General features: G+C 70.8%; 43 protein-coding genes (1 of these 43 cut by a window edge). 27 read left to right on the plus strand and 16 right to left on the minus strand.

What is annotated here, in order from left to right; genetic code table 11:
• Positions 1–238 precede the first annotated feature (238 nt).
• Complete coding sequence (locus BCF44_RS47540) at positions 239–694, plus strand: flagellar basal body-associated FliL family protein (protein WP_116181172.1); 456 nt, start codon at positions 239–241, stop codon at positions 692–694.
• Between the two features lie 238 nt (positions 695–932).
• Positions 933–2,120, plus strand: a complete 1,188-nt coding sequence (locus tag BCF44_RS47545) for an IS701 family transposase (protein WP_246016234.1) — start codon at positions 933–935, stop codon at positions 2,118–2,120.
• Here BCF44_RS47545 and BCF44_RS47550 read toward each other — a convergent pair.
• Positions 2,108–4,036, minus strand: a complete 1,929-nt coding sequence (locus BCF44_RS47550; protein ID WP_211353573.1) for a helix-turn-helix domain-containing protein — start codon at positions 4,034–4,036, stop codon at positions 2,108–2,110. The two genes, BCF44_RS47545 and BCF44_RS47550, sit on opposite strands and share 13 nt — an antisense overlap.
• 413 nt (positions 4,037–4,449) lie before the next feature.
• Between BCF44_RS47550 and BCF44_RS47555 the strand changes: the two genes are divergently transcribed.
• Positions 4,450–5,160 (plus strand): 50S ribosomal protein L11 methyltransferase, encoded by a 711-nt coding sequence (locus BCF44_RS47555; protein WP_246016235.1) that lies wholly within the window; start codon positions 4,450–4,452, stop codon positions 5,158–5,160.
• Positions 5,161–5,173: 13 nt separating this feature from the next.
• Positions 5,174–7,270 carry an aminodeoxychorismate synthase component I gene (pabB, locus tag BCF44_RS47560; protein ID WP_116181174.1) on the plus strand — a complete coding sequence of 699 codons (2,097 nt, stop codon included), beginning with the start codon at positions 5,174–5,176 and terminating at the stop codon, positions 7,268–7,270.
• 42 nt (positions 7,271–7,312) lie between these two features.
• Here the strand turns inward: pabB and BCF44_RS47565 are convergent, their stop codons facing one another.
• On the minus strand, positions 7,313–8,440 hold the full coding sequence (locus BCF44_RS47565) for a transaldolase family protein (protein ID WP_116181175.1): 1,128 nt from the start codon (positions 8,438–8,440) through the stop codon (positions 7,313–7,315).
• A 217-nt stretch (positions 8,441–8,657) separates the two neighbouring features.
• Between BCF44_RS47565 and BCF44_RS47570 the strand changes: the two genes are divergently transcribed.
• The 5 genes from BCF44_RS47570 to BCF44_RS47590 all read left to right on the plus strand — a co-directional run bounded on the left by BCF44_RS47570 (position 8,658) and on the right by BCF44_RS47590 (position 14,491).
• Positions 8,658–9,857, plus strand: a complete 1,200-nt coding sequence (locus BCF44_RS47570) for an MFS transporter (protein WP_170218143.1) — start codon at positions 8,658–8,660, stop codon at positions 9,855–9,857.
• 61 nt (positions 9,858–9,918) lie between these two features.
• Positions 9,919–11,088: a 3-deoxy-7-phosphoheptulonate synthase gene (locus BCF44_RS47575; RefSeq protein ID WP_211353574.1), complete on the plus strand. Its 1,170-nt coding sequence runs from the start codon at positions 9,919–9,921 to the stop codon at positions 11,086–11,088.
• 20 nt (positions 11,089–11,108) lie between these two features.
• The gene (locus BCF44_RS47580; protein ID WP_116181177.1) at positions 11,109–11,879 is read left to right on the plus strand and encodes a 2,3-dihydro-2,3-dihydroxybenzoate dehydrogenase; all 771 of its coding nucleotides are present in this window, start codon (positions 11,109–11,111) and stop codon (positions 11,877–11,879) included.
• Positions 11,880–11,896: 17 nt separating this feature from the next.
• Complete coding sequence (locus BCF44_RS47585; RefSeq protein WP_281283248.1) at positions 11,897–12,568, plus strand: isochorismatase family protein; 672 nt, start codon at positions 11,897–11,899, stop codon at positions 12,566–12,568.
• 12 nt (positions 12,569–12,580) lie between these two features.
• Complete coding sequence (locus BCF44_RS47590) at positions 12,581–14,491, plus strand: anthranilate synthase family protein (protein ID WP_116181178.1); 1,911 nt, start codon at positions 12,581–12,583, stop codon at positions 14,489–14,491.
• 183 nt (positions 14,492–14,674) lie between these two features.
• Here BCF44_RS47590 and BCF44_RS47595 read toward each other — a convergent pair whose 3' ends face one another.
• Complete coding sequence (locus BCF44_RS47595) at positions 14,675–16,663, minus strand: FAD/NAD(P)-binding protein (RefSeq protein WP_116181179.1); 1,989 nt, start codon at positions 16,661–16,663, stop codon at positions 14,675–14,677.
• A 76-nt stretch (positions 16,664–16,739) separates the two neighbouring features.
• Positions 16,740–17,282 carry an SRPBCC family protein gene (locus tag BCF44_RS47600; RefSeq protein WP_116181180.1) on the minus strand — a complete coding sequence of 181 codons (543 nt, stop codon included), beginning with the start codon at positions 17,280–17,282 and terminating at the stop codon, positions 16,740–16,742.
• 335 nt (positions 17,283–17,617) lie between these two features.
• Between BCF44_RS47600 and BCF44_RS47605 the strand changes: the two genes are divergently transcribed.
• Complete coding sequence (locus BCF44_RS47605) at positions 17,618–19,195, plus strand: lactonase family protein (protein WP_116181181.1); 1,578 nt, start codon at positions 17,618–17,620, stop codon at positions 19,193–19,195.
• A 129-nt stretch (positions 19,196–19,324) separates the two neighbouring features.
• Entirely contained in the window at positions 19,325–19,807 is a 483-nt protein-coding gene (locus tag BCF44_RS47610) for a GNAT family N-acetyltransferase (protein WP_211353575.1), read from the plus strand.
• Between the two features lie 77 nt (positions 19,808–19,884).
• On the opposite strand, the gene BCF44_RS47615 is transcribed toward BCF44_RS47610, so the two are convergent.
• The 6 genes from BCF44_RS47615 to BCF44_RS47640 form a co-directional block, all read right to left on the minus strand.
• Complete coding sequence (locus tag BCF44_RS47615; RefSeq protein ID WP_116181182.1) at positions 19,885–21,126, minus strand: cation:proton antiporter; 1,242 nt, start codon at positions 21,124–21,126, stop codon at positions 19,885–19,887.
• Positions 21,127–21,138: 12 nt separating this feature from the next.
• The gene (locus BCF44_RS47620; RefSeq protein WP_147328946.1) at positions 21,139–22,197 is read right to left on the minus strand and encodes an FHA domain-containing protein; all 1,059 of its coding nucleotides are present in this window, start codon (positions 22,195–22,197) and stop codon (positions 21,139–21,141) included.
• A complete protein-coding gene (locus tag BCF44_RS47625; protein WP_116181184.1) occupies positions 22,194–22,631 on the minus strand; it encodes a hypothetical protein in 438 nt (145 codons plus the stop codon). Before BCF44_RS47625 ends, BCF44_RS47620 begins: the two co-directional genes overlap by 4 nt.
• A gap of 12 nt (positions 22,632–22,643) precedes the next feature.
• Positions 22,644–24,197, minus strand: a complete 1,554-nt coding sequence (locus BCF44_RS47630) for an FAD/NAD(P)-binding protein (RefSeq protein ID WP_211353576.1) — start codon at positions 24,195–24,197, stop codon at positions 22,644–22,646.
• A gap of 104 nt (positions 24,198–24,301) precedes the next feature.
• Entirely contained in the window at positions 24,302–24,925 is a 624-nt protein-coding gene (locus tag BCF44_RS47635) for a nuclear transport factor 2 family protein (RefSeq protein ID WP_116181185.1), read from the minus strand.
• A 72-nt stretch (positions 24,926–24,997) separates the two neighbouring features.
• Positions 24,998–27,634 carry an ATP-binding protein gene (locus BCF44_RS47640; protein ID WP_116181186.1) on the minus strand — a complete coding sequence of 879 codons (2,637 nt, stop codon included), beginning with the start codon at positions 27,632–27,634 and terminating at the stop codon, positions 24,998–25,000.
• A 106-nt stretch (positions 27,635–27,740) separates the two neighbouring features.
• Here BCF44_RS47640 and BCF44_RS47645 point away from each other — a divergent pair, with 106 nt between their 5' ends.
• Positions 27,741–28,814, plus strand: coding sequence for an alkene reductase (locus BCF44_RS47645; RefSeq protein WP_116181187.1), 1,074 nt, complete (start codon positions 27,741–27,743; stop codon positions 28,812–28,814).
• Complete coding sequence (locus BCF44_RS47650; protein WP_116181188.1) at positions 28,814–30,013, plus strand: MFS transporter; 1,200 nt, start codon at positions 28,814–28,816, stop codon at positions 30,011–30,013. The genes BCF44_RS47645 and BCF44_RS47650 overlap by 1 nt, the downstream gene beginning before the upstream one ends.
• A 49-nt stretch (positions 30,014–30,062) precedes the next feature.
• Here BCF44_RS47650 and BCF44_RS47655 read toward each other — a convergent pair whose 3' ends face one another.
• The gene (locus BCF44_RS47655) at positions 30,063–31,049 is read right to left on the minus strand and encodes an NADPH:quinone reductase (protein WP_116181189.1); all 987 of its coding nucleotides are present in this window, start codon (positions 31,047–31,049) and stop codon (positions 30,063–30,065) included.
• A 132-nt stretch (positions 31,050–31,181) separates the two neighbouring features.
• Between BCF44_RS47655 and BCF44_RS47660 the strand changes: the two genes are divergently transcribed.
• From BCF44_RS47660 to BCF44_RS47700, 9 genes are all read left to right on the plus strand, one after another.
• Complete coding sequence (locus BCF44_RS47660) at positions 31,182–31,724, plus strand: SRPBCC family protein (RefSeq protein WP_116181190.1); 543 nt, start codon at positions 31,182–31,184, stop codon at positions 31,722–31,724.
• Between the two features lie 21 nt (positions 31,725–31,745).
• Entirely contained in the window at positions 31,746–33,296 is a 1,551-nt protein-coding gene (locus tag BCF44_RS47665; RefSeq protein ID WP_116181191.1) for an AMP-binding protein, read from the plus strand.
• Positions 33,297–33,522: 226 nt separating this feature from the next.
• Entirely contained in the window at positions 33,523–35,250 is a 1,728-nt protein-coding gene (locus BCF44_RS47670) for a DUF8189 domain-containing protein (protein ID WP_116181192.1), read from the plus strand.
• Positions 35,251–35,372: 122 nt separating this feature from the next.
• Positions 35,373–35,609: a hypothetical protein gene (locus BCF44_RS47675; protein WP_116181193.1), complete on the plus strand. Its 237-nt coding sequence runs from the start codon at positions 35,373–35,375 to the stop codon at positions 35,607–35,609.
• Between the two features lie 138 nt (positions 35,610–35,747).
• Positions 35,748–36,857 (plus strand): heparan-alpha-glucosaminide N-acetyltransferase domain-containing protein, encoded by a 1,110-nt coding sequence (locus BCF44_RS47680; protein ID WP_246016236.1) that lies wholly within the window; start codon positions 35,748–35,750, stop codon positions 36,855–36,857.
• A gap of 132 nt (positions 36,858–36,989) precedes the next feature.
• Positions 36,990–37,118: a lasso RiPP family leader peptide-containing protein gene (locus tag BCF44_RS47685; RefSeq protein ID WP_116181195.1), complete on the plus strand. Its 129-nt coding sequence runs from the start codon at positions 36,990–36,992 to the stop codon at positions 37,116–37,118.
• A gap of 2 nt (positions 37,119–37,120) precedes the next feature.
• The gene (locus BCF44_RS47690) at positions 37,121–38,929 is read left to right on the plus strand and encodes an asparagine synthase-related protein (RefSeq protein ID WP_116181196.1); all 1,809 of its coding nucleotides are present in this window, start codon (positions 37,121–37,123) and stop codon (positions 38,927–38,929) included.
• Positions 38,910–39,170, plus strand: a complete 261-nt coding sequence (locus BCF44_RS47695) for a lasso peptide biosynthesis PqqD family chaperone (protein ID WP_116181197.1) — start codon at positions 38,910–38,912, stop codon at positions 39,168–39,170. The genes BCF44_RS47690 and BCF44_RS47695 overlap by 20 nt, the downstream gene beginning before the upstream one ends.
• Complete coding sequence (locus tag BCF44_RS47700; RefSeq protein ID WP_116181198.1) at positions 39,167–39,583, plus strand: lasso peptide biosynthesis B2 protein; 417 nt, start codon at positions 39,167–39,169, stop codon at positions 39,581–39,583. Before BCF44_RS47695 ends, BCF44_RS47700 begins: the two co-directional genes overlap by 4 nt.
• Positions 39,584–39,828: 245 nt before the next feature.
• Here BCF44_RS47700 and BCF44_RS47705 read toward each other — a convergent pair whose 3' ends face one another.
• Positions 39,829–41,124 (minus strand): glycoside hydrolase family 3 protein, encoded by a 1,296-nt coding sequence (locus tag BCF44_RS47705; protein ID WP_116181199.1) that lies wholly within the window; start codon positions 41,122–41,124, stop codon positions 39,829–39,831.
• 668 nt (positions 41,125–41,792) lie between these two features.
• On the opposite strand from BCF44_RS47705, the gene BCF44_RS47710 reads away from it, so the two are divergent.
• Both BCF44_RS47710 and BCF44_RS47715 read left to right on the plus strand, forming a co-directional pair.
• On the plus strand, positions 41,793–42,485 hold the full coding sequence (locus BCF44_RS47710) for a glycoside hydrolase family 12 protein (RefSeq protein ID WP_116181200.1): 693 nt from the start codon (positions 41,793–41,795) through the stop codon (positions 42,483–42,485).
• 71 nt (positions 42,486–42,556) lie between these two features.
• Positions 42,557–42,862, plus strand: a complete 306-nt coding sequence (locus BCF44_RS47715) for a hypothetical protein (protein WP_116181201.1) — start codon at positions 42,557–42,559, stop codon at positions 42,860–42,862.
• A 156-nt stretch (positions 42,863–43,018) separates the two neighbouring features.
• On the opposite strand, the gene BCF44_RS47720 is transcribed toward BCF44_RS47715, so the two are convergent.
• Positions 43,019–46,165 carry a family 43 glycosylhydrolase gene (locus BCF44_RS47720; protein ID WP_116181202.1) on the minus strand — a complete coding sequence of 1,049 codons (3,147 nt, stop codon included), beginning with the start codon at positions 46,163–46,165 and terminating at the stop codon, positions 43,019–43,021.
• Positions 46,166–46,453: 288 nt separating this feature from the next.
• Here BCF44_RS47720 and BCF44_RS47725 point away from each other — a divergent pair, with 288 nt between their 5' ends.
• From BCF44_RS47725 to BCF44_RS47735, 3 genes are all read left to right on the plus strand, one after another.
• Positions 46,454–48,589 (plus strand): alpha-L-fucosidase, encoded by a 2,136-nt coding sequence (locus tag BCF44_RS47725; RefSeq protein ID WP_147328947.1) that lies wholly within the window; start codon positions 46,454–46,456, stop codon positions 48,587–48,589.
• 12 nt (positions 48,590–48,601) lie between these two features.
• The gene (locus tag BCF44_RS47730; RefSeq protein WP_116181204.1) at positions 48,602–50,245 is read left to right on the plus strand and encodes a glycoside hydrolase family 27 protein; all 1,644 of its coding nucleotides are present in this window, start codon (positions 48,602–48,604) and stop codon (positions 50,243–50,245) included.
• A 202-nt stretch (positions 50,246–50,447) separates the two neighbouring features.
• Positions 50,448–51,461: a LacI family DNA-binding transcriptional regulator gene (locus tag BCF44_RS47735; protein ID WP_116181205.1), complete on the plus strand. Its 1,014-nt coding sequence runs from the start codon at positions 50,448–50,450 to the stop codon at positions 51,459–51,461.
• Between the two features lie 20 nt (positions 51,462–51,481).
• On the opposite strand, the gene BCF44_RS47740 is transcribed toward BCF44_RS47735, so the two are convergent.
• From BCF44_RS47740 to BCF44_RS47750, 3 genes are all read right to left on the minus strand, one after another.
• Positions 51,482–54,409 carry a glycosyl hydrolase 115 family protein gene (locus BCF44_RS47740; protein ID WP_246016237.1) on the minus strand — a complete coding sequence of 976 codons (2,928 nt, stop codon included), beginning with the start codon at positions 54,407–54,409 and terminating at the stop codon, positions 51,482–51,484.
• Positions 54,410–54,522: 113 nt separating this feature from the next.
• Positions 54,523–56,847: a beta-xylosidase/alpha-l-arabinosidase gene (locus BCF44_RS47745; protein ID WP_116181207.1), complete on the minus strand. Its 2,325-nt coding sequence runs from the start codon at positions 56,845–56,847 to the stop codon at positions 54,523–54,525.
• A gap of 33 nt (positions 56,848–56,880) precedes the next feature.
• Positions 56,881–57,671, minus strand: the 3' portion of a protein-coding gene (locus BCF44_RS47750; RefSeq protein WP_246016238.1) for a carbohydrate ABC transporter permease. The gene runs 19 nt beyond the window's last position; the window shows 791 of its 810 coding nt (coding positions 20–810); its start codon lies off the right edge, out of view; its stop codon occupies positions 56,881–56,883.

Consider the following 57,671-nt stretch of genomic DNA (forward strand, 5'->3'; position numbering starts at 1 on the left):
GTGCGCCCAGCGTCGCAGCCGACGCCGGCCCCGCCTACGCGACCAAAGGAGGGGATCCTTCACTTTTGACGACCGTCGGGGGTCGGGGCGGCATGCCGCTGAAGACTTTCCAAGGTTTGCAATTGTTGAGTTTGCTATCGTCTCCTGTTCGCGATGGCCGACCGGGCCGGCGCCGGTGATCACCGTTGAGTAGGACTACGTATGTCCCGCCGGCCGCCGTGCTCGACAGAATCGTCGCGTGCCCGAATGGATCTCCCGCCGACGACAGCTGATTCCCCTGGCCGCCGGCGTGGTCGGCGCGCTGCTCGGCGCGGGCTCCGGCTGGTTCTGGACGGCGGTGACGGACCACATCCATCATCAGTGCGCCGTCGAGGGGCCCAGCACCTGGTGCTGGCTGGGCGGGTTCATCTGGGGGCCGGGTATGGTGGCGGCGGCGATGATCGTCGTGGCCCTGGTCGTCGGGCTCGGGCTGGCGGTGTGCGAGGTGTGGGGAGCCGAGGCCGTCGCCGTCTGGGGTTCGCTGCTCACGTTCGGCGCGGCGTGGGCGTTCGAGACGCTGCCCGTCGACAGCTGGACCAGGTTTCTCGTGCCGGCGGCGATCCTCGGCGGCGGGCTCGGCGTGGCGGTGCTGCTGGTCGAGGCGACCACCCGCTGGCGTCGGTCGATGTCCCGCCGGCCGGACTCCGAGCGGTAGGGGAGCCACAACCTCGGGCCCGTGGTCGGGGTCGGATGGTGACCGGACCACACACGGGCCGCCGCGCCGGACCTCCGTCAAGCGGAAATCGGGACGGCCGGCGCCCCGGACAGTGGGGCCGCCACCGTCGGGCCGACAGAGTCGGGTCCGAGCGCATCTAGGCCTGGAACGGCCGCTGTCGCACTGTTGGTCGAGGGCTCCGGGTTGTCGGAGCGGGAGGCGAACAGAGGGGTGAGCCATGACCAGCCTTGCCTGTTATCTGGGGGACGACCGCAAGCAGAAGCACGCGACCACCTCCGGGATCCAGCACACCACGCTCGCGGCGATCTGCGCCGCGATGTTCCAGTCGTTGCCGCGCTCCGACCAGCGGAGGAAGGGCGCGGAGTACGTGTACGGCCTGTTGGCCGCCGACGGACGCAAGTCGATAAGAAACATGGCGGCGCTGTTCGGCGGGCGGGCGGCGGAGCAGCGCCTGCACCACTTCGTGTGCAGCTCCACCTGGGACTGGGTGCCGGTGCGGCACGCGCTGTCCCAGTTCATGGTGCGGGCGGCGCCGCCGCAGGCGTGGGTGGTGCGGCCCATGATCATCCCGAAGGCGGGGGACCACTCCGTGGGGGTCGACCGGCGGTTCCTCTCCGACATGGGGCACGTCGTCAACGCCCAGCATGCCATCGGCGTCTGGGCGGCGTCCGAGGAACTCCGGACCCCGCTGAACTGGCGGCTGCGGCTGTCCCCGGCCTGGGTCGAGGACAAGGAGCGGCGGGTGCAGGCGGCGATCCCGGACGGCTTCATCAGCAAGTCGATCGGCGACGGCGCGGTCGACGCCTTCCTCCAGATGACGGCGTGCGGCGGCCTCCCCGTTCGTCCGATCATCCTCGACGCCCGCGACCTCGACGTCGCCGGCACCGTGGGCACGCTGCGCGAGGCCGGCGTTCCGTTCCTGGTCCGGCTGCCCGGCGCGGTGCGGCTGGCGGTGACCGACTCGGCGCTGACCGGCCACCACGCCGACGTGCTGCCGGCGCACCACATCATGCGGGCGGCCAGGCACCTCCGGCGGCCGGCGGTGTGGCGCGGCGGCGGGGACGCGATGCCGCACACCTGCCTGGTGGCCGGCGTCCAGGTCCGGCTGCCCGGCGACGCGGCGCCGGCGTCGCTGCTCGCGACGGCGGAGATCGGCGAGGACTGGCCGGGACAGCTGTGGCTGACCAACCTCACCAACTGCGACGCGGCCGCGCTGATCCGGCTGACCGGGCTGATGGTCCGCGTCGACGAGGACTTCGAGGAGATCGCCGACCAGGTCGGCCTGCGGGACTTCGTGGGACGGTCCTTCGCCGGCTGGCACCGGCACGTCACGCTCGCCTCGGCCGCGTATGCCGTGTCCGTCCTCACCCACCGGGAGAACGCCGCGGTCGATCACGTGTCCTGAGCCGGCGGCCCGTCGACGGTCGGCTGCGGCCGGGACTCGCCGAGGAGGTGCCGCAGCTTCGACAGCCGCAGCGCGAGCTGGATGTCCAGCGCGCGCTCGGGTTCCTGCCAGTCGGGACCGAGGAGCTCGGCGACCCGCTCGAGGCGGCGGGTCACGGTGTTGGGGTGGACGTGCAGCCGCTCGGCCGAGTACGTCGGGCTGCCGCCGGCCTCGAAATACGCTTCGAGGGTCCGGCCGAGCTCGGTCGAGCGCTGCCGGTCGTAGTCGACGACCGGACCGATGGTCGCGCCGATGAACCCGTCGACGTCCGGGCTGTCGGACAGCAGCACGCCGAGAAAGCCGAGCTCGCCCACCGACGCCGAGCGCCCGGTCGCGCCGATGACGGTCATCGCGTCCAGACAGCGCAGGGCTTCGAGGAACCCGTGCCGGACCGAGCCCGTGGCGGACACCGGCCCGGCGCCGCTGACCGTCACCGGAAGTCCCAGCAGCGGCGACAGTTTGCCGGACACCGCGCGCGCCGAGGCACCGGGATCCTTGCCCGGTAACAGAAGCACGAGACAGCCGTTCTTCATGGTGCTCAGCCCGCCCATGCGGTGCGCGTACGAGGAGGCCCAGATCGCGCCCTTGCTGCCCATGGTCCCCTCCGCCCGGGCGAGCACGATCACGTGCGGGGTGTCCAGCTGGACGCCCAGCCGACGGGCCCGCTTCTGGAGCTGTTGCGGTGGCCGGGGCGGGCTGGCGACCAGGTCGTCGAGCAGTTCGCCGCGGGCGTCGGACTCCGCGATGGCCGCCTTGCTGTCCAGCAGCAGAAGGACGGCGGCGGCCTGCGCGACCTGCGGCAGCAGTTGCCGCTCGCGGTCGGTGAACGCGGTGTGGGGATGCAGGAGCACGGTGCCGAGATGCTCCTGCCCGGCGAAAACCGGTGTGGCCCAGGTGCCGCCGCCCAGCGCGACGGGTTCCCGGGCGGCGTGCGCGTTCATGGTGGCCGCCAGCATGGCGTCGTGCTCGTCGGGCATGTCGCCGGAGGTGGCCAGGATCCGGCCGTCGGCCGCGCACAGCCGGACGGCGCCGTCGAGCAGCCGGCTCGCGTGGTCGGCCAGCTCGGCCTGGTCGCTGCCGCCGAGAACCTGGTCGATGAGCCGGCGATTGGCGGCGCTGCACTCCTCCAGGCCGGCCAGGCTCTTCTCCGCGGCGGCCGCGCGCCGGCGGAAGTCCGCGCCCTCCGCGGTGGCGCGTTCCAGGCGCAGCACCCGGTCGACCATCGCGCCGACGAGCCTGCCGTAGGCGCTCATCAGCGATATCTCGTCCACCTTGAAGTGGCGGACGTTGCGGTGCGCGGCGTACAGCACGCCGAAGGTCCGGGTGCCGACCTTCAGCGGCACCGCCATCACGGCCCGCAGGCCCTCGGTCCGCACCACCTCGTCGATCTTTCCGCTGTGCGGAAAACGTTTGTCAGCAAGGTAGTCCGGTGTCCAGAATGGTGCGAGATCAGACAAAACCACGCTGCCGACGCCCCCGGTGGACGGCAGCCGCAGCCCCACGCTGATGGCCGAGGTGTGCCCGTCGGCGGTCCGGATGTAGACGTCGCCGGCGCTGTCGTCGGGCAGGCTGATGTAGGCCATGTCGATGTTCAGCAGCAGCCGGGTCCGTCGGGTGGTGAGGTCGAGGAGGGTGTCGAGGTCGTCCGGGGCGGCCAGGTCGCGTGCGGTGTCGACGAGCGCCGTGAGCGCGGCTTCGCGCTGCTGGTGGCGTTCCAACTGGGAACGAACCGACAGTCCCAATTGTTTTGCGCGTTCCAGCGATTCCAGTCCGGCGCCGGTGGCGCCACTCTCGCGGGCCGCGGACACCACCGTCTCGAACTGTTCGGTCGACGCTTCTCTTACCAGCAGCTCCAGGACAGCCAGCTCGTCCGACATGGGTCACACTCCGCTACAGGGCATGGATGCATTGCGTGCGACGTTCCGGTGTCAACCATCGGAGCGTACTACAGGGGGCCGGACGGACCGCTATAGGAACGAAGGGGCAAAAACATCTGTCCAATCGTCTGTCACGTTGTTTCCGTGATCAATTGCGGCCGGGGTTGGGCCCGGCCGCCGTCACGCCGTGCCCGACTTCGCCGAATATATCGCGGCGGCGGTGACGGCCGGGAGTTTCGAGTGATTCGATTTGCTGGTCTGAACGGCCGGTGCCCGGTGGTTGGGCCACCGTCGCCGGTCGCCAGATGTGGTGTTGGACGACCTTCCTGAGCTGTGTCCGGCGGGGAAAACTGGGGCATAGCGGTCGCCGACTCGGCGAGGGTCAACCATTCGGGGTAATGAGGGGTCTAATGATGGCTGTCACAAGCTACCTGCGTTCGTTGGAGCGCAGCCGTCTCGCGCGTGCTCGGGTCGACCGGCCGGCCGTGTTCACCATGTGCGGGCGTGAGTGGGATTTGCTGCCCGACGTTTTCGCCCCGATTTATTCGCCGTCGACGGGGGCGGCGCTCGAGTTCCTCGGCCTGGGGGAGCCGCACGGCCTGCCCCGCGCCGGCTCCTTTCTGGAGATCGGCTGCGGCACCGGGATCATCGCGGTGTCCGCCGCGCTGGCGGGTTGTGACCGGGTGGTCGCGACCGATGTCAATCCGGCCGCTGTTGCGAACGCGGCGGCGAACGCGGCCCGGCACGGCGTGGGCGACCGGCTCACCGCGACGCACAGCGATCTTTTCGATCAGCTTGACCAGCGTGAACGTTTCGACGTGATCTTCTGGAGCTCCAACTACGTGGCCGCGCCGGCTGGATACGAATACAAGAACGCGCACGAACGCGCCTATGTGGATCCCGGCTATCGGACGCACCGCAGGTTCCTCGCCGAAGCGCCGAGCCGGCTCACGGCCGGCGGCGTCATCCTGCTTCATTTCAGCACGAGGGGCGATATGGCCGGCCTGCTCCGCGGCGCCGAGGAGAACGGTCAGTCGTTGCGCGTGCTGCGCACCGCGGTGATTCAGGAAGGCGACGTCAGCGTCGAGCACATGTTGATCGAGGTTGCCGGCGTTTCCATGTGATCAGGGAGCATTCGTGCGAACACTGCTCATCGACAACTACGACTCCTTCACCTACAACCTTTTCCAGTACCTGGCCGAGGTGAACGGCGTGGAGCCCGAGGTCGTTGTCAACAATGACCCGAGATGGCGGCCCGGACACCTGGAATGTTTCGACAGCGTGGTGCTGTCGCCGGGGCCCGGGCACCCGGAGCGGCCGGCCGATTTCGGCATCTGCCGGGACGTCCTGCGCGACGCCGACGTGCCGGTGCTCGGCATCTGCCTCGGCCACCAGGGGCTCGCCGCGGTGCACGGTGGCCGGGTGGTCCGGGCTCCGGAGCCGTACCACGGCCGGGTCTCGACGATCCGGCACACCGGCACCGGTCTGTTCGCCGGGCTGCCGCCCCAGTTCGAGGTGGTCCGGTATCACTCGCTGGCGGCCACCGAGCTGCCGCCCGAGCTCGAGCCGACCGCCTGGACCCGTGACGGCGTCCTCATGGGGCTGCGGCACCGGGAACGGCCGCTGTGGGGCGTGCAGTTCCATCCCGAGTCCATCGGCGGTTCCCATGGGCGGCAACTGCTTGCGAACTTCCGGCGGCTGTGCGAGGGAACCGGCGCGCCCGCACGGCGCCGGCGTCGAGCGCCGGCTGTGGCACCACCGCTCCGCGATCGGGGCGGTCGCACGACGACCCGCCGACTCCGTGTGCTGACGCGGATCCTGCCTACGAGGTGGGACGGCGAGCTCGCGTTCGACCAGCTGTTCCGCCACGGCGGGCACGCGTACTGGCTGGACAGCAACAAACCCGGCGGCCCGATGGGGCGGTTCTCGATCATGGGCGACGCGAGCGGGCCGCTGGGACGGGTCGCGTCGGCGGATGTCTTCGCCGGCGCGGTCACCGTTCGCTCGCCGGCCACGGGCTCGACGCGGATCGTCCGTGAGGAGTTCCTGACCTGGCTGGCGGACGACCTGCGCGCGATCCGCACCGAGGCGCCCGACCTGCCGTTCGACTACGCGCTCGGCTGGGTGGGTTATCTGGGCTACGAGTTGAAGGCTGAGTGCGGCGGCGACCGGGTGCACCGCGCGGAGGAGCCCGACGCCGCAATGGTGTTCAGCGACCGCGCGCTGGTGCTCGACCACCACACCGGGACGACGTTCGTGCTCGCGCTCGCCGAGGACGGCGATGAGCGGGCCGCCCACGAGTGGTTGGACGACACCGCCGAGCGGCTCACCGACCTCGTGGGGCGGCCGGCGGGCTGGACGCACCCGCCGGCACGGTCCGGTCGCCTGCGTCTGCGCCACGACCACGACTCGTACCTCCGGCTGATCGACCACTGCCAGGACCAGATCGCCGCCGGCGAGACCTACGAGGTGTGCCTGACGAACATGATCGAAGCCGACCGGGTCGATCCCTGGCTGGGCTACTGCCTGCTCCGGCGGACGAGTCCGGCGCCGTTCGGCGCGCTGCTCAGCTTCGGCGACGTGTCCGTGCTCAGCACCTCACCCGAGCGGTTCCTGCGCGTCGACCGCGACCGGGTCGCGGAAACGAGGCCCATCAAGGGAACCCGGCCGCGCGGCGGCACCGAGGAGGAGGACCGCGCGCTGGTCGCGGACCTGGCGACCTGCGAGAAGGACCGCGCCGAGAACCTCATGATCGTCGACCTGGCCCGCAACGATCTCGGGCGGTGCGCCGAGATCGGTTCGGTCGAGGTGCCCGAGCTGTTCAAGGTCGAGACGTATGCGACGGCCCACCAGCTCGTCAGCACGGTCCGGGCGAAGCTCCGGGCGCCCCACGACGCGGTGGACTGCGTGCGCGCCGCCTTCCCGCCGGGATCGATGACCGGCGCGCCGAAGGTCCGCACGATGCAGATCCTCGACCGTATCGAGGGCGGCGCCCGAGGCGTCTACTCCGGTGCCATCGGCTACTTCTCGCTGAACGGGACGGCCGACCTGAGCGTGGTCATCCGCACGGTCGTCGTCACGCCGGAACGCGCCCGCTACGGGGTCGGCGGCGCGATCATCGCGCTGTCCGATCCGGAGAGCGAGTTCGAGGAGACGGCCGTGAAGGCGGCGCCGATGGTGCGCCTCACCGGCGGAGCGTTCCCGCGCGCGGAGCCGGCGTCCGCCACCAGGTAGGCCCCGCGTCCCGTGGCCCCGTGTCCACCGTCGGACACGGGGCTACGGGCACGCCCATCGCACGGCTTTGAGCTGGGCCGCAACCTGTTCCCGGAGTCTGCGCCAGCTCTGGGCCTGCCGGTGCGCGCTGGTCTCGCCCAGCCGGTCCGCCACCGCCGAGTGGGAGACGCCCAGCCGGCCGAATTCGTCCAGCACCGCGGCGGCGTGCTCGTGCTGGCCGGTCAGGGTGTCGCCGCGCAGGTCCGAACCCAGCACCACGGCGTCCAGTGTGGACAGTGACATCGCGCTCGCCGTGCCCCAGGCCACGAACTCGTCGACATAGCGGGTGGGTGACTGCTTCGGGTCGGCCACGGTAGTGTCCGTCCACATCAGACGGGGTGGGTGCGCCCCGGCCACGCTGAGCGCGCGCCACCGCTCGGTGCCGAGCCGCTGTTCGTACGCCTGGTAGGCCAGCCGGGCGACCGCGAGCGCGCCCTGGCCGCGAACCGAGCATGCGGCCGCCGCGCCGACCGTCGTCAACTGCGCGTCGAACTCCGCGTCGATGCGGCCGACCGGCATCGACGTGATCATGGCCATGCCGGACGCCCGCAGCCCGGCGGCGACGGCGCGTTCCAGCCCGTCGAAGTACGCGTCGAGGACCTCGCCGTAGCGGCGCACGGAGAAGATGTCCGAGGCGTGCACGCCGATCCCGATGCCGAGGCACTCCCGGATGGCCAGCACGCCCTGGTCGGTGGCGCGGATCTTGACCAGCAGGTTCGCCCGGTTCACCAGGCGCGTCAGCTCGACCGCGCCCCGGACGGTCGACTCGACCGCCGCGGTCAGCGCGGGATCCAGGTCGACGGACACGTGGCCGTGGACCTCGCGGCTGGTCACGAAGACCGGCCACAGCTCGGCGCACGCCAGCCGCGCGTCGTGCGCGGACAGCGACCTCGTCGCCAGCTCCACCGAGACGTCCTGCCGCGCCAGCAGGGTCAACTGGTCGCGGTAGCGCCGGTCGCCGGTCACCGCCGCGCCGAAGACGTCCACATTGGACGTGACGCCGAGCAGGGTGGCGCTGCTGACGAGTTCGGTCAGCCGGCCGGAGGCGATCACCTCCTGGGACAGACCGTCCAGCCACGGCGCGACGCCCTCCGCGACCAGTTGGACCAGGCCGTTGTCTTTGCAGACCATGGCTCCCTCGCTCAGTCCACCGTTGGACGTTCGACGGTAGCGGTCCGCTCACCGCCCGCGCACGCCAATCGGTTCGGAGTGAGTCAGGTCGGGCGACCTGATGGAGTATCGCCGACCTGACGACCTTGGCCGCGCATTCTGGCGGTCGGGATGTTCTGGACATTCAATGGCCTTGCCCGGCAGCAGAAGTGGAATCCGATTCACCTGCGAGGTCGCAATGATCACCAATGGGGGCGACACCACCGGTGCGCCTTTCGGTCGCACCGTGGCGACGCTGGCGCTCGTCGGCATGGTGGTGGTCGGCCAGATGTACGTGACGATTCCCCTGATGCCGCAGATCGGCGTGGTATGGCACATTTCCCAGGAGGCGGCGACCTGGGCCACGTCGGCGTTCGCGCTCGGCTACGCGGTGGGCTCACTGACGAGCGGCTACCTGTCCAAACGCCATGACATACGCGTGTTGATGACCGGCAGCATTGTCCTGATGGCATTCGTCACCGCGCTCGTGCCGATCGCCACCGGCCTCGGCGGCGGTTCGGCACTGCGGGCGGCACAGGGGTTTCTGGCCGGCACTTTCCTTCCCATGGCGTACTCCTATCTGAATGCCCGAATCCCCTCTCGGCGGATTCCGCTGGCCCTGACGACGGTGTCCTGCGCGCTCGGCGGGACGGTGGTCGCCGGCCAGGCGCAGGCGCAACTGCTCACGGCCGGCTTCGGCTGGCGTTCGGTCTTCTGGCTCACCGCGCCGGTGCTCGTGATCGGCGCCGTGATCGCGTGGAAGGTCCTGCTGCCCGGCCCGGGCGGCCGTCCGGCCGCCGCTCCGCCGCGTGGCACCAGCAGGCTGCGGCGGCTGATTCCGCTGTACCTGGTCGCGCTGGTCGTGGCGGGGAGCCTGACCGGCATCTACACCGGCGTGCAGCTCTACGGCCCCGGGCAGCTGGTCACCGACCACGGCGCGATGCTCGCGCTGCGCGCGAGTGCCCTGCCCGGCCTGCTCGTCACCGTGCTGCTCGCGCCCGTGCTCGGCGCCGTCGCCGCGCTCCTGCGCGCCGCCGGCGGATTCGTCGTCGCGGGGGTCGGAATGCTCGCCGCCGCTTTGTTCGTCGACAGTGCCGTCGGTCTCGGCGCCGCGCTGCTCGTTTTCGTGATGGGTATCTCCGTCGTCAGTCCCGCCATTGTCCAGACGGTCGGCGCGGCCGCCGGCGCCCGGCAGTCGGTCGCCATCGCGCTCTACGACCTGATGCTCAATCTCGGCAGTGCCGCCGGCGTCCACCTTCCGTCCCTGCTGCCGGATCTGGCCGATCTGGCCGCGCTCATCGCGGGAATCATCGGCGTCGGGGCGGTGATCGTCCTGCTGTCGGTCGGATTGTCGCGGAGACGCGGGCCGGCCCGGCCGGTGCGGTATTCGACTTCCTGAAAGAAAGAGCAACGGCACGCCCTTCTGGATTCACAGGGGCCGACGGTAATGGGAGACACCAGTGGAAGCACTGCTCGATGTTCGGCGGAAACCGGCCGCGCAGCAACCACAATGGGAGGACCGGGCGCGGATCCGGCGGGTGCGGGAGGAACTCGCGACCCGGCCCGCGCTCGTCTCGGCGGCGGACACGCACCGGCTGCGCGGCATGCTGGCGCGCGTAGCCGCCGGGGAGGCCACGGTGGTCCAGGCCGGTGACTGCGCGGAGGACCCCGCCGAGTGCGTGGTCGGCTACGTGGCCCGCAAGGCGGGCCTGCTCGACGTGCTCGCCGGCACCATGAAGATGATCACGCACAAGCCAGTGGTCCGGGCGGCCCGGATCGCGGGCCAGTTCGCCAAGCCCCGGTCCAGTCCGACCGAGCGGGTCGGCGACCTGGAGCTCCCGGTGTACCGGGGGCACCTGGTCAACTCGCCGGAACCCGACCCCGAGGGCCGCCGGCCCGACCCGGACCGGCTGCTGATGGGCTACCGGGCCGCCAGCGACGCCATGGGGCACCTCGGTTGGCTGGGGGCGTCGCGGCTGTCCATAATAGACACTCCGGTCTGGACGAGCCACGAAGCGCTGTTGCTGGACTACGAGATCCCGATGGTCCGCGCCGGCGGCGACGGGCGGCCGCTGCTCACGTCCACGCACTGGCCCTGGATCGGCGACCGGACCCGCCAGCTGGACGGCGCCCACGTGGAGCTGCTCTCCCGGGTGGTCAATCCGGTCGCGTGCAAGGTGGGCCCCTCCTCGCAGCGGGACGAACTGCTCGCCCTGTGCCAGCGGCTCGACCCCGAGCGGGCGCCCGGCCGGCTCACCCTGATCGCGCGGATGGGCGCCGCGGGCGTGGTCGACCTCCTGCCGCCGCTGGTGCGGGCCGTGAAGGCCGCCGGCCATCCGGTCGTCTGGCTCTGCGATCCCATGCACGGCAACACCATCACCGCGCCCGACGGCCTCAAGACCCGGTTGATGGACACGGTCGTCCGGGAGGTCGAGGAGTTCCAGTCCGCCGTCCGCGCCGGCGGCGGCATTCCCGGTGGGCTGCATCTGGAGACGACGCCGGACGAGGTCACCGAATGCGTCAGCAGCGAGTCCCACCTGACCGAGGTCGGCACCAAGTACACCAGCTTCTGCGACCCCCGCCTCAACCCGTCGCAGGCCGTCCACGCAGTGACCGCGTGGCAAGGATGACTGTCGCTAGGAGGATCACAATGGACGGAAGAGTCGCGATCGTCACCGGCGCGGCGAGCGGCATCGGCGCCGAGGTCGTGCGCGTGCTCGCCGAACAAGGCGCGGTGGTCGCGGCCGTCGACCGGGACGCCGACGGTGCCCGCGACGTCGTGGCGAAGCTCGCCGTGTACGGCTTGCGGGCCGAGGCGTTTCCCGCCGACGTCGCCAGCGCCGCGGAGGTCGAGGCCGTCGTCGAGGCGGTCGAGCGCCAGCTCGGCCCGATCGAGTACCTGGTCAACGCGGCCGGGGTGCTGCGCATGGGGGAGGCGCGAGACCTCTCCGACCAGGCGTGGGCGGACACCTTCGCGGTCAACACGACCGGCGTCTTCCTGATGTCGCGGGCGGCGGTCAACCGGATGGCGCCGCGCGGCAAGGGCGCGATCGTCACGGTGGCGTCCAACGCCGCCGGCACGGCCCGCGCGGCGATGTCCGCCTACGCGGCGTCCAAGGCGGCGGCGACGGCGTTCACCAAGTGCCTCGGCCTTGAGGTGGCCAGGCATGGCATCCGGTGCAACGTCGTCGCCCCCGGCTCGACCGACACCCCGATGCTCAGCTCGATGTTCCGCGACGACGCCGACCGCCGGGCGACCCTGGACGGCCGGCTCGAGTCGTACAAGGTCGGCATCCCGCTCGGCAAGCTCGCCCGGCCGGCGGACATCGCCGACGCGATCACGTTCCTGCTTTCCGACCGGGCCGGGCACATCACCATGCACAGCCTGACCGTCGACGGCGGCGCCACGCTCGGCGTCTGACACCAGAGGAGAAGACCGTGGGCATACCCGTCATTCCGCCGTACCCGATGCCGGCCGAGGCCGATCTGCCGGCCGCCATCCCGGACTGGACCGCGGATCCGAGCCGAGCCGTGCTGCTCATCCATGACATGCAACGCTATTTCCTCCAGCCGTTCCCGGCCGGTCAGGAGCCGGTGTCCACGCTCGTGCCCAATGTGGCGCGGCTGCGGGACACCTGCCGCCGGCTGGGCGTTCAAGTGGCCTACACCGCGCAGCCCGGCGGCATGACCGAGCGGCAGCGCGGACTGCTGAAGGACTTCTGGGGACCGGGCATGCGGGTGGATCCCGCCGACCGGTGGATCGTCGACGAGGTCAGCCCGGAGACCGACGACTGGATGATCACCAAGTGGCGCTACAGCGCCTTCTTCCGCTCGTCCCTGCTGGAGCGGATGCAGGAGCGCGGCCTGGACCAGCTGATCGTCTGCGGGGTGTACGCGCACGTCGGCGTGCTGTCCACGGCGATCGAGGCGTACACCAACGACATCCAGACGTTCCTGGTCGCCGACGCGGTGGCGGACTTCTCCGCCGACCACCACCGTCGGACGGTCGACTACGCGGCCAGCTGCTGCGCCGTCGTGAACACCACCGGGGGAGTGGTCGGCCAGCTGACGGCGTCCGCGAGCGACACCGTCCTGACCGGTCCGCGCTGAAGGGAAACCGCGATGAATGAAGAGATCGGCGAGGATCTGCTGGCGCAGGTCCTCGCGCCGGAGCCGCCGCCGTTCGCCGTGTTGTACCGCCCGGAGGCGAACGGCCCGGACACGCTGGAGGTGCTCATCGGCGACGTGTCCACGCCGGCCACGCTCGCCGAGGTGCCGGTCGCGGAGGTCGACGGCGGCGGCGAGCAGCGGCACGACGTGCTGGTGGTCATCCCGTACCAGCAGGTCGCCGAGCGCGGGTTCGTCTGCGTCGACGACGGTTCGCCGCTGGTGGCGATGACCGTTGCCAGGCAGGGCCTGCTGGCGATGTCCGACGCGATGCGCCGGCTGCCGGACGAGCCCATCACCTTGGCGGACGGCCACTTCGACGTGGACGACGCGACGTACGCCGAGACCGTGCGGAAGATCATCACCGACGAGATCGGCAGCGGCGAGGGCGCGAACTTCGTGCTCAAGCGGGCTTTCACCGCCGAGATCACCGGCTACACGCCGCGGGTGGCGCTGACCTTCCTGCGGCGCCTGCTCGAACGGGAGAACGGCGCCTACTGGACCTTCGTGGTCCACACCGGCCGGCGGACGTTCGTCGGCGCGTCGCCCGAGCGGCACATCAGCCTGCGCGGCGGCAACGCGGTGATGAACCCGATCAGCGGCACCTACCGGTATCCGCCGGCCGGGCCGAACCTGGCCGAGGTGATGGCGTTCCTCGCCGACCGCAAGGAGACCGACGAGCTGTACATGGTCGTCGACGAAGAGCTGAAGATGATGGCCCGGATCTGTGACAGCGGCGTGCGCGTGGTGGGCCCGTACCTCAAGGAGATGGCCCGGCTCGCGCACACCGAGTACTTCATCACGGGACGGTGCGGCCGCGATCCGCGCACGATCCTGCGGGAGACGCTGTTCGCCCCCACGGTGACCGGCAGCCCGCTGGAAAGCGCCTGCCGCGTCATCAGCCGGTACGAGCCGGCCGGCCGCGGCTACTACAGCGGTGCCATCGCGCTGATCGGCCGGGACGCCGGCGGCCGCACCCTGGACTCGGCGATCCTCATCCGCACCGCCGACATCGACCCGGCCGGTCGGATGCGGATAGGCGTCGGCGCCACGCTGGTCCGGCACTCCGATCCGGAGTCGGAAGTGGCCGAGACCCGGGCCAAGGCGGCCGGTCTGCTCGCGGCCATCGACGAGGCCGGGCCCGTCCGGTTCAGCGACCACCCCAGGGTTCGCGCCGCGCTGCGCGGTCGAAACGACGCGCTGGCTGGGTTCTGGCTCGCCGAGGGGGAGGAAAGGGCGCGGCCGCAACCGCTTCTGGACGGTCGGGAGGTGTTGGTCGTCGACGCGGAGGACACCTTCACCGCCATGCTCGACCACCAGCTGCGGTCGCTCGGCCTGTCGGTCACGGTGCGCCGGTTCGACGAGCCGTACTCGTTCGCCGATCACGACCTGGTGATCATGGGCCCCGGCCCGGGTGACCCGCGGGACGTGCGCCATCCCAAGATCGCCCACCTGCACTCGGCGATCGACACCCTGCTCGCCACCCGGCAGCCGTTCCTCGCGGTCTGCCTCAGCCACCAGGTGCTCAGCCTGCGGCTCGGCCTCGAGCTGGCCCGCCGGGACGTGCCGAACCAGGGCGTGCAGAAGGAGATCGACCTGTTCGGCGAGCGGGAGTCGGTGGGCTTCTACAACACCTTCGCCGCGCGCAGCCGGCAGAACCTGTTCGACAGCGCCGGCGTCGGCGCTGTCGAGGTGTGCCGCGACGAGGCGACCGACGAGGTGCACGCGACGCGTGGAGCGTTCTTCTCGTCGCTCCAGTTCCACCCGGAATCGGTGCTCAGCACGTCCGGTGACCGCATCATCGCCCGGATGGTGACGCGGCTGCTGGCGGCGCGGCCGGCGCCGTCGCTGACCGGCGGATCGTGAGCCGGAGGAGGGGCAGAGCTCCCTGCCCCTCCTCTCCCGCCGGGTCCCACCCACCCCCGATCGCTGGGACCCGGAAGGAAGCGGGGACCGTGGCAGCAGCCACGGTCCCCGTTTCTGTTCGTCGGTTACGGCACAAGGAAAAGCCGGGTGTTCGTGGTGAACACCCGGCTCGCCCTCACACCGTCACACGATGACCCCGTTGGTGTAGACGTCGATCTCGTCGGCGCCGTCGAACAGGTCCAGCGGCTCCGCCTGGGAAACCGGCCGCAGGTGCAGGATGGCGCGGGCGATCGCGTCGGAGTCGCCCAGCGTCACCGAGTCCACGCCGGGGCGGATGCCCGCCGCCGTCACCCAGTGCACCGACTCGGTCGGGACCCCGTACGCGAACCGGCGATGGTGGGCCTTCCCGGCCGCGTCCACGACGTGGTACGGGCGGGCGGTCACCGCGAGGCCGCCGGTCTCGTAGTTGGTCCCCTCCGCGCCGGGGATGCGGTACGGGCTGCACTGGTCCGTGTCGAGCATGTGCCGCAGCAGCGGGTCGTCCGTGCGGCGCAGGTCCGGCTCCGGCAGCCTGGCCTCGATCAGGGTGGTCGCCCGGATCGGGTCGCCGGGCACCAGGTTCGACTCGGCCACGAACACCGGCGTGCTGATGTCGATCCGGAACCGCGTGCCCGGACCGAGCAGCTCCAGCACGCCGCCCTCGATCAGCGCGATCATCTGCTCGATCCGCGAGGCGGGCGGGCCGATGGACAGGAACGCGTTGAGCGGGGTGTACCAGCCCTCCAGGTGGTCGCGGTGCGAGTCACCCGCGAGGCCGCCGTGGTCGACGACCTGCCGGATCTCGTTGCGCAGATCCCGCAGCACGTCGAGCGCCGCCTTGACCGGATCGCTGACGTTGCCCGTCTGCGCGTGCCGGACGTCGCGGGCCAGATACTCCAGGATCCACTCCCGGTAGTCGCTCCGGCTGCTGAACCGCCGCCCGAGGTACGGGCTCGACACCCGCTCCCAGTCCCAGCGGTCGTCCTGGTGGACGCGGTACAGGTCCAGCAGCTCGCCCGGGTCGTGCCCGATCGGGAACGACAGGTAGTCGTCGTGGAGGTTCCGGCCGGCGACGCCGAGACCGCGGGACTCCAGCAGCGTGCGGTAGTAGACGCCTTCGACCTCCCGGGCGATCAGCGGCCACACGTCGGTGTCGAACCGCACTCCACCGCCGGTGACCGCCTTCTCGTGCAGGCCGGCGATGCGCGCGGGGGTGAGCACCTGGGGCGTGTGACGGCCGAAGGCGCCCTTCTCGTTCTCGCCTCTGGCGTGGTACGGGACACCGCGGCGGGAGCTCGCGTACAGCTTCGGCTCGCGCCCGGACGGCTTGTACACCAGGCGGTCGTCCTCACGGACGAACTCGCCGCCGCGCCCGATGGTGAGCAGCGCCATATAGTCGAAGAAGTTGAGGCCCAGCCCCCGCATCAGCACGGCCTGGTTCGGCTGGATCGCGCTGAGGTCCACGTCGGCCGGATTCGCCGGCGTGACGTAGTTGAGGTGGTGGATGCGCGCCAGGCTCGCCGTTCGTGCCTCGTGCGAGGACAGCCGGGCCGGAACGTGGCCCTGGGCCAGCACAACGGCGTCGAGATGGTCGAGCCGCGTGCCGTTCGCCAGCCGGACGCCCTGGGGCCCGCCGGCGAAACCGTGGGTGTCGGCGATCGCGACGGCCCGCGAGCGGTGCACGCGCACCGTGACGTGGTGCGGGGCGCCGGCCACGATGCGCTGGAACACGTCCTGCAGGTAGTGGCCGTAGAAGGCGCGGCTCGGATAGGAGTTCGGCCCCATGGCGCGGGCCTCGGCCAGGATCTCCCGGTCGTAGTTCTCCGGCTCGCCGAGCAGCGCGAGGCTCTTCGCCCAGTCGTACAGGCTCGGTCCGGGCTCGATCGGGCCGTCGATCTGGGCGCTGTCGTCGGTGAACACGGTGATCTGCGACGCGACGGTGTTGGTCAGCAGGAGGCGGGACTGGTCCGTGCGCCACACGGCGCCCGGTCCGGCCGAGGCCGAGTCGACGACGTGAATGGTCACCTCCGCGTACGACCGTGACCGCCGTTCGTTGGCGCACAACCGTTCCAGCACCGACAGGCCGCGCGGCCCCGCGCCGACGACGCAGATCTCGAGGTTGTCGGTGGTCATGCCGGCTCCCCGGCGCGTTGACGCGTGTTCTTCTTCACGTGCGTCGCCTTTCGTCCAGATACGGCAGGTTCGGTGGTCAGCGGGGCTCGATGACGACCTTGATCCGCTCGAGCGTGTCGGTGAGGTCCTGGGCCAGCTTGTCGGTCCATTCGACGATGAACCGCTTGCGCTCGGTCTCGTCGAGGTCCGCCACGATCTTGTGAATGCCGGCCGTCGCCTTGCCCATCCGGAAGTGGTGGGTGAGCACGCAGCCGTCGTCGGTGGGCTCCATGTCGAAGCCCCACACGCTTTCCTGGTCGTCACGGGCGTGGGTGAGCATCATCCACTGGAACGTCCGACCGGGCTCGGCGGCGGTCACCCGGCACTCGGTGTGCCAGACGCCACGGACCAGCGGCGCCCAGCCGACCACGTCGTCGGCGCGCAGGTTCTTGCCGCGGAAGACCGCGCCGACGGTGGCCGGCTCGCCGGACACCCACTCGCCGCCGAGGCACTCGGGGCTCCACTCTCCGCTGCGGCCCAGATCGCTGACGACGGCGTAGGTCTGCTCCGGCGTGGCCGAGACCCGGATGTCGGCGCGCAGCTCGAACAGCGGGGTCGTGTCGATGATTGAACTGGTCATGCCGGAAATGCTGCCGTAGCAAGGCCTTCGTACGACGAACATCGGACCTGGTCCGTCAAGTCCCCGACTTGACGGACCACCGCGCCGTGTCGGCCGGGATGGTCCGGCGGGCCGGCAGACTACGACCCGGGATCAGTCCACATGGGCCGGTCGAGCACTGGCGTTCCAGCACGTGGCGGCCGAGCTGACAAAGCCTGTCGGCGTCGCTTTCCGCTCGGTTGCCGTGATGTCACGTTGATTCCACGAGACAACGCACGCCGGTCATCGTGACCGTGCCGGCGACGGCACTGCGACACCAGCGCCGTCGGTGCGGAAACAACGAGGAGATCATTGCCATGGCAGACAAGAACGAACACTCCGATATTCCCCAGGGACAGCCGCAGGCCTTCGCGCCGCTGCCGAACGCGGGTTCCAGCAGCGGTTCGTCGGCCCCGCCGTCGTGGGCGGTGCCGCAGCCGCCCAAGCGGATGCGGCGCGGTCGATCGCTCACCGTCGTGCTCGCCGTGGTCCTGACCGTCGTGGTCGCGACCGCCACGGCCCTGATCACCTCGGGCTTCCTGCGGGGCGGCGGAGCCCCGGTCGCCGACCAGGCCCGCACCAACGCGCCGGCCCAGCAGCAGCCGGCGGCGCCCACCACGACGGCCCCGCAGCAGGGCCTCGCCACCCAGGCCGTTGCGCCCCAGCAGGTGCCCGGCGACCTGCGGCAGGGAGCGGTGTACGTGCAGTCCAACGACGCCATCTCCAACGTGGTGGTGGCGTACCTGCGTAAGCCCGACGGCACGCTGACCGAGATGGGCCGCTATCCGACCGGCGGCCAGGGCAGCGGCAAGTTCGAGGACTCCGCGCACGGGCTCGTGCTCGGCAGCGCCAAGGGCGAGGCCTCGCCGACGCAGAACATCGACCAGGAAGACCTGCTGTTCGTCACCAACGCCGGCAGCAACACGATCTCGGTATTCCGGGTCGAGGCCGGCGGCCTCGAGCTGATCACCCAGGTGCCGTCCGGCGGCAACCGTCCGGTGAGCCTCACCGTGAACAACGGCATGCTGTACGTCCTCAACAGCGGCGAGACCGACCGGCGGCTGGTGCTCGGGCCGGACGACCTGCTGGAGAACTGCACCACCGGCGACATGCCGTCGGTGACCGGCTTCCGGGTCACCCCGGCCGGCAACCTGATGCCGATCGAGAACTCCACCCGGGCGCTGTCCGGGCGGGCCATGTCCGGCTGTGCGCAGGTGACCTTCACGCCCGACGGCAAGACGCTGATCGTGACCGAGCGCATCGCCAACATCCCCGGCCAGACCAAGGACCGCAAGGGCGCCATCGACACCTTCGACGTCCGGTTCGACGGCACGCTGGGTGAGCGCAAGGTGCTGGACCCGAGCGGCGCCGGCCCGTACGGCTTCAACTTCCTGAAGGACGGCACGCTGCTCATGACCGAGCAGAACGGGGCGACCGCCAACCCCGGCGGCGGCGGCGCGGTGTCGTACCACCTCAACTCGGACAACTCGCTGAAGGCGATCAACGGCACCATCAACGACGGCCAGACCGACACCTGCTGGATCGTCGTGACGCGTGACCAGAAGACGGCCTACGCCACCAGCGCGTTCGGCGGCGGCGCCATCACGGCCTACCGGGTCGGGGACAACGACAGCCTCCAGATCCTGTACCCGCACGCCGACGCGCCCGACGGCAAGGACGCGAGCAAGCAGGTGGTCAAGGACGGGCTCACCGACCTCGTGCTGAGCCACGACACCAACTACCTGTACCAGCTCAACTCGGTCACCGGCGCGCTCCAGTCGTTCAAGGTCAACCCGAACGGCCTGCTGACCCACATCGAGGACCACCAGGTGTTCCAGCTCGAGCCCTTCGGCCAGGGCGGCCAGGCCGCCCCGTTCGGCCTCGTGTCCTGGTGACCTGAGCACCACCCGGCACCGACAGCTCGGCCGGTTGCGACTCCTCCCTCGGAGGGCCGCAACCGGCCGATTTTTCGTGCGCTCGTAACCGAGTGGCGCTGCCGCGGGGGACTGGTCGAGGATGGCGGCATGGCCGTACAACAGGTGAAGCTACGCAGGATGACCGCGGCGGAGTACCGTGCCGCGACCGAGCATCGTGAGGCCGAGTCGGTTCGCGCGCTCAGCAGGGTGATGCCGGAGCAGGCCGCGCGGGAGCGGGTCCGCGGTGGCACGGCGAGGTTCCTGCCCGACGGCCTCGACACGGCCGGCCATCACCTGCTGACTGCCGAAAACGAGCTCGGCGAGGCGGTGGGCAACGCCTGGGTCGGCCCGGACCCGGCGCAACCCGTGGACACGGCGACCGCCGCTTGGCTGTACGACATCAACGTCTTTCCGCCGTACCGGCGCGCCGGCTACGGCACCGCCATCCTCGCGGCCGCCGAGGCTCTCATCGTCCGCGAGGGCAAGACGGCGCTGGGCCTGAACGTCGTCGGGGACAACGAGGCGGCGATCGCCCTGTACCGCCGCAGCGGCTACGAGGTGACGTCGATGTCCATGCGGAAGAAGATGTAGCGCCGGCACGACAAAGCACTCGGCCGCTCCTCCGGTGGAGGAGCGGCCGAGTGCCGTGTCATGCGTTCCCTACGGGCCTACCCGACGTGTGCGGCGGCCGGCACCTCGACCTCGAGCGGCGCCGAGGTGAGGCGGCCGATGGGGCCGTGCCGGCGTTGCAGGAGCGTCAGCAGCGGGCCGGTGAGGGCGGTGGTGAACAGCGCCATCATCACCATGATCGAATACAGCCGGGTGTCCAGCACACCGATCTGCAAGCCCACCTGGAGCACGACGAGCTCGGTGACGCCGCGGGCGTTCATCAGCACGGCGATGGCCCGGGCCGGCCCGCGTTCCATGCCGAAGGTGCGGGCCCCGAGATACGCGCCGAGCACCTTGCCGGCGACCGCGACCCCGAGGATGAGCAGCAGCTCGAGGATGCCCGCGGTGCCGAGGGCGGACAGATCCACGTTGATCGCGGCGATGACGAAGAAGACCGGCAGCAGGATGCCCCGGGTGAACCGGTCGACCTCGTCCACGTGCCGCCGCACGACCGGGTTGTCCCGGCCGGGCAGGATGGCGCCGAAGAGAAACGCGCCGAACACCACGTGCGTGCCGAACCACTCGGTGGCGGCGGCGCACAGGCACAGGCCCACGAACAGCAGCCCGAACCCGCCGTTGCCGGTCCACCGCGACAACGCCCGGGACAGCAGCGGCCGCGCCACGAACACCAGCACCAGCACGAACGGCACCAGCAGCACCATGTGCCACGACGACACGCCGCTCGCGAGCGACACGACCACCGCCAGCACCACCCACGCCGCGACGTCGACCGCCGCGGCGCTCGCGACGGCCATCCGGCCGACCGGGGTCGTCGACAGGCCGCGGTCGATGACGATCCGGGCCAGCACCGGCAGTGCGGTGATCGACATCGCGGTGCCCACGAACAGCACGAACACCACGGGGTTCGCCGGGTGGTACTGGCTCGCCGCCAGCCAGATCGCGGTCCCGCCGCCCAGCAGGAACGGCAGCAGGGTCGCGCCCACGGCGATGCCGGCGGCGCTGCGCCCGTTGCCGCGCAGCACCCGGTGGTCCCATTCGTGGCCGACGGTGAACATGAACAGCACGATGCCGACGGTCGCGACGGCGTTGAGCGCGGTGCGCACGTCTCCCGACAGGACCACGCGGGTGACCTGGTTGCTTTGCAGGAGTGCGCCGAACAGCACGCCGACGGCGATCTCGCCGACCACCGCCGGCTGCCCGAGCTTGCGGACGACCACGCCCGCGAGCTTGGCCGCGAGCACGATGACCGCTATGTCGAAAAGCATCATCAGATTGGTCATTGCGTCACGTCCTCAGGGCCTGCGGTGGGAGTCGTAGCGGAACTGGCGATGGCCGACGGTGACGACGGCGCCCGGTCGCAACACGACATGGCCGCCGCTCGGCACCCGGACGCACCAGTCCGTGCCGGGCTCCCGCACGAAGGTGCCGTTGGACGAACCCTCGTCGAAGAGCTTGACCTCCCAGCCCTGCGGCCGGATCCGGGCGTGCACGCCGGAGACCAGCGGATCCGCCAGCCGCAGCAGCATGACCTCGCCGGCCTCGACGCCGGAGGCGGCCTCCGGCTCGCGGCCGAGCACGTAGTCCTTGTCCAGCGGCAGGGACATGCCGTCGTCGAGCACCAGCACGCCGAGCGACGGGCGCTCCATACGGGCCCGGCTGCGCCCGGCCTGCGTCAGGCCGATGCCGCACACGCCGCAGTACTGGTCGGTGGGGTCGTTGAAGTGCCCCTTCGAGCAGCTCACGCCGACGATCTGCGAGTCCGCGTCCTCCTCCGGCGGGGCCGGGTCCTCCTCCTCGTCGTCGCCGGATTCCACCCGCGGCGGCGGTTCGGCGGACGTCGCCTCGGCGTCCTCGGGCTCCGTCTCGTCGACGGTGCCGTACTGGAGCGCGTCGGCCCGCACGACTCCGGACGTGAGCTCGCTCCACGAGCAGAAGCCCGGGATCTCCTCGCCGATCTCGCCGGTGATCGACATGACCGGGGAGGCGACCAGACGGTCCACAATGGTCACCGCGTCCTGGCCGTCCAGGCGCAGCTCGCCGTCCTCCATGGTGACGCGCAGCCGGGCGTTGCCGTGCACGGCGACCGCGATGCCGTCGTCGACGGCGCCGAAGGCGCACAGCGACGGGAACGAGTCCACCGACGCCGTCAGGGTTTTCACCAGGTGCCGCAGCAGATGCCGGCCGGGCTGGGCGGTGCCGGCGGCGGCCTTCGCCTCGGCCAGAATGCTGCGCACGCTGTCCTCCGCGCCGGGCGGCACCTCGCACAGCAGGACGAGGTCCTCGTGCCTCGCCAGCACGCCGTTGCCCGGTCGCAGCCGCATGCTCGGGCTCGGGCCAGTCAGATTCTTCACAGCAACCTCCCACCACGGAAACGCCAGCGGATGAACGGCACCCGCATCGGGCCGTTCGCGACGAGCCAGACGACGAGCCACACCACCGTGAAGTGGATGACGAACGCGGCCGGCGCCACCGCGGCCGGCAGGAAGGGCAGCCAGCCCTGGGTCGCGAGGTAGCCCACCAGCAGCCCCTCGGGGATCCCGGTGAACAGGCCGAACATCGTCGGCCAGTCCTTCTCCCAGCGCCACTGCATCAGCAGGTGGTAGAGCAGCTCCCACGCGATGCCGATGACGGCGACCGCGCCGAGCACGACGAACGTCGCCTGGTACTTGTCCGCCAGCGGGGCGTCCATCGGCAGCACCGGCGTCAGCGCCGCGGTGACCAGCGCGCCGACGACGGCCAGCAGCCACAATCGCGTCTGAATCCGGCCGAACAGGGTCGGAACCATCTCACTCTCCTCTCAGAGCTGCCGGCCGGTGGCCCAGCGCAGCCATTCCAACGTCGACGCGATCGGCCCCAGGTGACGGCAGTGCCCGCGCCGCGCGATGTCGTCGACGACCTCCTGCGCCGCGATCTGGAGCCCGAGGAAGGTGTCCACGCCCGGGAACGGGCCGCCCAGTGACGCCGCGCCGGTCACGTACACCCGGCCCGGGCCGCTGTCGGCGCCGATCAGCTCGAAGCTGCCCTTGACGTCCATGCGCCCCAACGGGTTCAGCTGCGCGCCGCCGTGCACGAGGAGGTCCCGCAGCACCTGGTGCTCGGTCACCTCGGCGTTCAGACCGGTGCAGTCGATGACGAAGTCCGGCTCCACCTCGAACTCGCCCTGCTCCACCCGCATCCGGGCGGTCAGCTTGGGACCGGTGTCCTGGAGGTCGCTGATCGTGCCGCAGACCGCGTGGTACCAGCCCTCCTCGCGGGCCGTCCGCAGCTGCCGCTGCCACTCCCGCCGGTAGGCGGTAGTGGTGCCGCCGATCTCCTCGTACACGTCGGCGCGGTCCTTGCCGTGCAGCGACGCCATCCGCGCCTTCAGCTGGCCGCCCCACACCGACTTCGGGTAGTTGAAGCCCTGGTAGGCGAAGCCGTGCTTGCCGGAGCGGCGGGCCCACGGGTGCGGGCCGTGCGAACCGGTGACGTAGGTCCGCAGCAGGTGGATGATGCGGGTCGGCTGGCCGTACCGCTGCCGGTCCAGGATGAGCCGCTCCAGCACCCGGGACGCGACGATGCCGCCGCCGCGGACCAGTACCGTGCCGGGGCGACGGCGCAGGGCGTGGTAGACGTGCTCGTGGTTCTCGTACGCGTTGACAACCCGGTGGTGGTCGTTCTTGCGCTCGCGGAACTCCTGGAGCTCGGGCAGGAACTTCAGGCCCGGGTAGCCGACGGCGAGGTGCACGTCCCGCACCCGCAGCGCCATCGGCTGGGGGTCCTCCTGCCGCTCGTCGACGAACAGCACGTAGTAGCCGCCGCCGACCCGCTTGCGCACCAGCTGCGCGTCGCCGCGGACGAGCATGTCCCAGTAGCGGATCCGCCGCGCCTCCCGCTCGATGGACTTCATCACGTCGCCCAGCCGCGGCGTGTAGTAGTCGTCGAAGATCGGCTCGACGAACACGTGCGCCAGCGGGCCCAGGCTGCGGTCCCGGATGGCCTCCTGGAGGGCGTAGGACGGGAAACCCCAGAGGTTGTCCGGCCGGGACGCGGAGTCGGAGCGGATCCGGTCGGTCGGCGAGATCTGCGACGAGTTCGCCAGCCGCTCGTAGGTCTGCCAGGGGTGGCTCAGGTTGGAGACCACCCGCAGGCCGGAGGTGGGGACGCCGCCGGCGACGCGGAGGTAGTCGGCGAGGATGTACGAGCCGATCCCGCCACCCACGGTGGCGATCGGCGTGTCCTGCACGGGAATCCCGTACCCAGCGATCATCTCGTCGGTCCAGGCGCCGGCGCTGGCCAGCAGCCGCGCCAGGGGCCGAACCGGTGTTCCGGCAGCGGATTCCTGCCGGTGGACGTCAACCACCTCGGTCACGATCTCAACTTCCCTTCAGCATGATGCCCACGTCGGTCCCGGCTCCGTCCTCGGCGGCCGTCGCTCCACTGTGGACGAAACGGCGGTCCGGGCCGGTCGTCAACTCACTCGCCGCGCAGCCACGCGTCGTTGGCGGCGTACACGGCGCGGATGAGGTCGGGCCGGTCCAGGCCGGGCCGGTCCGGGTGGTTCCCCCAGCCGGCCTTGTTGGACCAGTACTGGGTGTAGCGGTAGGAGGGCCGGCACGACGCCAGCAGCTCCTCGTCGAAGGTGATCACGTCGCCGACGTGGTCCGGCACGAGCGTGTCGCGCATGTAGACCGCCCGGAACTCCACGATGCGCCAGTCGTCCTGGCGCTTCTCGACGCGGAAGGTCATGCGCTCCCACACCAGGATGGTCATCTCGGTCTTGTCGATCTCGACCGGCATGGCGATCTGCGCGGGCAGGTCGGCGACGGCGCGGTTGCCGTTCACCTCGACCTGGATGGGGCCGAGCTGGTGCAGGCCGCTGCCGCGGTCACCGATCGCGGCCAGTTTCCTGGTGTGCTCGATGAACTCCGCGCCGCTGCACGTCGTCCAGCCGACGGCCATGATGGTGTCGGGGTAGTAGAACTGGGCCATCGAGTCCCAGTCGCCGGTGTCGCGCGCCCACCGCTCGCGCACGATGCACTGGCGAACCGCCTCGACCGCCAACAGCTCCGCCAGGCTCTGTCGTTCGAATGTACCCATGGAGACGTTTATCGCAGTGCCCGGCGGCGTGACTCCACCACCACGGCCGGACTCCGTCAGGTGCCCGACAGGTCACGACGCGGACAGGTCCAACCTGGACAGTTCGCGGCGGGAGGCGATCCCCAGTTTGGGATACGCCTTGTAAAGGTGGTGTTCGACCGTTCGGGGGCTGAGGAACAGCGCGGCGGCGATCTCCCGGCTGGTGCCGCCGTCGGCCGCCAGCCGCACGACCTGGAGTTCCTGCGGCGTCAGCCGATCGAGCAGGTTCGCCGCCGTGGGCCGGGCCACCGCAACGGTTTCCCCGGTCGCCCGCAGCTCGGTCCGCGCGCGCTCGGCCCAGGTGGCGGCCCGCAGCCGTTCGAACGTCTCCATCGCCGACCGCAGCGGGTGACGCGCGTCACTGCGACGCCGGACGCGGCGCAGCCATTCGCCGTACAGAAGCTCCGTTCGGGCCCGTTCGAACGGGCGATTTGCCTGTGCGTGCAACCGAAGTGCCCGTTCGTACGGCTCCTCGTCGTCGCCCAGCAGCGCGCGGCACCGCAGCGCGACGGCGCGGGCCCAGGACTGCCGCCCGGCCTCGGCCCACGCCTCGAACCGCCGTAGCGACTGCTCGGCCCGCTCGGGCTGCCCCAGCCGGACGGCGGCTTCGACGTGGTCGGGGGCGGCCGCCATGATCACCGTGGTGTGCCGGCCCGGCCCCTGTCGCGCCTCCTCGAACCGGTCGATCGCGGCCTCGTAGTCGCCGAGGCCCAGCGCGAGCAGGATCAGCGCGCCGTGGCTGCCGGCTCCACCGGCGTCCGGCATCTCCACGGCGAGCCGGCGGCACCGCTGCTCGTCGCCCTCGATCGCCGCGACCCTGGCCAGCGTGCTGTTGAGCCGTACGACCCGGTGGTGCAGGCCGGTGTCCTCGGCGATGGCCACCGCTTCGGCCACGGTTGCCTCGGCGTCCCGGTGGTGGCCGACCCGGATCTGGGCCCCCGCCAGGTCCTGGAGCAGCTGGGGGAGTGCGGCGATCAGGCCCTGTTCACGGCACCGCACCACCTCGGCGGTGGCCAGTTGGAGCGTCGCGGCGTCGTCGCCGATGAGCATCCCGGTGAAGATGGCCCTTGCGCGTGCGGCACCGTCCGCCGACCGGCCCTGGGCGACGAGTTCCGCCAGTACGGGCAGGCCGCGGGCGTAGTCGTCGTCGACCAGGTGCGCCATGCCGGTCACCATGAGGTCCGGCCGGCCGATGTCGGCGCACATCCGGGCGGCGGTGCGGATCGAGTCGGCGTCACCGCAGAACCAGGCGTAGCCGGCGCTGGTGCGCAGCATCGCCGCGGCCTGGTCGGGATGGGCGTGCGCGGCCCGTTCGATCAGCAGCCGGGCGGCCCGTCGCGGCTCGCCCAGCTCGAACTCCACGGCCGCCCGGACCGGCGGCAGCTCGGCCACCGCCTCGGGGCCGTCGGCGAGCTGTTCGGCCTGCTCGGCGAGGTCACCGGCCCGGTCGGCGTGGCCGGCGGTGAACGCCAGCGATGCCGCGGTGCCCAGCCAGGCCGCCCGGTTCCGTGATACCGACGTGAACTGTGCGGCCTGCTGGTACCAGCCGGCGGCAGTGGCGTACGCGGTCCGGTGACGGGCCCGCTCGGCCGCCTGCACGAGTTCGGCCGCCACCTCCTCGTCCTGGCCCATGGTCGCCGCCGCGAGGTGCCGGATCCGGCTGTCGGGGTCGTGCGCGGCGTCGGCGAGGGCCTGGTGGACGGCGACCCGCCGGGCCAGCACCGCGCCCTGGTAGGCGGCCGACGCGATCAGCGGATGCCGGAACGTGACGGTGTTCCCGTCCACCCGAAGCAGCTGGGCGGTCTCGGCCTCGGCCAGGTCGCCGGGGCCGACGCCGAGCGCGGCGGCCGCGCCGAGCAGCGTCGGCAGATGACCGCGGCCCTCCGCCGCGGCGATCACCATCATCAGCCGGGTGCGTTCGGGCAGCCGGCTGATCTGGGCGCGGAACGTGGCGAGCACCCGGTCGGCGATCGGCAGCGGCACCGGCCCGATCGGGTGGCCGCGCTGGGCCGCCGCGAACTCGATCAGCGCCAGCGGATTGCCGGCGGACTCGGCGATCACCTGGTCGCGCAGGGCCAGGGCGAGACCGTGCTCGGCGACCAGCAGCGCGGCGTCCGCGTCGTCCAATCTGGACAGTGGGATCTCGGGGATGCCCGGTGCGGCGAAGCCCTCCTCCCGTGCCGCGAACAGGATCGCGATGCCCTCCTCGGCGAGCCGGCGGGCGGCGAACAGCAACGCGTCGGTGGTCGCCTGATCGAGCCAGTGCGCGTCGTCGACGAGACACAGGATCGGCCCGTCGTCGGCGAGATCGGCGAGCAGGGTGAGAACCGCCAGCCCCATGAGGAAACGATCGTGCCCGCCGGCTTGGCCGGAGCCGAGCACCGCTCGCAGCGCGCCCGCCTGTGCGGCCGGCAGGGCGTCGATACGGTCCTGAACGGGCCACAGCAGCTGGACCAGGCCGGCGAAGGCCAGCTCCGCCTCGCCTTCGATCCCGGTCACCCGCAGCAGTCGCAGGCCCGCCTCGGATGCCTCGTCGGCGGCCCAGGCCAGCAGCGCGGACTTGCCGATCCCCGGTTCACCCCGCAGCGTCAGCGCCCCACTGCGGCCGTCGCGGGCCACGGTGATCAGCGACCGCACCGACGCCTGCGCGGTGGACCTGCCGTACAGCACGGGGCACGCCTCCCTCGGTACGTGGCCGAAACCTACGTAACCTTACCGATTCGGGCCCCGGTGCCCACTTCCTACCGTGGTGGCACGTCCACCTGGGGAGGATGCTGTGAACGACATCTTCGAGCCGCTGCGGCTCGGCAAACTGGACCTGCCCAACCGCCTGGTGATGGCGCCGATGACCCGCAGCCGCGCGTACGGCGGGGTGGTCGGGGAGCTGACGGCGGAGTACTACTCACAACGCGCCGGCGCGGGCCTGATCATCACCGAGGGCACGCAGCCCTGCGTGATCGGGCAGGGCGACATCAACACCCCCGGCCTGCACTCGCCGCAGCAGGTCGCGGCGTGGCGCCGGGTGACCGACGCCGTGCACGAGCGCGGCGGCCGGATCTTCGTGCAGCTCATGCACGCCGGCCGGCTCGCCCACCCCAGCCTGTATCCGGACGGCGCGCTGCCGCTGGCGCCGTCGGCGATCGCGTCCGGGGCGCGGATGTACACCCCCGACGGCATGCTGGACCACCCCACGCCTCGGGCGATGACGCTCGCGGACATCATCCAGGCCGTGGAGGACTTCGTGTCCGCCGCGCGCAACGCGATGGAGGCCGGCTTCGACGGCGTGGAGCTGCACGGTGCCAGCGGATTCCTGATCCACCAGTTCCTGTCGACGAATTCGAACACCCGCACCGACGCCTACGGCGGCTCGGTCGAGAACCGGATCCGGTTCGCAGTCGAGGTCGCGCAGGCCGTGAGCGACGCGATCGGACCCGACCGGACCGGCATCCGGATCTCGCCCGCCATCAGCTACAACGGCATCGACGAGACCGACACCGACGTGCTCTACCCCGCGCTGGCTCGCGCGCTCGCCCCGCTCGGCCTGGCGTACCTGCACCTGGTCGAGGTGAACAACCGGGACCTGACCGAGGTGATGCGGGCTACGTGGCCCGGGCCGCTGATCCTCAACCCGCACCGCACGCGGGAGGAGCGCCCGGCCAGCGGCGATGCCGCCGCCGACGTCCTGCGCGCGGGGCTGGCCGACGCGGTCAGCCTCGCCACGCTCTGGCTGGCCAACCCCGACCTGCCGGCGCGGATCCGGGCCGGCGGCCCGTTCAACGCGGCCGACCCCGACACGTACTACGGCGGGGACCACCGGGGCTACACCGACTACCCCACATTGGAGTCGTGATGACCGCCGCCACCGCACCGCGGGAAGAAACTGTCAGCCGCGCGCCGAGCGCCCCGTGGCTCGCGCTGCTGGCCGGACCCCTGTCGTTCGGCATCGCCGCTCCCGCCCTGATTCTGTCCCGTGTGGCTGGTGACCTCGGGGTGTCGGTGGCCGCGGCTACCTGGATCGTCACCGGCTTCGGCCTCGGCATCGCCGTCGGCACACCGTTGCTGGCCGGGCTGATCGGTCATCGCGGCGTACGCGCCGCGCTGACCACCAGCGCCGGGCTGGTCCTGCTCGGGGTGGTGCTGGCCGTTGCCGTGCCCTCCCTGCCGGTGCTGGCCGCCGCCGGGGTGATCCAGGGTCTCGGCTCCGCCGGCCTGACGGCGATCGCCATGAACCTGGCCAAGTCGCCGCGCGTCATGGGACTCGTCACGGCGGCGCTGGCGGTGTTCGGCGCGACCGCACCGCTGGTCGGGTCGCTGCTCAGCGATGCCGTGTCGTGGCAGGCGACTTTGGCGCTGCCCGGGGTGAGCCTGCTCGCCGTGCCGGCCTGTCTGCGTTTTGCCCCAACGGCTCCTACCGCTCGCGAGGGGTTCGACGGCAGGGGCGCAGTGCTGCTGACCGCAGTGGTCACGGCGCTGGTATTCGTTCCACAGTGGCCGGTCGTGGCTGGCGCTTGCGTGGTCGCCTTCGGAGTGCTGCTCGGCTTCCACCTTCGCATGCGTCCCAACGGGTTCGTGCCGACGGTTCTGCTTCGCACGCCCCGGTTCCTGATCTCCTCGGGACTGGCGTTCGCCCTCGCCGTCGTCAACTTCGGCATGTTCTACGGTGTCCCGATCCAGCTGGCCAAGCACGCCGGGTGGTCGGCCAGCCAGATCGGGATCGCCATGCTGTGGCCGTTGTTGTTGGGCGGCACGGTGTCCTGGGTTGTCGTGACGGCCACGGCGCGGCTGCGCATGGGCGTCGTGCTCACCGGTTTCATCGCCGCGGGCGTCACGGCGGCGCTGCTCGGCCTCACGAGCGTCAACCCCGTGGTTCTCCTCGTGGCACCGGGGATATCGGCCCTCACGGCCGCATCCGGCCAGGGCGTGTTCGCGGTTCGGGCGACAGCGGCCGTGCCCGACGAGCGGCGATCGGCCGCGATCGGCCTGTTCACCCTGTGCTACCTGCTCGGCGCGGCGTTCGGGCCGGCCATCGTGGCACTGCTGGCCGGCTGAACCCGGACAGCATGATGGGCACCATCCGCGGATGGTGCCCATCAATCTTTCACAGCGCCCTGTCGGTACGAAGTATCAGGCGCTTGCCGTGCAGGCCGTCACGCTCCACCCGCTGGTGTGCCTCCGCCGCGGCACTCAGCGGCACTGTCTCCACGGTCCGCGGACGCAGTGTCCCGCCGGCGAGCAGGTTGTTGATCGTGCCGGCCGCCTCGGCCAGCTCGGCGGTGGTCGCCTGCGAGATGGCGAACCCGACGACCGAGCAGTCCTTGAGGTACAGCGGCCCGACCGGCAGGACCGGCCGCGTCCGCATGCCGGCGAGCACCACGACCCGTCCCCGCTTGGCGAGCAGATCGACCGCTCTCGTCAGGTCGTTCTCGCCCGCGGTGTCGACGTAGGCGTTGACACCGCCCGGGCTGGCCGCCTGAATTCGTTGTGACAGCTCGGGATCCCGGTAGTCGATGACCTCGGCGGCGCCCAGCGCGCGGCAGTGTTCCGCGTCCTTCGCGCTGGCCGTCGCGATCACCCGGGCGCCGGCGTTCGCGGCCATGACAACCGCCGCGCTGCCCACGTTTCCGCCCGCGCCGGCGACGACAACCGTCTCCCCGGCCCGGACCCGGCCGTGGGTGAACAAGGCGAGGTACGCGGTCGCGGCCGGATGCGCCGTCGCGACCGCGTCGGCCGCGCTCACGCCGTCCGGCAAGTGGTACAGCCGGTCGGCCGGCACCACGGCGAGGTCGGCCGCGGCCCCCTGCCGGCCGGCATGGCCGAGGCTGTTGCACCACACGGGATCGCCGACACCGAAGCCGGCGACGTTCGGGCCGACCGCGGCGACGGTGCCGACCAGGTCGCGGCCGATCACGAACGGGAAAGTGAGCGGAGTCCGCCATGCGCCGGAGCGCACGAACGTGTCCACGTGGTTGACGGTGGTGACGGCGACATCGATCAGCACGCCGCCCGGTCCGGGCTCCGGCACCGGCAACTCGCCGTAGTGGATCTCCTCCGGCGGTCCGAGCCTGTCGATGAATGCTGCACGCATATCGGCGGATTCTTCCCATCCGGCCCGCGAGCGGCCAGCCGGGAACACGACGTACGTCAAGTCCGGCGCGGACCTGACGAATCCCGCGCGACAGCCTTTGACCGGCGGCCGGGAGCCAGCAAGGTCTGACCCATGGGCCAATCAGTCATCGACAGTACGCCGCTGTTCGACCTGCGTGCCGAGATTCCCGTGTCGGCCACCGCGGCTGAGGTCTACGCGGTCGTCAGCGACCTGACGCGCAGCGCCGAGTGGAGCCCGGAATGCATGGGCGGGACCTGGACGTCCGGCGAGCCGGCGGCGGTCGGTTCGGTGTTCCGCGGTGAGAACCACCGCCGCGACGACGTCGTCGGCTGGGCGCCGCTGGTCCGCGGCACCTGGTTCACCGAGGCCGAGATCGTCGCCGCCGAGCCGGGGCGCACCTTCCGCTGGGCCATGCGCACCCACACCGGCGTCAACCAGGAAAGCGTGTGGGGCTTCGACATCGACGCCGCCGACGAGGGCAGCGTGCTGACGCACCACTTCCGGATGGGGCGGGCCACGCTCGGCATCCACAAGATCACCGCCGAGCTGGACGAGGCGGCCCGCGAGCGGTTCGTCGTGGAATGGACGGACAAGCTCGAGCAGGACATCGCGCAGACGCTGAAGCGAATCAAGGACGTAATCGAGCAGGGGTGACCCGGCCGGAGAGGTGAACAGATGTTTCTACAGCGCATCGGGAACAAGGGAATCCGGCTCGGCACGCTCTTCGAGCGGGCAGCGTCCCGGTTTCCGACCAATTTCGTGATCCTGGACCACGACCTGGACATCGCGCCGGAGCTGGGCCGCCGTCTGACGCTCGTGCAGGTCGCGGACCTGGTCGACGACTTCGCCTCGCGGCTGTGGGCGGCCGGCGTCCGCACCGGGGACCACGTGGTGGTGCACAAGACCGACGCCTTCGACATCACCCTGCTCGCCTGCGTCATCGCCCGGCTCGGCGCCATCCCGGTGCTGCTGTCGTCCAAGCTCGACGGCGCCACCGTCGCCGAGCTGGTGCGCCGGGTGAACATGCCGTACCTGATCACCGACCAGGCCAAGCTCGACAACGACCTGCCGGCCTCGGTGTTCGACCTGTCCAAGCAGGTGCTGCTGACGTCGGGCAGCCACCCGATGGCCACCGACCTCGCGTCGCTGGCCGGCGCGCCGCGGGTCGCCGCGGTGCACATGCCGCCCAGCCACCCGACGTTGGTCACGCACACGTCCGGCACCACCGGCATCCCGAAGCTGGCCGTCCACACTGGAGCGACGTTCGAGGCCCGCTACCGCCCGCAGGGCACCGTCGCCTCGTTCGTCGGCAGGCGGGAGTCGGTGGCGATCCACGTCTCGTTCGTGCACTCCCGGATGTTCACCGCCATGCCCATCTCCATCCTCCAGGGGCACTCGATCATCGTCCTCGCCGACGACGAGCCCGCGAGCGTGGGGGACCTGTTCGCGCAGGCGCCGCCCGGCCTGATCGAGGCGCATCCGAACTCGTTCATGCGGTGGGAAGAGCTCGTGGACGACCCGCGGGAGCCGCTGGGGCAGGTGAAGTACTTCAGCAGCACCTTCGACGCCATCCACCCGCGGACGGTGCGCCGCCTGCTGAGCGGTTCCCGCCGCAGGGCGCCGCTGTTCATCCAGATGTACGGCCAGAGCGAGGTCGGCCCGATCGCCGGCCGCGCGTACAAGAAGCACGGCATGCAGAACGGCCGGTGCGTCGGCGTGCCCTTCCCGGGCATGACCGGCGTCCGCGTGGTCAGCCGCGACGGCCGGCCGCCGACGAAGGAGACCCCGGGCTACATCGAGGTCAAGAGCGACGGCCGGATCATCACCTACCTCGGCGAGCGCGAGCGCTGGGAGAAGCAGGTCCACGACGGCTGGTGGCGCATGGGCGACGTGGGCTACCGGACGAAGTGGGGCTGCCTGCACCTGCTCGACCGCGAGGTCGACGAGATCCCCGGCATCGACAGCACGCTGGAGATCGAGGACAAGCTGTTCGAGCGGCTGCCCGAGCTGGTGGAGGTGATCATCGTGCCGGACCAGAACGGGTGCCCGGTGCCGGTGGTCTGCACCCGTAACGACGACGACCTGGACCGGGCGGCGTGGAGTTCGGCCGTGGCCACGCTGCCCAAGATGGCCGATCCGGTGCAGTGGAAGATGGCGGACCTGCCGCAGACCGCCACCACGAAGATCAAGCGGCTCGAGCTGGCCCGGCTGCTGGCGGGCGAGTAGGAGGGGCTGTCCAGGCTCGGTGCGGCCCGTCGCGGAGACCCGGCCTCAGCTGAGGCACACGGTCACCGGACCGATCACCGTCTGCGTCGGTGGGCCGACCGAGCCTGGACAAGCCTTGCCCGAATGCCTTGCAGCGGGCCTGCAGTCGAATTTCCGGGTTGTTCCAGTGGATCGCGACACGGTGGCGGCGAAGGCCACACCGTGACGACGATTCGGGAGAACAACCATGCCCTCCGCACACAACCGCCGGCTCCTGGCCGGCCTGACCGCGGCCGCGCTCAGCGGCGTCGCCCTGGTGGGTGTCGGCGCGCACGCCGCATCGGCCGCCACCGGCAGCCAGATCGTGAACATCGCCGACGCCAACCTCGGCAAGGGGTATTGCAGCACGAACAGCGCCGGCGGCCGGGGCTTCGACAACAGTTGCACGGCCGACAACGGCGCGGGCGAGTTCTGGTGCGGCGACTTCGTGTCCTGGGTGTGGCAGCAGGCCGGCGTGCCCGTGCCGGCCGCCAGCCCCGCCTCGGTGCCCAGTTGGAAGAACACCTCCGCGTACCACGCGCTCGGCAGCGGCTACGTGCCGCAGCCCGGTGACGCGGTGATCTTCGGCGACAACACGTACCCGACCTCGGGCTCGCACATCGCCATCGTGACCGATTACAGCAACGGCCTGCTGTCCGACGTCGGCGGTGACGAGGACGGCGGCGGCAATCCGTGGTGGTCGACCAGCAAGGTGCAGGCCGACGAGGGCAACGGCGCCGCCTGGAATCCCAACAACCATCTGTTCCCGGGCCAGAGCTACGAGATGTGGGTGCTCGGCTACGTCAGCTCCGGCGCCTCCACCACCCCGCCGCCGCCACCACCCACCAGCGGCGCCGCGACGTCGGACAGCAGCTGGTCGGTGTACGCCCCGGCGACGAAGACGATGACCCTGTTCGGTCTCGGCGCCGGCGGCCACCTCGGCCTCACCAGGAGCACGAACGGCGGCGCCAGCTGGAGCAACTGGGCCGAGGCCAACGCGTACTGGCAGCTTCAGGGCACACCGGACGCGGTGTACGACGCGGACGCCAAGATGACGATGCTCTTCGCCCGCGGCCAGTCCGACGGCGCCATGGGCATCAGCACCAGCACCAACAACGGCGCCAGCTGGTCGAACTGGGCGCAGGTGAACGCGTATTGGAGCGGCTTCAAGGGCGACGCGTCGGCCGTCTACAACCCGGACACCAAGAAGGTCACGGTGTTCGCGCGAGGCGGGGACGGCAGGATCGGCTACACCCAGAGCGGCAACGCCGGCGCGAGCTGGTCGAACTGGGCGCAGGTGAACGCGTACTGGGCCAACTTCTCCGGCGATCCGCACGCCATCTATGACCCGGACACCAAGAAGCTGACGGTGTTCGCGCGGGGCGGGGACGGCAGGATCGGCTACACCCAGAGCGCCAATGACGGCGCCAGCTGGTCGAACTGGGCCGAGGTCAACGCCTACTGGGCGAACTTCGCCGGTGACCCGCACGTGGTCTACGATCCCGACGCCAAGAAGCTGACGGTGTTCGCGCGGGGCGGCGACGGGAAGATCGGCTACACGCAGAGCGGCAACGGCGGCGCGAGCTGGTCGAGTTGGGCCGAGGTGAACGCGTACTGGGCCAACTTCTCCGGCGACCCGCGTCCGGTGTACGACGCCAGCACGAAGACGATCTCCCTGCTCGCGCGGGGCGCGGACGGCCGGATCGGCGCCACGCGCAGCGCCAACGACGGCGCCAGCTGGTCGAACTGGGCGCAGGCGAACGCGTACTGGGCGAACTTCTCCGGCGACCCGGCCGCGATCTATGACCCGGACACCAAGCAGAGCACGGTCTTCGCGCTCGGCAGCGGCGGCCACATGGGCTACACACAGAGCGTCGCCAGCGGGTGGACGAACTGGGCCGAGGTCAACGCGTACTGGACGCTGATCGGCTCCTGAGCGCTGTCGAGGGTTTTCCCCAGGTGCCGTCCGCGGCGCCCTGTGACGCCGCCCGGACGCGAGCGCCGCTCCTGAAGTCGGTGCCTGTCGATTCGCGAAGTACCGGTACGAGGAGAAAACGCATGCGTTCATCGGTGGCCACAGGGACCGCGGCGGTGCTCGCCGCGCTGGGACTGGGCCTGGTCGCCCCGGCGGTGGCTTCCGCGGCGCCGGCCGGCGGCGGGGCGCAGCTGTGCGTCGCGAACCACAACGGGGCGCAGATCGACATCGGGCACTTCATCGCCTCCGGGCACGGCGACGACGTGGAGGCCGTCGGCCGGGTCAGCGCCGGCACGGAGGGCATCAACCTGGGGGTGTGAGCCGCTCAGGCCGACGGCGCGTCTCCCACGCGGGGACGCGCCGTTCGGTGAGCGGCAGTCGACTTTCCGGCCGGTCGGCTGGAATCCGCGGTCACCCGGCGGATGCGCCGCCGCCGACCGTCCGACGAGGCTGATCACGTGTCGCAGCCCGAGTTTCCACCCCCGACCGCCCGACTTGCCGGCATCGACTTCGCCCGGGGACTCGCCGTGTTCGGCATGTTCGCCGCCCATGTCGGCCCGGATCCCGCGGTGGAGGCGGGGATCACCGGCGCGGTGATGCAGTTCACGCACGGCCGGTCCTCGGCGCTGTTCGCCATGCTGGCCGGGGTGTCGCTCGCGCTGACGACCGGACGGCAGCAGCCCGAGGTGGGCGTGCAGGGCCGGCAGGCGGTTGTCCGTATCGTGATTCGTGCGGTCGTTCTGGTGGCGCTGGGCATGGCGTTGACGATGCTCGACACGCCGGTCGACGTGATCATCGCTTACTACGGCGTGTACTTCCTGTTGGCGTTGCCGCTGATCCGGTTGCGGGCCCGGACGCTGGCTGCTGTCGCGGCCGGGCTCGCGGTCGTCGGTCCGCTGGCCTCGTTCTGGGTCCGGTCGGTCGTCGACTTCGGCGCGCCGGACGGGATCGTCGGCCTCCTGCTCACCGGCACGTATCCGGCGATCACATGGATGCCGTTCGTCATCGCCGGCATGGCATTGGGGCGGCTCGATCTGGGGTCGCCCACCGTCCTCAGGCGACTGGCGCTGCTCGGCCCCGCGTTGGGGCTACTCGGATACGGCGGCTCGTGGCTGGCGTTGGAGGTCTTCGGCGGTCGTGAGGCGCTGCTGGCGGGGTCTCCGGATGCGTTGCAGCAGTTGAACAGTGAGAGCGGAGCCGTCACCACCGAGTCGCCCGCCGCGCTGCTGGTGGCGTTCCCGCACAGCGGCACGCCATTCGAGATCGTCGGCGCGCTCGGGGTGGCGATCACCGTTGTGCCGCTGGCAATCGCGGCCGTGAGCAGGATTCGGTGGCTGCTGCTGCCGGTGATCGCCGTCGGCACGATGTCGTTGACGGCGTACGTCGGCCACGTGCTGGCGATCGGCGCGTTGGGCGTCAAGGAGCTCCCCGGCCCGTCGCTGACGGTCCTGATCGGCTTCATCGTGGTGACGACCGTCGCCGCGGCACTGTGGAAGCGCCTGGTCGGCCGCGGGCCGCTCGAGTACCTGGTCGCGCTGGCCACCAGGCCGGCGCTGCTGGTGCGGTGATGCCGCACCCCGACGGCCGTCGACATGAGGATCGTTAAGGTTTCGATATCGGACGGAAAATCGTGCTCCCTAGTGTCGTCGGCGACCGGTCCACGCCTCTGTGGATCGGCGCAACACCAGGGATGGTGCGTGATGAACGAGCAGGTCAAGCCGGAGCCGTACGAGCCGCCGGCGCTGCTGGAGGTGGGCGAGTTCGGCGAGGACACCCTCGGCCCCGTTCGTGCCCTCTTCCCGGACGGCGTCGCTCACATGCGTTTCTGAGCATGCAGTTTGCGTTGATGGTCCTGCCGGACACGGCGGCCGCGGCCGCCGTGTCCGGCAGGCACGTGCGAAGCGACGTGCGGGTGGTGCCGCACGCGTCGGGTCGTCCCTGGCTGCTCGGGCGGTGGTCGCCGGACGACTGCGTGGTGGCCACCGCCGGGACGGCTTCGGTTGCGGTGCTTGGGGTCTGCCCGGTGACCGAGGCCGAGCTGGCGAAGTGGGCGGGCGAGCTGCGAACGGTGGCCGACGCCGATCGGCTGGCGTGCCGGTTGTCGGGCGCGTTCCACCTCGTGGCGTCGGTGAACGGCGAAGTCCGCGTGCAGGGTTCGGCCACCGGACTGCGTCGGGTCTTTCACGCCATGGTCGACGGAGTGCCGGTCGCGGCCGACCGAGCCGACGTGTTCGGCGCGCCGGTGGACGAGGAAATGCTTACGGTTCGGACGGTGTGCGGCTTGTTGCCGCCGTCGCTGGGCGAGCGCCCGTTGTGGCGTGGGGTTTCCGCGCTGCCGCCGGATCACTACCTGGTGCTCCAGGCCGATCGGGTTCGGCAGGTTCGCTGGTGGCGTCCGCCGACGCCGGGCGTCGGCCTGCGCGAGGGCGCCGTGCGGGTTCGCGAGGCGTTGGCCGAGGCCGTGCGCGTGCGGCAGTGCGACACGCTGGGCAGTGACCTGTCCGGTGGGCTGGATTCCACGTCCCTGTGCTTCCTGGCCGCGCGGCAACGACCCGAGCTGCTGACGTTCCGCTGGGCCGAGGCCGAGGCGGCCAACGACGACGCCGTCTTCAGCGCGGTGGCCGCCGAGCAGCTGACCGCGGCCAATCATCTGGTGGTGCCCCAATCCGAGCTGCCGGCGTGCTTCGCCGAGCCGGCAGCGACAGTCGACGCCGAGCAGCCCTATCCGTTCATGCGCACGGCGGATCGCATCCGCCGCAGCGCCGCGGTGCTCGCCGACAACGGCGTCACCCGGCACCTGGCTGGACACGGTGGTGACGAACTGTTCGGAGACCTGCCCGGTTATCTGTCCCGACTGCTGCGCCGCCGGCCGCCGACTGCGATCAAGCACGTGCGAGGGCAACTTGCCCTGCACCGCTGGACGTTACGGCCGACGCTGGCGGCGCTGCTCCGGCCCGGCACGGCGTCAGGCTGGTGGGCGGCGCAGGCCGAGCAGTTGACGGGGCCACCGCCGCCGGCGCGATTTCCCCCGCTGGACTGGGGATTGGGGGCGGTGCGCGCGTCCGAGTGGGCCAGCGGCGACGCGGTCGCCACGGCTCGCGAGGTGTTGCGCCGGCACGCCGAGACGGCCGAGCCGTTGGACGCCGACCTCGGTCAGCACCAGTACCTGGTCACGCTGCGGCGGGGCGCCGCGGCGTATCGGCAGCTGGCGCGGTTGTTCGACGACGCCGGTGTCGCCCTGGAGATGCCGTTCTTCGACGATCGCGTGATCGAAGCGGCGCTGGCGGTGCGACTGCCGGAACGCGCAACCCCGTACCGGTACAAGCCATTGCTGGCCGAGGCCATGCACGGCGTGCTGCCGGAACAGATTCGCACCCGTGCCACCAAGGGCGTGTTCAGCCAGGACGTGCGGGCCGGCCTGCGTGAACACCGTGATGCCATCGCCGATCTGTTCGCCGATTCCGCGCTGGCGGCGCGGGGTCTGATCGACCGCGACCGCGTGATCGCCGGCCTGTACGCCCCGTACGCCGATTTCCGCCCGGTGTTCGCGGTGGAAGACCTGATCGGGTGCGAGAACTGGCTGCGTGCCGCCATCCGCCCCACGAGTCCGGAGGGTTCCCGTGCTACGACTGCATCCTGACGTCGCCCACACCGAGACCGACGACGGCGCCGTGCTGCTGCACCAGCACACCGGCCGGTACTGGCAGCTCAACGCCACCGGGGCCGGCATCCTCAACGCCGTGCTCGACGGGCGCGACGTCGACCGCATCGCCGCCGATCTCGCGGATCGGCACGCCATCGAGCCCGAACGCGCGCGTCGGGACGTCACCGGTCTGCTCGACAGCTTGCGGACCGCCGGCCTGGTGGAGCCCGCGTCGTGAGCCTTCCCGCCGCCCTGTCGCGGCCCGTCCCGCTGCCCCCGCACCGCCGCATCCTGCCCTTGCTGGCCGTTGCGGTCGCCCGGGTGTTGATGGGCCGGCGGCCGATTCGAATCCGCCGGCTGCTGGAGTTCACCAGCCGCGGCGCTCGACCCGCCACCGCGGAGCAGGCTGCCCGCGCTCGCGAAGCTGTCGTGTCTGTCAGCCTGCGCTGCGCCGGGCAGGGTTGCCTGCAACGCTCCATCGCCGTTGCCCTGCTGTGTCGGGCCTGGGGAACGTGGCCGACCTGGTGCACCGGCGTGCGCACGAATCCGTTCTCCGCGCATGCCTGGGTCGAGGTCGACGGCCAACCCATCGGCGAACCGCTGCCTGCCGGGCACTACCGACCGCTGCTGACGGTCGGCCTGACGCGATAGAGCACCATGCTCGCCACCCCGGCGATGAGGGCGGTGGCGGCCCCGCCAACCGTGTTCACGTTGCCGGCGGGCCTGGCCGTCGTAGCCCGGTGGCCCCGTCGGCGATGGCGGCCAGCACCAGCGCGGCGACCGTCCGCACGCACGTGGCGAGGGCGATGGGCAAGCTCAACGCCCGTTCCCGGGCCTAGCTCGCGGTGTTGGCAGTCCGGGCCGGGTGATGGCCGCAGCTGACGTGCCGCAGCAGGTCACGGCGTGGCGAAGGTGATGGTCGTGAGCCGGAGCCCGGTGTCGGCGAAGACGACGAACAGGTCGCAGCGTTCCGGCAGCGAGGGCAGACCTGCCGTCAGGGTAACGGAACGGCGGTCCACGGTCGGCGGGATGGCGAGCAGGGAGAGGACGGGGCCGTCGGGCGAATCCGCGTGCAGGCGCACGGTGACGGCACGCCCGCCGGTGTTCGTGGCGACGACGGCCCAGGACTGGGCGCCGGTCGTCGAGCACCGGCGGAAGCCGAGCCACGCCTCCGGCCGCAACGGCGACATCACCGGGCGTCCGTCGGTATCGGTGTCGACGATGGCGATTCCCGCCGATAGGTCGGCGGAGCTGGCGGGAACCGGTCCGTCGGCCAGCTTGCGGCCGTCGAGGGTGGTTCCGTGCACGGTGATCGTGGCGACGCCGACGAGGTCCTCCGACGACCGCCCGACGCAGACCTCGTGCGGGCCGGCCTCGACGACCCAGCCATGCGTGCGGACGTCCCAGAAGGCGAGGTCGGAGGCGCGCAGCAGGAAGTTCACGGTGCGGCCGGCCTGCGCCGACAGGGTGATCTTCTGGAAGTCGCGCAGCTGCTTGTTCGGCTGGTCGACGGCGGAGCTGAGCTGCCGGGTGTACAGCTGTACGACCTCGGCGCACTTGCGGAAGCCGGTGTTGCGCACCTCGATCGACGCGACGACGGCCTCGTCGTCGCGGAGCTGGGTCTCGCTGAGTCGCAGTGGCCCGTAGGAGAACGACGTGTAGGTGAGCCCGTGTCCGAAGGCGTACAACGGTTTGCGCCGGGTGTACATGTACGTCCACTCGCCGGCGACGGTGTCGCGATCCGGCTCGGTGGTGACGTCCGAGTCGGAGCGGTACCAGGTCTGGGGCAGGCGACCCGCCGGCGACTGCTCGCCGAACAGGACCTCCGCCACGGCTCGCCGGGTCGGCTCGCCGCCGGGCACGGTCCAGAGGATCGCCGGTAGGTGGCTGTCCTCCCAGTCCAGGGCGTAGGGGTGGGTGCTGTGCACCGCCAGGACGGCTCTCGTCCGGCCCGCGCAGGCCGAGTGTGTGCAGCGCGGCGAGTTTGGCGCACAGCAGCGGGTCCTCGGCGTAGCGGCGCTCGTTGTGACCGAGCCGGGGATCCTCGAGCGGGACGGGGACGGGCATCTCCCGGACCGGGCCGCCGCCGGCCGCGTGGATCTCCTCGGCGACGGCGGCCCCGACCTGCCGGACCAGGTGTGGATTCCAACTGCTGCCCAGTCCGAGCGGCGGCGGAAAGGGCGTCGACACATCCGCGGCGAGTTCGTGAACGGTGAAATCCGTCGCGGGCAGGCCCAATCCCGGCACGGCGGGCTGTGCGCGGCCGAGCAATGCGATCCGGGCCGCCGGACTCAGCCGGGCCAGCTCGAGGTGGACCGTTCGACGATCGGCGGAGAGATCGTCGTGAAGCTCGCGTGCGGAACACACCGCCACCCCCAGTGCCGGGCACGCCACCCGGCGATCGGACGGCGGCCTTCGATCATGCGGAGCAGCAGTGTTTACGCTGGACGCGGCCGGTCAAGACCGTCCGCGATCGAACGTGTCGAATTCTCACCTTTTCCCCCGGAGGAACGAACCCGCAGGTCCCGGGCGTGTCGGGCGGTGCAGGGCGGCCGCAGGCGTGCCGTCCGACGCCGGCCCCGCCCGCTCCCGGTCGTGCCGACCGGCGTGCGCGCGCCGTCGAATCTTCGACACCGCCGTTGTCCGGCCATTCGTCGAACACCGTCGAAGACGCAGGTCGGCGCGCATTTCCGTGGACTAGTCCTCTCCGTTCGTGAAAATGTCGTATCTTGACCGCGGAGTAATTCGCCTGCGACAGTGCAACCGGTCGGCGGCATTCCGCCCGATGGGGAAGCCGCGCAGTCGAAGAAATTCGACGACCGCCATCTGTGCAACGTCGCCCAGAAGGGGAAGTCCTTTCATGCGCAAAACCCTGCGATTCGCCCTGCCGGCGGTGGCGGCGCTCGCCGCCGTGGTGCTGACCGCCACCTCGGCCCAGGCCGCGACCTGGTCGTCCTCGGACAAGTTCGGCTCGTGGTCCAACGGCGGATACACCCTCAACAACGACGTCTGGGGCGGCGGCGCCGGCCCGCAGACGATCTGGGCCAACTCGTACAGCAACTGGGGAGTCACCTCGAACCAGCCCAACACCGGCGGCGTGAAGTCCTATCCGCACTCCGGCCGGAACATCGGCCGGAAACTGAGCACCCTGGGCAGCGTCACCAGTTCGTTCAACGTCTCGGTGCCCGGCAAGGGCGCCTACGAGACCGCCTACGACATCTGGGCGGACAACAACGCCTACGAGATCATGCTGTGGATGAACAAGACCGGCGCCGTCGGACCGATCGGCAGCCTGCAGACCACCGTCTCCGTCGGCGGCCACACGTGGGACGTCTACAAGGGGTCCAACGGGTCCAACGCGGTGTTCTCGTTCCTGCGCCACGGCAACACCAGCGGGGGCTCGGTGGACGTCAAGGCGGTGCTGAACTGGATCAGGTCGAAGGGCTGGTTCGGCGACGTGACGCTGGGCGACGTCCAGTTCGGCTTCGAGATCACCTCCACCGGCAGCGCGCTGAACTTCACCTCCAACAGCTTCTCCGTGTCGTCGTCCTGACTGATGAGTAGAACCACGGATGCCCGTCTCCCGGTCCGGCGGGAGGATCTTGCCGGACCGAGGGAGGTCAGATGTCCGGACAGGATGTGCACGTCGGCGTGGGCTGGCGGGTGGCGGGCGCGTGCGTCGGCTTCGCCTTGGCGGAGGCCCTTTTCTTCACGTTCCTGGCCCATTTTCGCCATCCCCGCCCGTTGTGGGTCTACGGGATGCCCTGGGTGCTGGCGCCCGCGGTGCCGGTGTTGGGACTGCTCAACTGCCTGGGCCGACCGCCCGGCGGCCGGATTCTCGCCGCCGCCCGCGGCGCGTTTCTGGTCGGCGTCGTCCTGGCCGTCATGTGCGGCGTTGTGATGGTGTTCGACCTCGCGATGTCCGACTAGGGGCCGTGCCGCCGCCGGAATCGCCCGGGCGCGTCCACGCGGTGCAGCCGGTCCGGCCCGGGTATCCGGTCGTGCGGGTTCAGCCGTTGGCGGCCGGTCATCTCACGGTGTGACCGGTCCGGCGCGGCCGCGTGTCGCGGCCGCGCCGGGCGGTGCTCAGAAGTACCGGGTCCGGCCACAGTGGTGCTGCGGGACCCATTCCGGGGCAACACTTTCCAGCGTGGGCTTGATCGGGGCGATGGTGCCGTCGGGGTTGAAGGTCATCTTGTCGATCGTCGTCTCCCGGTGCGTGCCGTCGCCGCCCGGGATGGCGAAGCGGTGGTAGGCGATGTACCAGTCGTCGGTGCCGGGCACCTGGAGCATCGAGCTGTGGCCGGTGCCGAGGATGCCGAGCTTGGTGTCCTTGCTCAGGATGACGCCGTGGTTGGCGAACGGGCCGGTCGGGCTGCTGGCGGTGCCGTAGCCGACGCTGTAGTTCGGGCTGCCCGTGTCGTCGATGGACCAGCTCAGGTAGTACGTGCCCTTGCGCTCCACCATGAACAGGCCCTCGCGGAAGCCGTCCAGGCCGGTGATGTGGGTGACCTTGGCCGGGTCGAAGGAGACCATGTCGTCGTTCAGCGGCACGACGTAGGCGTTGCCGTTGCCCCAGTACAGGTACGGCTGTCCACTGTGGTCGATGAACACCGCGGGGTCGATGGCCTGGCCGCCGTTCGGGTTGGAGGCGATCAGCGGCCTGCCGGTGTCCTTGAACGGCCCGACCGGCGAGTCCCCGACGGCCACACCGATCTTGGCCTCCGCGCAGAAGTAGAAGTAGTACTTGCCGTTGCGCGCGGCGATGGTCGGCGCCCACGCGTTCTTGTCGGCCCAGCTCACGCCGGGGCCGAGGTCGAGCACGACGCCGCGGTTCGTCCAGTTGACCAGGTCCTTGGACGACCACGCCGAGAAGGTGGTGCCGCCCCAGCCCGGAAAGCCGTCCGTGGTCGGGTAGATGTAGTACGTGTCGCCGAAGGCGACGATGTTCGGGTCCGCGTTGAGCCCCGGCAGCACCGGGCTGCGCATCTCGTGCGCCTCGACCGTCCACACGCGACTGCGGCCCTCCGAACCGGTGACCGTGAACTTCTTGGGCCGGCTCAGGTCCACCGTCCGGCCGTTGGCCGGCTCGATCCGCGATCCCGGCGCGAGCCCGAACTTCGGGGCAAGGCGGTGCAGATCGGTGCCCGGCTTGACCGGCAGCACGACGGTGCCGGCGGTGCTGTCGATGACGGCCGGTGCCTTGAGGGAAGCGAGGTCGACGGACCGGACGGCGGTGCTGTTCGAGGGCAACGCGGCGACCTCGTCCCCGGACAGAGCCTTGTCGTAGAGGCGGACGTCCTTCATCTTGCCGGTGAAGTAGTTGTCCGCCGCGTACGCCGAGCGGCCCAGGTAGTTCGCCGCGGTCAGGCCGCCGCCGATGTCCGACGGCTTGATGGTGGCATTGTTGTTGCGGCCCACCTCGATGCCGTCCAGGTACAGCACCTCCACGCCGTTGCCGACGGTGAGCGTCAGGTTCTTCCACACTCCGCGTGGTAGCGCGCCGCTGGAAGCCGCCTGTTGTTCGGTGGCCCAGTTCCCGCTCGCGATCGCGCCGCGCAGGCCGCCGTCGGCCGTGCCGCCGGTGGCGAACAGGTAGCCGTCGCCGGCGCCGGACGGCGCCGTATTGCCGAAGCTGTAGAGGAAGTACGGGGTCTGCTGCTTCGGATCGACGAGGACGTCGGCGGACACCGTCGCCGCGCTCGCGCCGGTGAGCATGTTGTTCGGCAGCTGGACATGACCGTTCGTGCCACCGAAGGCGAGCGCGCCGTCGGACCAGGTCACGTCGCCGGCCAGCGCCCCGTCGTAGCCGTGGCCGGTGGTGTCGGCGGCGACCTGGCCGGACTTGGCGTCGAGCGGCCAGTGCGCGACCAGGCCGTCGCGGTCGGCCTTGACCGGCGCCGGGGGAGCGGTCAGCCGGTCGAGTTCGGCCTGGGTGACCGGCAGGACCGTGCCGTGCCGCGGGGACGCGGGCAGGTGCGCGCCGGTGGACATGGTCCACTTGCCGGAGTCGAGGTCGGTGGTCTCGAACGGCACGTAGCCGCGGCCGCCGTACTCGTCGATGAACAGGTACCACTTGTTCTCGGTGTTGGACTTGAACCCGGTCGGGCCCTCGCCGGCGGACAGGCCGGGGCTGGTCGCGGTGGCCTTGCCGATGCACTCGGAGACGAAGTCGTAGTTCGGGTCGAGCAGGTCGGTGGCCTTCTGCTCCAGGATGTACTTGCTGCAAGGCGACGAGGAGGTGTTGTTCCGCTCGTCCTTGGTGAACCGGTAGTAGGTGCCGTTGTTCTGGATCACCGTCGAGTCGATCACCGAGTAGCCGGGGTCGATCCACACCTGCGGCGCGCTGAAGGTGACGAAGTCGCGGGTGGTGGCGTACATCATCCGGTTGTAGCTGTCGCCGGTGTGGCCGAGGTCGTTCTCGGCGTACAGCTTGGACGCCCAGAAGACGACGTAGTCGCCGCGCTTGGCGTCCCAGAAGGCCTCCGGGGCCCACGTGTTGCCGGCGGTCGGCGGGGCGACCTGCGCGCTGCGCTGCCGCGACCAGTGCACCAGGTCGTCGGACTCCCAGATCGTGATCGAGCGGCTGCCGGTGCGCTGCTCGGCGTCCCAGCCCCGGCCGCCGTTGATCTTCAGATCGGTGGCCAGCAGGTAGAACTTGTCGCCGTCGGGGGAGCGCATCACGAACGGGTCGCGCACGCCCAGCTCGCCGAGGCTCGACTTCAGGATCGGCTGGCCGTTGTTGAGCTCGGTCCAGTTCAGCGGGTCGTTGCCCTTGCTGGCGGCGGAGTAGATCTGCTCGCCGTTCGACGTGCCCTCGCCGGTGAAGTAGAAGAAGCCGTACCCCGTCAGCGGTTCCTTCGGCGGGAGCGGCGTGACGGTCGCGGTGAACCGCCGGCTCGCGCTGTCCCGGCCGAGCCGCACCGTCGCGGTCAGCACGACGTTGGCCGGCTTGCCCCCGACGGGCGGCCGGGTGACCTCGCCCGTCGGCGTGATCACCTTGCGGTCGGACGACGTCCAGCTGACGGTGGCGCCGGTCGGACCGGCGGTGGGCAATGTCAGGTTGCCGCGGACGTCGTCGATGTTCGGCACGGACAGCGAATTCGCCGCCTCGCGCACGGGTGAGTCCACCTCGGCGTGTGGCGCAGCGCCGGCACCCACGCCACCGAGCGGTAGGACCGCGGCCATCACGACCAGGACGACGCCGAGACGGCGTAATGAGAACAACTTCATCGTTGTCGTCTTCCTTCTCGCCGCACCGCCCGTGGTGGCCGGTTTGTTAGCGCTAACATCGCCAAGAGTGCCTTGACATTAAATTCCTGTGTGGCCGGTGGTCAAGTCACAGTCCGGCACCGAGCGTCACGATTCGCTGACCGATTTCGACCACGCGCGGTCGCCGGCGCACCTCGTGCGCGCGTGGCGCCAGGACGACAGTGTTCGGCGGGCACGCCCCGACCGTCACCTACGCCCACTCGGACCACTGCTACAGCGCGGCCCGCATCGATCCACGTGCTGGCGGTGGTGCGAGACCAGATCGCCGTCCTCGGCGACGGCCGGGACCCGACCGGCGCGATTGTGCGGACCGCCGATGTCGCGCCGACAGTGGAGATCGTGCCGGGCACCGAGGTGATCGACGGCGTCCCGTTCGTCTACGAGGCGTACTCGGGCGGCGAGGTGGTGGTGAAGCTGCCCGACACGATACTGGCCGGCTACGGCGCGCCCTTCGTCACCGACATCGCCAACCGCCACCTGTTCGGCGCAGCCCCGATTCCTGCTCGTCGAACGCCATCGAACGACCTTGACGCTGCGCGAAAGCCGGTCCTAGCCTCAACCGGTCCTTGCCTCTGGGGGGCGGGATCCGATGCTCGGTCACCGCCCTTCCCGGAGGTAGTCCCCGTGTCCGCGCCCGAATCGCCCTTGTCCCGCAACGGCTTTCTGTCCGACGCGGTGCCGCTGCCGCCGCTGCGGGTGCCGCGGGTCGACCTGGGACTGCCGCAGCAGCCGAATGAGAGGGTGAGCTGGCTCCAAGACGCGAAGATCGGCCTGTTCATCCACTGGGGTGTCTACGCCGGACCGGCGCAGGGGGAGTGGTACCAACGCGATGCCGGCATCAAACCCAGTCGCTACCGGAGTTTTCTCGACGAGAGCTCACTCGGGCAGTTCACCGCCGACCGGTACGATCCGACGGCCTGGGTCCGGCTGGCCCAGGAGATGGGTGCGAAGTACGTCGTGCTGACGGCCCGGCACCACGACGGCTTCGGACTGAGCGCCAACACGCATCCGAACGCCTGGACCAGCCTCCAACCGCCGTTGCGACGCGACTTCGTGGCGGACTACGTCGAGGCGGTCCGGGCCGTGGGGCTGAAGGTCGGGCTGTACTACTCGCCGATCGACTGGCGGTATCCGGGCTACTACGACGTCACCGGCGCGCCGCTGCCGGTTCCACCGTGGAACCAGGAGGAAAGCGGCTGCGACCACCGGGCGAACGCGCGCGTGCTCAAGGAAGAGGTCTACCAGGCGGTCAAGCAGCTCGTAACCGACTACGGCCCGATCGACCAGCTCTGGTGGGACGGCGGCTGGCTGGCCGAGAACGGCTCCGACGCGGCCGGCGCGTTCTTCTGGGAACCCGGGCAGTACCGGGATCCGGCCAACGAATGGCCCGTCGACGAGTACGGAGTGATCGACGGCGCGACCGGCCGGCCGCTCGGGCTGATAGGCATGGTCCGGCTCCACCAGCCGAACATCGTGGCCAACTCGCGGTCGGGGTGGATCGGCGACCACGACGTCGAGGAGGGCGGCTCGGTGCCCACCGGGCCGCTGCGGACGGGCGTCGTGGAGAAGACGTTCACCATCCGCGGCCATTGGGGCTACACCGCCGCCGCGACCTCGATGAGCTACGACGAGATCATGGCGGTGGTCGTCAACAGCCTCGTCCGGAACATGACCACGCTGATCAATGTGGGCCCGGATCGGCACGGTGTGGTGCCGCAGGATTCGGTGGACGTGCTCAGGCGGCTCGGCGCTTTCCTGTCCGAGTACGGCGAATCCGTGTACGACACGCGCGGCGGCCCCTGGCAGCCGTGCGACGGCCAGTTCGGATTCACCCATCGTGACACGACGTTCTACGTGCACCTGCTGCCCGGGCAACCCGCCGGCCCGTTCACCACGCCGGCCGTCGGCAATGCCCGCGTCCGGCACGTCTACGACGTTCGTGGGAAACGGAATCTGCCGTACCGGGTGAGCGTGGACGGCCGAGTCATCATCAGCGGCATCGACCGCGCCGCGCACCCGCAGGACACCGTGCTGGCGGTGGTGCTGGACAGGACTGTCGTGGCCACGGATGTCGCGCGGGCCAAGGCGGACAGTGGGAATCGCCCGTGGCGGCAAGCCGATCTGCGCCGCCTGGTCGACATCACCGGCGTCCGCATCGCCTGGGAATTCCCGGACACGGTCCACCGGTACCGCGTGGAGGGCTCCACCGACGGCGCGACCTGGACGATGTTGGCCGACCGCACCGACAACAGCGACACCGCACAGGTGCACACCCTGCCGTGCAACGGAAAGGCCCGGCACGTTCGGATCACGGTGGTCGGTCCGGAGGCCGGCCGCCGGGCGTCGATTCGGTCGTTCGAAGTGTTCGACCGGCCATTCAGCTAGGAAGGGACCAGCATGGCGCGACGAGGCGGCATCCGTGGCGCGGCGATCCTGGCCGCGGTGTCCACACTGCTCCTGGGGCAGGCCGCGACGGCGGCCGAGACTCCGACCGCGGTGGTGGCGGCACCGCCGATGGGGTGGGCGTCGTGGAACAGCTACGCCGCGGCGATCAACGCCGCCGCGATCAAGACGCAGGTGGACGCGATCGTCTCCAGTGGACTGAAGGACGCCGGCTACCAGTACGTCGACATCGACGAGGGCTGGTGGCAGGGGACTCGCGACAGCTCCGGCAACATCACGGTCGACCAGAACGACTGGCCGGGCGGTATGAAGTCCATTGTGGACTACATACATGGCAAGGGTCTGAAGGCCGGGATCTACACCGACGCCGGCCGCGACGGCTGCGGCTACTACTTCCCGACGGGCCGGCCGGCCGCGCCGGGCACGGGCAGCGAGGGCCACTACGACCAGGACTTCCTTCAGTTCTCCCAATGGGGATTCGACATCGTGAAGGTCGACTGGTGCGGCGGCGACCACGAGCGCCTGGACGCGCGCAGCACATACCAGGCGATCAGCGACTCCATCGGTCGGGCCACCGCACGCACCGGCCGGCCGATGGTGCTGTCCGTCTGCGACTGGGGCCGGCAGTCCCCGTGGAACTGGGCGCCGGGCATGTCGACGATGTGGCGCGACACCGACGACCTGATCATCTGGGGCCAGGCCCCGTCGATGGACCACGTGCTGGCGAACTTCGACGGCTCGATGCATCCCGAGGCGCAGGGGCCGGGCCACTACAACGACCCGGACATGCTGGTCGTCGGCCTGCCGGGTTTCACGCCGGCGCAGAACCGGACGCACCTGAGCCTGTGGGCGGTCTCCGGCGCGCCGCTGGTGGCCGGCAACGACATCGCGACGATGAACGCCGACACCAGGGCGGTGCTCACCAACCGGGAAGTCATCGCGATCGACCAGGATCCACTCAGCCGGCAGGGCGTGAAGGTGGCCGAGGACCAGGCCGGTCGGCAGGTGTACAGCAAGGTCCTCGCCGGCAACGGGCGGCGCGCGGTGGTCGCGCTCAACCGCACCGACACCGCCGGCCCCGTCACGATCCGGTTCGCGGATCTCGGACTCGCCGACACCGCCGCCGTGCGCGACGTCTGGGGCGCCACCGATCGCGGTTCGATGACCACGAGCTACACCGTCACCGTGCCGGCGCACGAAGCCGTGCTGCTGACCGTCGCCGGGACGGACGAGCCCGGCACCGGCACCAGGGTCGGCAGGATCGTCGGCAAGCAGTCCAACCGCTGCCTGGACATCGACAACTCGTCGACGACGAATGGCACGCAGGCGCAGTTGTGGGACTGCAACGGGCAGGACAACCAGCGCTGGACCTACACCGCCGGAAAGCAGCTCACCATCTACGGCGGCACGAAGTGCCTGGACGCGATGAACGCCGGGACGACGCCGGGGACGCCAGTGGTGATCTGGGACTGCAACGGACAGGGCAACCAGCAGTGGAACGTCAATTCGGACGGCACGATCCGCGGCGTCCAGTCCGGCCTTTGCGTCGATGCGAACCAGGCCGGCACCGCCAACGGGACGAAGATCATCCTGTGGTCCTGCGGCACGGGCGACAACCAGCTGTGGAGCCTGCTCTGACGATACCGCTTCGTCCGTGAGTCGAATTATTGCACGCGAACGGCAAAGGATTTCCGTTCATTTTCGCGGTATGTGTTCGACACATTCGACAGGTAGGACGCCGGCCATTGTCCGCCGTGTCGAAACCGTGCTTGTGTACGGTCGGGTGCCGCAACTACTTTCGATTGTCATCGGTGGTGTTCGACGACAAAGGAGTCGGGACGTGGTGACGATCATCGATGTCGCGCGGGCGGCCGGCGTGGCGCCCAGCACGGTGTCCTACGTTCTGAACGGGAAACGGCCCATTTCCGCCGACACCCGCCGGCAGGTGGAGCAGTGCATCCGCCAGCTCGGGTACCGGCCGCCCGGCCGGCGGACACCCGCGCCGCGGCAGCGGACCGGCGTGCTGGGCCTGCTGGCCCCGCTGCGCCCCGGCGCGAACGTGTCGGCCCTGACCAGGTTCGTCAGCGCGACGATGGTGGCGGCCCGGGCTCGCAATCACGACCTGTTGCTGCTCACGCACGACGCCGGCGTGTCCGGGCTCCGTCGGACGATGGCGACCGCCGTCGCCGACGCGCTGATCGTGATGGATGTGCAGTCCTCGGATCCGAGGATCCCGGCGCTGCTCACGCTGGACCGCCCCGTGGTGCTGGTCGGCGAGCCGGACCTGCCGACGGGCCTGTCGTGTGTGGGCGTCGACTTCGCCGCCGCGGTGGATCGCGCCGTCCGGCACCTGGCGAACCTCGGCCACCGGTCGGTCGGGATCGTGGGTGCTCCGCTGCCTGCGTACGCGCGCGGCGGCAACTACCCGCGGCGGTTCACGCGCGCCTTCACGGCCGCGGCCGGCTCGCAAGGACTGCGCACGCGGTGGCGTCCGTGCGGCGATTCCGCCGAGGCCGTCGACAGCTGCCTGGACGCGTTGCTCGCCGAGGGTCCGGACATCACCGCGTTGGTGGTGGAGAACGAGGTCGTGCTGCCGTTGCTGGTCGAACGCCTGCATCGGCGGGGGCGCCGCGTGCCGGAGGACGTCTCGCTTCTCGCCGTTTGCCATGACGACGCCGCCGATCGGCCGCCGTTGCGCCTCACCTCGGTCACCCTGCCGACGGTCGAGCTCGGACAACTCGCCGTCGAGACGGCACTGGGTCAGGTCGATCCGCCGGCGACCAGGCTGCTGGCCCCGGAGCTCACCGTCCGGGAGAGCACGGGGCCAGCAGCGGCCACGTCGTCATGCGCGTGATGTTAGCGCTAACAGAGTGATCAGAGCCGGCGGCTCTCCGGCGGGCCGAGGTAGCTCGGCCGGAGCCCGCCGGTGTCCACCACCAGCTTCTGCACCACGACCGTCGGATCGACCATCCAGAACTTCAGCGTGTGCGGCCCCGGCGCGATGATGGTGTGCCTGGTGGAGGTCAGGTTGATGTTGTCGGACGTGTTGCGCTCCCACGCCCGGTTCAGCGCGGTGCTGTCCGACCCCGTCGCCGCGATCACGTCGACGACCTGCGGCGACTGGTCGTCGAAGGCCACGGCGTAGCGGAGTCCGGGTGTGGGCAGCACGTCGTTGCGGGGCGAGAGGTACGCCCAGACCGTGACGGTGCCGGCGGTGAACAACGACATCCGGTACTCCAGGCGCGGCCCGCTGCCGGCGGGCTGGCTGGTCGCGGTGACCGGGAACGGCTTCATGCCGGCGCCGTGGCGACCGATGTCCGGGATCCGTTGCCACGTGACGCCGTGCGCGGCGATGTTGGCGGTGGGATGGTCGGCGTCGACGGACACGTATCCGTTGGCCTCGACGAACCCGTGCCCCCATGCGGCCGGCAGTTCGCGATTGGCGACGACGGCCCGCACGGTCACGCTCTCGCCCGCGCCCGTCACAACCACCGGCACCGTCGTCGTGCCCTTCGGCGCTTGCCGCCAGTCCACATGGAACGTCACCCGCACCTGCCCGTCCACCACGCCGGCGGGCTTGTCCGCCACCAGCCACGGCGCGCCCCACCGCAGCCGATAGGTGAACCGCTTGCTGCCTCGGTTGAACACGTCGAGGTACTGGTCGGGTTGGCTCTGGAACGGGCTGAACTCCGGCAGCACGGCGGGATCCGCCGCGCCTGGCCAGGACAGGGTGGAGCCGTCGACGGCGACCCCTAGTGCGCCGTCGACGGCGAGCGGGATGCGGCGAACCGCCGGGAACAGCACATCGGGGAGCGCGACGTTGTTGATCTGCGGCTGCTGCCAGGGGGCGTCCGGCCCGTAACGGGCGACGTCGCCGTAGTCGATGTGCGGCTGCATCTGAAAACCACGCCATTTGCCGCCGGCGATGTCGGTGTTGAACCGGTCGGCCAGCGCCAGGTCCTGGGCGAAGCGCGCCTCGGCCTCGTCGGCGAGGTCGTTGGCCGGCGCGCGGCCCTGGCCGGCGTAGAGGATGTTGGTGAACTCGGCCCGCCGCAACGCGTGCAGGTTGGCCATGGACGCCACTTCGTACTGCACCAGTTCGAAATAGGCGTCCCGCGCGGCGGCGGGCAGCCGGTCGCCGATCTGCCGGGCGCGGGTTGCCAGCTCCGCCCACTGGTCGGTCACGCGGTCCAGTTCGCCGTAGTCGACGAGGCTGTACGGGCTGGCCTGGTCGTCGTAGACGATCGCGTCGTCCGCGGTGACGCTGATGTGCCGGTTGAGCAGTTCGGGCTTGCGCAGCGCCTGGAGCCGGCCGTAGTCGTGCAACAGGGCGCCGAGTTCGTCGGCGACCCCGGCGCCGAAGTTCTGTTCGGCGTATCGTCGCTCCCAAGTGGGCAGTGCCGACAACGGCAGCGCGGCGGGATCCCAGGCGTAGTCGAGGAAGAACTGGAGCGGCAGCTCGTTGCCCTTGAAGTCGCCGACATTGGCCACCCACAGCCGCGTGATCCCGTACTCGAAAGCCTGGTTCAGCTGCTCCCACGTGTTGGCGATGACGCTGGTGTCGTTCCACTTGTAGCACCGGCCCGGCCCGACGAAGTCGAAGTGGTAGTACAGGCCGTACCCGCCGGGCCGCGGCGGCAGCCCAGGATCGGGCAGCTTGCGCAGGTTTCCCCAATTGTCGTCGGGAAAGACGACCGTGACGTCGTCGGCCGGCCGCAGCCCCTCGACCCAGTACCGCATCACCTCCGTGTAGAGCGTCCACACCTGCGGGACCGTCGCCGGGTCGCGTCCGGTGACGTCGGCGAGGATCTTCCGCTCCGCGGCCAGGATGTCGCGCATCAGGTCGATGCTGTCGCCGTCGGGGAGCCGGGTGTCGCCGGTGCCGCGCATGCCGACCGTCACCACGCCCTCGAAGTCCTGGGTCACCATGCGGCGGATGCCGTCGGCCCAGTACGCCTTGACCGCGTCGGCGTTGTGCCGGAAGCTCCACTCGCCGGTGCCGCCGTACGGGTCGTGGCCGGGGGTGACGATCGTGCCGTCGGCGTCGCGGACGGCCGGCACGGCGTGCCGGTTCCACTCCTCGATGCCCCGCATCATCGGCGCCTCGTGCGAGGTCCCCATGACGACCCCGTACCGCTTGGCGGTGGCGTGGTTGAGCGGGTCGTCCTCGGCGAAGGCCCGCCCCCACACCGCCGGCCACAGGTAGTTCGCCCGCAGCCGCAGCATCGTCTCGAAGATCTTCTCGTAGAAGGCGTGGTTGAACCCGCCGGGATAGCCGGGGGCCAGGCCCGGGCCGAAGCAGGCCGGCGCCCACGTGCCCAGCGCGGGATTCTCGTCGTTGATGAACAGCCCCCGGTACTTGACCGCCGGCGTGCCGAGGCTGTGCCGGCCGGGCAGCACGTGGAGCTCGTCACGGTGCTGCGGCGGCACGTCGTCCCACCAGTACCACGGCGAGACACCGATCTGCCGGGAGATCTCGTAAATGCCGTAGATCGTGCCGCGCTGGTCGCTGCCGGTCACCACCAGCGTGCGCTGCCCGGACCGGGCCACGGCCTCGGTGAGCGACGTCTCCCACCTGCCGGCGATGCCGGTCGTGTCCAGACCGACGGCCCGCACCAGCGGGCTCGCGTCGAGGGAGCCGATCAGCACGACCTCGCCGACGGCCGGGACGTGGTCCACGTACAGCCCCGGCCGGACGCCGGTGACCCGCTCGATGTCGGCCTGGAGGTCCCGGGCCGCCCGCACGACGCCGGGGTGGTCGGTGGAGCTGACCACCAGTGGCGCGGCCTTTCGCCCCGCCACCAAGGGAAAGCGTGTCGGGCCGCCGCGGGTGGAGAGGTACTGTCCCACGGCGAGAGCCCCCATCATGCCGAGAAAACCTCGTCGACCCAGCGGTGCCATCGCATCCTCCGAAGTCAGTGCAACGTCGTCTCACACACCAGCTGCCTGCGGTGATCCACCACGCGTTCCGGGCCGGTCAGCCGCAGCCGCACCACGTGCCGAACGTCGGCGCCGGAGGCGGCCAGGCGCAGTTCGACTTCGCCCGGCTCCACGACCCGGTCGCCGCGCAGGCCGGTGAACGAGGTCAGGTCGGCGTGGAAGCGGAATCGAACGCGCTTCGACTGGCCGGCGGCCAGCGGCACCCGCGCGAACCCGATCAGCCGCATGGCGGGCCGGGTCGTCTGGGCCACGGGGTCGTGCAGGTACAGCTGCACCACCTCGGCCCCGTCGCGGTCGCCGGTATTGCGTACGGTCAGCACGACGTCGTCGCCGCCGTCCGTCGGCACCTCCGCCGGGTGCTCCTCCAGGGCCCAGTCGAAGGTGGTGTAGGACAGGCCGTGGCCGAAGGGGAACAGCGGCGTCGGGTCGAGGTTGCTCACCTCGTTGGCCAGCCCGAGCGGCGGCTGGAGGTAGGTCCACGGCTGGCCGCCGGGCCCGCGCGGGACGCTGACCGGCAGCCGACCCGACGGATTGACCCGGCCGGACAGCACGCCGGCCAGGGCCGGACCGCCTTCCTCCCCCGGAAAGAAGGCCTGCACGATCGCCGCGGCCCGATCGGCCCACCGACCGAGCGCGTACGGCCGCCCGGTCACCAGGACCAGCACGACCGGCGTGCCCGTAGCCAGCAGGGCATCCAGCAACTCGCCCTGGACACCGGGCAGGGCGAGGTCGGCGACGTCGCAGCCCTCGCCCGAGGTGCCGCGGCCGAACAGGCCCGCCCGGTCGCCGAGGACGGCCACGCAGACGTCGGCCTCGCGGGCGATCGCCGTCGCGGCCGCGAAGCCGGAGTCGTCGGCGCCGTCCACGTCGCAACCCAGCGCGTAGGTCGCCGCGCCGAACTCCGCGCGCACGGCGTCCAGCACGGTCGGGACGTCGATGCCGAACGGCACGTCCGGGTAGGAGACGCCGACGTGGCTGGGGAACGAGTAGCAGCCCAGCATCGCGTACGGATCGTCCGCCCGCGGCCCCACGACGGCGATCCGCGTCCCCGGCGCCAGCGGCAGCGCACCGTCCTGATTGGACAGGAGTGCCACCGACTGCTCGGCCGATCGCCGTGCCAGGGCGCGGTTCGCCGGCGGGTCGAGGTCCACGGCGCCGCGGGCCCGGTCCGGGTCGATCTCCAGCGGCGACCAGTCCGCGTCGAGCAGCCCGAGTTCGCACTTCTGCGTCAGCACCCGCCGTGCCGCGCGGTCCACCAGCTCCTCCGGGACCACGCCGGCGCGGACGGCGTCGACCAGGACCTCGCCGTAGGACCGCACGGTCGGCAGCTCGACATCCACCCCGGCGGCCAGCGCCAGGTGCGCCGCCGATGTCCGGTCGGCGGCCACCCGATGCAGGGTCTCCAGGAACGTGATGCCGAAGTAGTCGGCGACGACGGTGCCGTCGAAGCCCCAGGTGTCCCGCAGCAGGTCGGTCAGCAGCCGGGGATCCGCCGCCGGCGGCACGCCGTCGACGTCGGCGTACGAGTGCATCACCGACCGCGCCCCGCCCTCGCGCAGCGCCATCTCGAACGGCGGCAGGATCACGTCGGCCAGCTCACGCGGGCCGATGCCGGCCGGCCCGAGGTTGCGGGCGCCGCGAGACGCCGAATAGCCGGCGAAGTGCTTGAGCGTGGCCACGATTCCGGCGGTCTCCAGGCCACGGACGTAGGCGCTGCCGATCATCCCGACCAGGTACGGGTCCTCGCCGATGGTCTCCTCGACCCGGCCCCAGCGCGGGTCGCGCACCACGTCCAGCACGGGGGCCAGACCCTGGTGCACGCCGACCGACCGCAGATCCCGCCCGATCCGGCCGGAGATCTCGGCGATCAGCTCGGGATCGAACGTCGCGCCCCAGGCCAGCGGCACCGGGTACGCTGTCGCGCCCCACGTGGTGAAGCCGGCCAGGCACTCTTCGTGGGCGATGGCGGGAAGGCTGAACCGGTTCGCCGCCACCACCTGCCGCTGGGTGCGGGCCAGCGCGAGCGCGCCGAGGCCGGGATCCACCGGGGCGGAGCCGAAGGGCCGGGTCAACTGGCCGAGGCCGTGGGCGGTCAGGCTCGGCCAGTCGACCGGGTCGGACATGGTGTTCTGGTGCGGCGCGACGCCGTCGCCGTCGGCGTTCGCGCCGACCCAGATCCCGTACAGCTGGGCGGTCTTCTCCTCCAGGGTCATGCGCGGCAGCAGGTCGTCGACCCGCGCGGCCGGGTCGAGCGACCGGTCGCGCCAGCGGCTCGGCTTGTCGGTGGGCTGGATCGCCATCGGACGGTGGTTCCTCTCAGTCGAACGACCGGCTCAGCCCTTGACCGAGCCCACGAGCCCGCCGACGATGCGGCGTTCGGCGAAGACGAAGAACACCAGCGCGGGCAGCATGGACAGCGCGGTGAAGGCCAGGATGCTCGCGGTGTCCTGGGAGTACTGGGACTGGAAGGTGGCCACGCCCAGCGGCAGCGTGAAGTGCGCCTGGTCGGTGAACGCCAGCAGCGGCAGCTGGTAGCCGTTCCAACTGGTCAGGAAGGCCAGCACCGCCACGGTCACCAGCGCCGGCCGGGACAGCGGAATCATGATGCGCCAGAAGAATCCCAGCCGGGTCGCGCCGTCCACGGCGGCGGCGTCCTCGATCTCGCCGGGGATCGCGGCCATGAACGGCCGCAGGATGATGATCGTGACCGGCAGCGAGAAGGCCGCCTCGGGCAGCGCGACGCCGTACCAGGTCTCCAACAGGTGCAACTGTTTGAGCAGCAGGTACACCGGCAGTGACGCCACGCCGATCGGGAACAGCAGGCCCGCCGCGAACAGCGTGTAGAGCCCTTCCCGGCCACGGAAGGAATAGCGCGACAGCGCGTAGGCGGCCATCGCCCCGAGCACGACCGTCACGGTCGTCGCCGTCACGGCGATCACCGCGCTGTTGACGAGGAACAGCCAGAAGTTCGACGAGGTGAGGATGGCGATGTAGTTGTCGAACAGCCACGGGTCGGGCAGGCCGGCCGGCGAGGCGTTGAGCTGGGCGTTGCTGCGGAAGCCGCCGAGGATCACGAACAGCATCGGCAGCAGCGTCACCGCGACGACGACCAGGGCGGCGAGGT

It is taken from the genome of Kutzneria buriramensis, from assembly GCF_003387475.1.
In the GTDB taxonomy this organism is placed as follows: domain Bacteria; phylum Actinomycetota; class Actinomycetes; order Mycobacteriales; family Pseudonocardiaceae; genus Kutzneria; species Kutzneria buriramensis.

Bases quoted from the DNA above. Each gene is read 5' to 3' on its own strand.
- BCF44_RS47545 (WP_246016234.1), top strand. From the start codon at position 933: ATGACCAGCCTTGCCTGTTATCTGGGGGACGACCGCAAGCAGAAGCAC.
- BCF44_RS47550 (WP_211353573.1), bottom strand. From the start codon at position 4,036: ATGTCGGACGAGCTGGCTGTCCTGGAGCTGCTGGTAAGAGAAGCGTCG.
- BCF44_RS47555 (WP_246016235.1), top strand. From the start codon at position 4,450: ATGGCTGTCACAAGCTACCTGCGTTCGTTGGAGCGCAGCCGTCTCGCG.
- BCF44_RS47565 (WP_116181175.1), bottom strand. From the start codon at position 8,440: ATGGTCTGCAAAGACAACGGCCTGGTCCAACTGGTCGCGGAGGGCGTC.
- BCF44_RS47570 (WP_170218143.1), top strand. From the start codon at position 8,658: ATGATCACCAATGGGGGCGACACCACCGGTGCGCCTTTCGGTCGCACC.
- BCF44_RS47580 (WP_116181177.1), top strand. From the start codon at position 11,109: ATGGACGGAAGAGTCGCGATCGTCACCGGCGCGGCGAGCGGCATCGGC.
- BCF44_RS47590 (WP_116181178.1), top strand. From the start codon at position 12,581: ATGAATGAAGAGATCGGCGAGGATCTGCTGGCGCAGGTCCTCGCGCCG.
- BCF44_RS47595 (WP_116181179.1), bottom strand. From the start codon at position 16,663: ATGACCACCGACAACCTCGAGATCTGCGTCGTCGGCGCGGGGCCGCGC.
- BCF44_RS47600 (WP_116181180.1), bottom strand. From the start codon at position 17,282: ATGACCAGTTCAATCATCGACACGACCCCGCTGTTCGAGCTGCGCGCC.
- BCF44_RS47605 (WP_116181181.1), top strand. From the start codon at position 17,618: ATGGCAGACAAGAACGAACACTCCGATATTCCCCAGGGACAGCCGCAG.
- BCF44_RS47610 (WP_211353575.1), top strand. From the start codon at position 19,325: ATGGCCGTACAACAGGTGAAGCTACGCAGGATGACCGCGGCGGAGTAC.
- BCF44_RS47615 (WP_116181182.1), bottom strand. From the start codon at position 21,126: ATGACCAATCTGATGATGCTTTTCGACATAGCGGTCATCGTGCTCGCG.
- BCF44_RS47625 (WP_116181184.1), bottom strand. From the start codon at position 22,631: ATGGTTCCGACCCTGTTCGGCCGGATTCAGACGCGATTGTGGCTGCTG.
- BCF44_RS47635 (WP_116181185.1), bottom strand. From the start codon at position 24,925: ATGGGTACATTCGAACGACAGAGCCTGGCGGAGCTGTTGGCGGTCGAG.
- BCF44_RS47650 (WP_116181188.1), top strand. From the start codon at position 28,814: ATGACCGCCGCCACCGCACCGCGGGAAGAAACTGTCAGCCGCGCGCCG.
- BCF44_RS47655 (WP_116181189.1), bottom strand. From the start codon at position 31,049: ATGCGTGCAGCATTCATCGACAGGCTCGGACCGCCGGAGGAGATCCAC.
- BCF44_RS47660 (WP_116181190.1), top strand. From the start codon at position 31,182: ATGGGCCAATCAGTCATCGACAGTACGCCGCTGTTCGACCTGCGTGCC.
- BCF44_RS47665 (WP_116181191.1), top strand. From the start codon at position 31,746: ATGTTTCTACAGCGCATCGGGAACAAGGGAATCCGGCTCGGCACGCTC.
- BCF44_RS47670 (WP_116181192.1), top strand. From the start codon at position 33,523: ATGCCCTCCGCACACAACCGCCGGCTCCTGGCCGGCCTGACCGCGGCC.
- BCF44_RS47675 (WP_116181193.1), top strand. From the start codon at position 35,373: ATGCGTTCATCGGTGGCCACAGGGACCGCGGCGGTGCTCGCCGCGCTG.
- BCF44_RS47685 (WP_116181195.1), top strand. From the start codon at position 36,990: ATGAACGAGCAGGTCAAGCCGGAGCCGTACGAGCCGCCGGCGCTGCTG.
- BCF44_RS47690 (WP_116181196.1), top strand. From the start codon at position 37,121: ATGCAGTTTGCGTTGATGGTCCTGCCGGACACGGCGGCCGCGGCCGCC.
- BCF44_RS47705 (WP_116181199.1), bottom strand. From the start codon at position 41,124: ATGTGTCGACGCCCTTTCCGCCGCCGCTCGGACTGGGCAGCAGTTGGA.
- BCF44_RS47710 (WP_116181200.1), top strand. From the start codon at position 41,793: ATGCGCAAAACCCTGCGATTCGCCCTGCCGGCGGTGGCGGCGCTCGCC.
- BCF44_RS47715 (WP_116181201.1), top strand. From the start codon at position 42,557: ATGTCCGGACAGGATGTGCACGTCGGCGTGGGCTGGCGGGTGGCGGGC.
- BCF44_RS47720 (WP_116181202.1), bottom strand. From the start codon at position 46,165: ATGAAGTTGTTCTCATTACGCCGTCTCGGCGTCGTCCTGGTCGTGATG.
- BCF44_RS47730 (WP_116181204.1), top strand. From the start codon at position 48,602: ATGGCGCGACGAGGCGGCATCCGTGGCGCGGCGATCCTGGCCGCGGTG.
- BCF44_RS47745 (WP_116181207.1), bottom strand. From the start codon at position 56,847: ATGGCGATCCAGCCCACCGACAAGCCGAGCCGCTGGCGCGACCGGTCG.